The sequence below is a fragment of the Streptomyces sp. NPDC040410 genome, from assembly GCF_055595715.1.
In genome coordinates this window covers 406,833-450,287 of record NZ_JBVIVK010000003.1, presented here as the reverse complement: position 1 = coordinate 450,287, position 43,455 = coordinate 406,833, and the positions used below count along the sequence as shown (strand labels likewise).

General features: G+C 69.8%; 42 protein-coding genes and 1 pseudogene (1 of these 43 cut by a window edge). 26 read left to right on the top strand and 17 right to left on the bottom strand.

Going from position 1 to position 43,455, the window contains the following annotated elements; genetic code table 11:
* Positions 1–85: 85 nt before the first annotated feature.
* Entirely contained in the window at positions 86–1,429 is a 1,344-nt protein-coding gene (locus ACZ562_RS09455; RefSeq protein WP_471175572.1) for a sugar ABC transporter substrate-binding protein, read from the bottom strand.
* Positions 1,430–1,584: 155 nt separating this feature from the next.
* The gene (locus tag ACZ562_RS09450; RefSeq protein WP_471175570.1) at positions 1,585–2,604 is read right to left on the bottom strand and encodes a LacI family DNA-binding transcriptional regulator; all 1,020 of its coding nucleotides are present in this window, start codon (positions 2,602–2,604) and stop codon (positions 1,585–1,587) included.
* A 189-nt stretch (positions 2,605–2,793) separates the two neighbouring features.
* Here ACZ562_RS09450 and ACZ562_RS09445 point away from each other — a divergent pair, with 189 nt between their 5' ends.
* A complete protein-coding gene (locus ACZ562_RS09445) occupies positions 2,794–4,149 on the top strand; it encodes a glycoside hydrolase family protein (protein ID WP_471175568.1) in 1,356 nt (451 codons plus the stop codon).
* A gap of 92 nt (positions 4,150–4,241) precedes the next feature.
* Here ACZ562_RS09445 and ACZ562_RS09440 read toward each other — a convergent pair whose 3' ends face one another.
* Both ACZ562_RS09440 and ACZ562_RS09435 read right to left on the bottom strand, forming a co-directional pair.
* Entirely contained in the window at positions 4,242–4,403 is a 162-nt protein-coding gene (locus ACZ562_RS09440; RefSeq protein WP_471175566.1) for a hypothetical protein, read from the bottom strand.
* A gap of 112 nt (positions 4,404–4,515) precedes the next feature.
* On the bottom strand, positions 4,516–5,556 hold the full coding sequence (locus ACZ562_RS09435) for a LacI family DNA-binding transcriptional regulator (RefSeq protein WP_471175694.1): 1,041 nt from the start codon (positions 5,554–5,556) through the stop codon (positions 4,516–4,518).
* 349 nt (positions 5,557–5,905) lie between these two features.
* On the opposite strand from ACZ562_RS09435, the gene ACZ562_RS09430 reads away from it, so the two are divergent.
* Entirely contained in the window at positions 5,906–7,552 is a 1,647-nt protein-coding gene (locus ACZ562_RS09430) for a glycoside hydrolase family 13 protein (RefSeq protein WP_471175564.1), read from the top strand.
* A 306-nt stretch (positions 7,553–7,858) separates the two neighbouring features.
* On the opposite strand, the gene ACZ562_RS09425 is transcribed toward ACZ562_RS09430, so the two are convergent.
* Positions 7,859–8,524 (bottom strand): TetR/AcrR family transcriptional regulator, encoded by a 666-nt coding sequence (locus tag ACZ562_RS09425; protein WP_471175562.1) that lies wholly within the window; start codon positions 8,522–8,524, stop codon positions 7,859–7,861.
* A gap of 195 nt (positions 8,525–8,719) precedes the next feature.
* Here ACZ562_RS09425 and ACZ562_RS09420 point away from each other — a divergent pair, with 195 nt between their 5' ends.
* Complete coding sequence (locus ACZ562_RS09420) at positions 8,720–10,147, top strand: DHA2 family efflux MFS transporter permease subunit (RefSeq protein WP_471175560.1); 1,428 nt, start codon at positions 8,720–8,722, stop codon at positions 10,145–10,147.
* A 113-nt stretch (positions 10,148–10,260) separates the two neighbouring features.
* Here the strand turns inward: ACZ562_RS09420 and ACZ562_RS09415 are convergent, their stop codons facing one another.
* The 3 genes and pseudogenes from ACZ562_RS09415 to ACZ562_RS09405 form a co-directional block, all read right to left on the bottom strand.
* Positions 10,261–10,908: a DUF305 domain-containing protein gene (locus tag ACZ562_RS09415; protein ID WP_471175558.1), complete on the bottom strand. Its 648-nt coding sequence runs from the start codon at positions 10,906–10,908 to the stop codon at positions 10,261–10,263.
* Positions 10,909–11,164: 256 nt separating this feature from the next.
* Positions 11,165–11,566 carry a DUF6153 family protein gene (locus ACZ562_RS09410; protein WP_471175556.1) on the bottom strand — a complete coding sequence of 134 codons (402 nt, stop codon included), beginning with the start codon at positions 11,564–11,566 and terminating at the stop codon, positions 11,165–11,167.
* Positions 11,567–11,856: 290 nt separating this feature from the next.
* Positions 11,857–12,003: pseudogene (locus tag ACZ562_RS09405) on the bottom strand (helix-turn-helix domain-containing protein); the annotation flags it as partial.
* Between the two features lie 182 nt (positions 12,004–12,185).
* Between ACZ562_RS09405 and ACZ562_RS09400 the strand changes: the two are divergent.
* From ACZ562_RS09400 to ACZ562_RS09385, 4 genes are all read left to right on the top strand, one after another.
* On the top strand, positions 12,186–12,497 hold the full coding sequence (locus tag ACZ562_RS09400) for a hypothetical protein (protein WP_471175554.1): 312 nt from the start codon (positions 12,186–12,188) through the stop codon (positions 12,495–12,497).
* Positions 12,498–12,504: 7 nt separating this feature from the next.
* Positions 12,505–16,827, top strand: coding sequence for a DUF6531 domain-containing protein (locus ACZ562_RS09395; protein ID WP_471175552.1), 4,323 nt, complete (start codon positions 12,505–12,507; stop codon positions 16,825–16,827).
* Between the two features lie 38 nt (positions 16,828–16,865).
* Positions 16,866–17,078, top strand: coding sequence for a hypothetical protein (locus ACZ562_RS09390; RefSeq protein ID WP_471175550.1), 213 nt, complete (start codon positions 16,866–16,868; stop codon positions 17,076–17,078).
* Positions 17,079–17,421: 343 nt separating this feature from the next.
* Positions 17,422–17,748 carry a hypothetical protein gene (locus tag ACZ562_RS09385; protein WP_471175548.1) on the top strand — a complete coding sequence of 109 codons (327 nt, stop codon included), beginning with the start codon at positions 17,422–17,424 and terminating at the stop codon, positions 17,746–17,748.
* Between the two features lie 296 nt (positions 17,749–18,044).
* Here the strand turns inward: ACZ562_RS09385 and ACZ562_RS09380 are convergent, their stop codons facing one another.
* The gene (locus ACZ562_RS09380; protein WP_471175546.1) at positions 18,045–18,671 is read right to left on the bottom strand and encodes a hypothetical protein; all 627 of its coding nucleotides are present in this window, start codon (positions 18,669–18,671) and stop codon (positions 18,045–18,047) included.
* Positions 18,672–19,007: 336 nt separating this feature from the next.
* Between ACZ562_RS09380 and hemL the strand changes: the two genes are divergently transcribed.
* The 9 genes from hemL (at position 19,008) to ACZ562_RS09335 (ending at position 27,429) form a co-directional block, all read left to right on the top strand.
* Positions 19,008–20,324 (top strand): glutamate-1-semialdehyde 2,1-aminomutase, encoded by a 1,317-nt coding sequence (gene hemL / locus ACZ562_RS09375; protein WP_471175544.1) that lies wholly within the window; start codon positions 19,008–19,010, stop codon positions 20,322–20,324.
* Positions 20,325–20,362: 38 nt separating this feature from the next.
* Positions 20,363–21,010 carry a histidine phosphatase family protein gene (locus ACZ562_RS09370; RefSeq protein ID WP_471175692.1) on the top strand — a complete coding sequence of 216 codons (648 nt, stop codon included), beginning with the start codon at positions 20,363–20,365 and terminating at the stop codon, positions 21,008–21,010.
* Between the two features lie 146 nt (positions 21,011–21,156).
* Complete coding sequence (locus tag ACZ562_RS09365; protein ID WP_471175542.1) at positions 21,157–22,437, top strand: polysaccharide deacetylase family protein; 1,281 nt, start codon at positions 21,157–21,159, stop codon at positions 22,435–22,437.
* Between the two features lie 66 nt (positions 22,438–22,503).
* Entirely contained in the window at positions 22,504–23,145 is a 642-nt protein-coding gene (locus ACZ562_RS09360; protein WP_471175540.1) for a TlpA family protein disulfide reductase, read from the top strand.
* Between the two features lies 1 nt (position 23,146).
* A complete protein-coding gene (locus ACZ562_RS09355) occupies positions 23,147–23,911 on the top strand; it encodes a cytochrome c biogenesis CcdA family protein (RefSeq protein ID WP_471175538.1) in 765 nt (254 codons plus the stop codon).
* Between the two features lie 3 nt (positions 23,912–23,914).
* Positions 23,915–25,642 carry a cytochrome c biogenesis protein ResB gene (resB, locus tag ACZ562_RS09350; protein ID WP_471175536.1) on the top strand — a complete coding sequence of 576 codons (1,728 nt, stop codon included), beginning with the start codon at positions 23,915–23,917 and terminating at the stop codon, positions 25,640–25,642.
* A complete protein-coding gene (gene ccsB, locus ACZ562_RS09345) occupies positions 25,639–26,718 on the top strand; it encodes a c-type cytochrome biogenesis protein CcsB (RefSeq protein WP_471175534.1) in 1,080 nt (359 codons plus the stop codon). The genes resB and ccsB overlap by 4 nt, the downstream gene beginning before the upstream one ends.
* Before the next feature lie 103 nt (positions 26,719–26,821).
* Positions 26,822–27,220 carry an SRPBCC family protein gene (locus tag ACZ562_RS09340; protein ID WP_471175532.1) on the top strand — a complete coding sequence of 133 codons (399 nt, stop codon included), beginning with the start codon at positions 26,822–26,824 and terminating at the stop codon, positions 27,218–27,220.
* A gap of 77 nt (positions 27,221–27,297) precedes the next feature.
* On the top strand, positions 27,298–27,429 hold the full coding sequence (locus ACZ562_RS09335; RefSeq protein WP_471175530.1) for a hypothetical protein: 132 nt from the start codon (positions 27,298–27,300) through the stop codon (positions 27,427–27,429).
* Positions 27,430–27,436: 7 nt separating this feature from the next.
* On the opposite strand, the gene ACZ562_RS09330 is transcribed toward ACZ562_RS09335, so the two are convergent.
* Together ACZ562_RS09330 and ACZ562_RS09325 are read right to left on the bottom strand one after the other, a co-directional pair.
* On the bottom strand, positions 27,437–27,760 hold the full coding sequence (locus ACZ562_RS09330; protein ID WP_471175690.1) for a DHCW motif cupin fold protein: 324 nt from the start codon (positions 27,758–27,760) through the stop codon (positions 27,437–27,439).
* A 318-nt stretch (positions 27,761–28,078) separates the two neighbouring features.
* Positions 28,079–29,023 carry a GlxA family transcriptional regulator gene (locus ACZ562_RS09325; protein ID WP_471175528.1) on the bottom strand — a complete coding sequence of 315 codons (945 nt, stop codon included), beginning with the start codon at positions 29,021–29,023 and terminating at the stop codon, positions 28,079–28,081.
* 118 nt (positions 29,024–29,141) lie between these two features.
* On the opposite strand from ACZ562_RS09325, the gene ACZ562_RS09320 reads away from it, so the two are divergent.
* Positions 29,142–29,453, top strand: a complete 312-nt coding sequence (locus ACZ562_RS09320) for a cupin domain-containing protein (protein WP_471175526.1) — start codon at positions 29,142–29,144, stop codon at positions 29,451–29,453.
* A gap of 281 nt (positions 29,454–29,734) precedes the next feature.
* On the opposite strand, the gene ACZ562_RS09315 is transcribed toward ACZ562_RS09320, so the two are convergent.
* From ACZ562_RS09315 to ACZ562_RS09295, 5 genes are all read right to left on the bottom strand, one after another.
* A complete protein-coding gene (locus tag ACZ562_RS09315) occupies positions 29,735–31,279 on the bottom strand; it encodes an ABC transporter substrate-binding protein (RefSeq protein WP_471175524.1) in 1,545 nt (514 codons plus the stop codon).
* The gene (locus ACZ562_RS09310) at positions 31,279–33,372 is read right to left on the bottom strand and encodes a hypothetical protein (RefSeq protein WP_471175522.1); all 2,094 of its coding nucleotides are present in this window, start codon (positions 33,370–33,372) and stop codon (positions 31,279–31,281) included. The genes ACZ562_RS09315 and ACZ562_RS09310 overlap by 1 nt, the downstream gene beginning before the upstream one ends.
* Positions 33,373–33,489: 117 nt before the next feature.
* Positions 33,490–34,455 (bottom strand): isopenicillin N synthase family dioxygenase, encoded by a 966-nt coding sequence (locus tag ACZ562_RS09305; RefSeq protein ID WP_471175520.1) that lies wholly within the window; start codon positions 34,453–34,455, stop codon positions 33,490–33,492.
* A complete protein-coding gene (locus ACZ562_RS09300; RefSeq protein WP_471175518.1) occupies positions 34,448–34,906 on the bottom strand; it encodes a nucleoside deaminase in 459 nt (152 codons plus the stop codon). Before ACZ562_RS09300 ends, ACZ562_RS09305 begins: the two co-directional genes overlap by 8 nt.
* Positions 34,907–35,502: 596 nt before the next feature.
* The gene (locus tag ACZ562_RS09295; RefSeq protein WP_471175516.1) at positions 35,503–35,907 is read right to left on the bottom strand and encodes a PLD nuclease N-terminal domain-containing protein; all 405 of its coding nucleotides are present in this window, start codon (positions 35,905–35,907) and stop codon (positions 35,503–35,505) included.
* Positions 35,908–35,996: 89 nt separating this feature from the next.
* On the opposite strand from ACZ562_RS09295, the gene ACZ562_RS09290 reads away from it, so the two are divergent.
* Both ACZ562_RS09290 and mqnP read left to right on the top strand, forming a co-directional pair.
* The gene (locus tag ACZ562_RS09290; protein WP_471175514.1) at positions 35,997–37,448 is read left to right on the top strand and encodes a menaquinone biosynthesis decarboxylase; all 1,452 of its coding nucleotides are present in this window, start codon (positions 35,997–35,999) and stop codon (positions 37,446–37,448) included.
* Complete coding sequence (gene mqnP / locus ACZ562_RS09285) at positions 37,445–38,347, top strand: menaquinone biosynthesis prenyltransferase MqnP (RefSeq protein WP_471175512.1); 903 nt, start codon at positions 37,445–37,447, stop codon at positions 38,345–38,347. Before ACZ562_RS09290 ends, mqnP begins: the two co-directional genes overlap by 4 nt.
* On the opposite strand, the gene ACZ562_RS09280 is transcribed toward mqnP, so the two are convergent.
* Complete coding sequence (locus ACZ562_RS09280) at positions 38,337–38,882, bottom strand: rhomboid family intramembrane serine protease (protein WP_471175688.1); 546 nt, start codon at positions 38,880–38,882, stop codon at positions 38,337–38,339. The two genes, mqnP and ACZ562_RS09280, sit on opposite strands and share 11 nt — an antisense overlap.
* Before the next feature lie 230 nt (positions 38,883–39,112).
* Between ACZ562_RS09280 and ACZ562_RS09275 the strand changes: the two genes are divergently transcribed.
* The 7 genes from ACZ562_RS09275 to ACZ562_RS09245 form a co-directional block, all read left to right on the top strand.
* Entirely contained in the window at positions 39,113–39,802 is a 690-nt protein-coding gene (locus ACZ562_RS09275) for a UbiX family flavin prenyltransferase (RefSeq protein WP_471175510.1), read from the top strand.
* 61 nt (positions 39,803–39,863) lie between these two features.
* Entirely contained in the window at positions 39,864–40,319 is a 456-nt protein-coding gene (locus ACZ562_RS09270; protein WP_471175508.1) for an Lrp/AsnC family transcriptional regulator, read from the top strand.
* 37 nt (positions 40,320–40,356) lie between these two features.
* On the top strand, positions 40,357–41,520 hold the full coding sequence (gene mqnE, locus ACZ562_RS09265; RefSeq protein ID WP_471175506.1) for an aminofutalosine synthase MqnE: 1,164 nt from the start codon (positions 40,357–40,359) through the stop codon (positions 41,518–41,520).
* A 31-nt stretch (positions 41,521–41,551) separates the two neighbouring features.
* A complete protein-coding gene (locus ACZ562_RS09260; RefSeq protein ID WP_471175504.1) occupies positions 41,552–42,205 on the top strand; it encodes a UdgX family uracil-DNA binding protein in 654 nt (217 codons plus the stop codon).
* 16 nt (positions 42,206–42,221) lie between these two features.
* A complete protein-coding gene (locus ACZ562_RS09255) occupies positions 42,222–42,746 on the top strand; it encodes a GNAT family N-acetyltransferase (RefSeq protein ID WP_471175502.1) in 525 nt (174 codons plus the stop codon).
* A 167-nt stretch (positions 42,747–42,913) separates the two neighbouring features.
* A complete protein-coding gene (locus tag ACZ562_RS09250; protein ID WP_471175500.1) occupies positions 42,914–43,213 on the top strand; it encodes a DUF4229 domain-containing protein in 300 nt (99 codons plus the stop codon).
* Between the two features lie 50 nt (positions 43,214–43,263).
* A protein-coding gene (locus tag ACZ562_RS09245) for a TetR/AcrR family transcriptional regulator (RefSeq protein WP_471175498.1) crosses the window boundary here: on the top strand, positions 43,264–43,455 show its 5' portion. The gene runs 471 nt beyond the window's last position; the window shows 192 of its 663 coding nt (coding positions 1–192); the start codon lies at positions 43,264–43,266; its stop codon lies beyond the right edge, outside the window.

Here is a 43,455-nt window from a genome sequence, read left to right as displayed (position 1 = left end):
TTTTTCCCCCACGGCTCTTTTTTCTGTTTTTTTCGCGGGGGGGGGGGGCCCTTTTTCCCCCCCCCCCCCCGCGTCCGACGCGGTCTTACGGGATCTGGTAGCCGGCGTTGTCGGAGAAGTCCTTGTCGATGGCGCGGGCGGCCTTCTCCAGGGCGGTCTTCGGGTCGGCGCCGCCGTAGACGGAGCTCAGGGCCTCGCTGAACTTGGCGGTGACCGTGGGGTATCCGGCGGTCACCGGGCGGGTGACGGCGACGCAGGACTTGTCGATGTTGGTTGTGCCGCAGGGCTTGGCCAGCTGGTCGGCGTACATCTGGAGCGGGCCGCCCTTCTTGTAGAGGGGGCTCGCGGCGAGCGCGCTCTTCGTCGCGGGCGGGGCGCCGTTGGCCGTCGTCATCGCGGTGACGTTGGTGTCGTTCAGGAGGTAGTCGAGGAAGGCGCCGGCGGCCTTGCCGTTCTTGGAGCCCGCGCCGATGCCCCAGGTCCAGGAACCCTGGCCGGTCTTGGGGCCGTTGCCGAAGTCGGGCAGCGGCAGCACGACGAGGTCGTCGCCGAGGGCCTTGCTGTAGGCGGGGTACATCCAGTGGCCGACCCAGCTGAGCGCGACGCGGTCCTTCGCGAAGGCGTTGCCGTCGGTGTTGGGGTCGACATAGGGCTTCCAGGACTGGAAGGTCTTCAGAGCCGAGACCACGGCCGGGGTGTCGAGCACTTCCTGCGCCTTGCCGTGCTTCAGCAGCGAACCGCCGGCCGACCAGACGATCGGGGCGAAGCCGTAGGTGCCCCACTCGTTGGCGTAGCCGTTGTTCTCCTGGAGGTCGAGGGGCTTGCCGTCGGAGTCCTTCGCCTTGAGCGCCTTCAGCGCGGCCGTGAACTGGTCCGCGGTCCAGGCGTCGGACAGGCTCTTGGGGTACTTCACCCCGGCCGCGTCCAGGAGCTTCTTGTTGCCGTAGATGCCGAGCCCGGAGTCGTACATGCCCAGGCCGTAGTGCTTGCCGCCGATCTCGCCCTGTGCCTTGACGGCGCCGGTGGCGTTGGCCATGGTCTTGATGGAGACGTAGCCGTCGAGCGGGGCGAGCTTCTTGTTGTAGACGAAGTTCGCCATCGTCGGACCGTCGAACTCCATCACGTCCGGCAGCTTGGCGGCGTCGGTGGCGGTGATGGTCTTGGTGTAGTCGTTGCCGGGTATCAGCTTCAGCTCGACCTTGATCTTGTCCTGGGAGGAGTTGAAGGACTTCACCGCGTTCTGCAGGGCGGTGTCCTCGCTCTTCTGGCTCTGGTGGGCCCACACGCTGATCGTGCCCTTGCCGCTGCCCGCGTCCGCGGAGGTGTCACCGCCGCTTCCGCCGCCGCACGCGGCCAGCGCCGCGAGGGGCAGGACGAGGGCGACGCCCGTACGAGCGGTGCGGCGGAGTCTTCTGTTGGTCGAGCTCATGGTTGGTGCCTCCATGTGGTGCGAGGGTTCGAGGTGCGCTGGTGCTTTCCGGCGTGGGGGCATGGGTGTGTGTGTGGGGGGGGGCCTCTGGGCCTGACGGCCGCGGGGGGTCTGCCTCGGGGCCTGACGGCCGTGGAGGCGTTGGTGGAGGGGGGTCACTGGGGTCCGCGAGGGCGCGGCGGGGCGGTGGTCTCGCGCAGGACGAGACGGATGGGCATCTGGACGTGCCCGGGGGGTTCGGCGTCCGGCTCGTCGAGCTGCCGCAGCAGCAGCCGGGCGGCCTCGGCTCCCTGGCCGGCGACCGGCTGGGCGACGGTGGTCAGCCCGATCACGTCGGAGAGTTCGTGGTCGTCGAAGCCGACGACGGACACGTCGTCCGGCACCTTCAGCCGGTGCCGGCGCAGGGCACGAAGCGCGCCCATCGCCATCTCGTCGGACTGCGCGAACACCGCGGTCGGCGGCCGGGACGCGGCCAGCAGCTCGGTCATGGCCCGCTCGCCGCCCTCGACGGTGTAGTCGCCGTCCGCCTCCAGCGCCGGGTCGTGCTCGATCCCGGCGTCGGCCAGCACGTCCAGGTACGCCTGGCGGCGCGCGACGGGCGTCGTCCAGTGCAGCGGCCCGCTCGTCCCGCTGATCATGCCGATGCGGCGGTGGCCGAGGTTCACCAGATGCCGTACGGCGCTCTCGGTACCGGCCCGGTCGTCGATGCCGACCACGGAGAAGCCGGGCCGGGGGCCGCCGACAGTGCTGGCCAGCGGCACGCCGAGCGAGCGCAGTGCGGCGGACTCGGCCTCGTCGGGGATGAGCAGCGACAGCACGGCGTCCACCCGCTTGCGGAGCGGCAGCTTGGTGAAGAAACGCTTGCGTGTCTCCGGCGAGCCGAGGTTGTACAGCAGGACGTCGTATCCGGCCGCGCTGAACACGTGCTCTGCGGCGTCCAGCACGGTGCCGAAGAACCAGCGGCCGATGTACGGGGCGACGACCCCGATCGTGTAGGTGCGTCCGCTGGCGAGACTGGACGCCGAGCGGGATGCCGTATAGCCGAGTCGTGCGGCGACGGCCGTGATCTGTGCCCGCACCTCGTCGGACACTCCCGGTTGCCCGCGCAGAGCGCGCGACACGGTGGAGGCCGAGACTCCGGCGGCGCGGGCGACATCGGTGATGCTGACCGTCACAGCGCATTTCTCCCGTCGGTTTCACGTCGGTTCACATCGGTGTGATCTGTGGGTGACGTGACCGTAGACCGGGCCCCGTTGTTGCGCAAGCGTTTGCGTTCATATTTACTTGGGCCGATTCTCAAGCGAGACCTTCAGCGTCTATGGTCAGCGCACGCGTTTGAGCGCTGCGAGCCGACAGGAATGTGCATGCGATACGCCCCGCCCGGCCTCTGCCTGAACGACTTCGCCCTGCTCCGCGACGACGACGGCACCTACGCGGTGCTGCACCTGCAGGGCCCGTGGACGGCCGAGTTCGACCATCTGCGGATGGAGACCTCCTACGGCCGGGCCACCTCCACCGACCTGGTCCGCTGGAGGCCCGAGGGCACCGCCTTCGGCAACGGCCGGCCCGGCCGCTTCGACCAGCAGGCCGTGTGGACCATGCACCCGATCCGGCACGGCGACGGCATGGCGATGTTCTACACGGGCGTGAGCGGGCTGACGGCGGACGGCTGGCCGTTGCAGTCCGTCGGGCTGGCGTACTCCGACCGCACCGACGGCACCGGCTGGCGCCGGCACGGCACGGGTCCGGTGGTCGAGGCGGACGCACGCTGGTACCGCACCGGTGAACGCATGGGCTGGCGCGACCCGTTCGTCGTACGCGACGACGAGACGGACGGCTGGGTCATGGTCGTCTGCGCCGCGGACGCCTCCCTGCCCGTCGAGGTCAGCGGCTGCGTCGCCTGGGCCACTTCGGACGACCTGGAGCACTGGACCGTGCACCCGCCGCTCCTCTCACCGGGCGACGTCGACGAGTTGGAGTGCCCGGTCCTGGAGCGCCTCGACGACGGCAGCTGGCTGCTGCTCGGTTCGATCGGTGCGACGCGTGACTTCGAGGCGTGGACCGCGCCCCGTCTGCGCGGGCCGTGGACCCGTCGCGGTCCCCTCGGCCCGAACGGCTCGTACGCCCCCCGCGTCATCGCCGCCCCCGACGGCTCCCGCGTCGTCCTGCACACCACCCCGCGCCGTGTCGGTCTCACCGACTCCGGCGAACCCTGCCGCGGGATGCTCGCCCAGCCCAAGTCCCTTGTCGTACCCGCCGATTCCGCCCCCCGCCTGGAATGGTGGCCGGGCCTGAACACCTGGCTCGGCGAGGAGACCGGGCAGCCCGTCGTGCACGCCGTTGGCGACGTCGGCGTCTTCGGCCGCGTCGAGATCACACTGCGGAGCGGGGACGACGGCCCCGCCCTCGTGGTCGGCTGCGACGGCAAGGACCTCTGGGTCACCGGCCCGGGCGGGGAGCGGCTCGGCGAGACCGCCCTGACCGTGCCCGCGACCACCTTGCGCATCCTCACGATCGGCGAGTACGTCGAGATCTACGCGGACGGTGTCTTCGCCCTGACCACCCTCTGCTACACGGGCCACCCCGCCCCCTGGACCGCGGTCTCGGAAGGACGGACCCGCACGATCCCCGTCCGCCCGCTCCGCCTGCCCGATCCCGACCGCGACGACGCGTCGGCCGTATGGCCCGGCCAGGCTCCGAGCCCAAAGGCCCGGTCGTGAGCGCGGCCCTCGAAGAACCGGGGTGCTGCCCGCGGGCCGGCCGCTGAAGTGATCCACGGTCGGCGCCGCCCGGTTGCCCGGGAACCAACCGCTCACTCCTCGTCGGCGACGACGGAGCCGACGCGGTCGGCCAGGCCCGGGTCGCGGCGGACCAGGACGCCGGCGTAGCCGACGGCGGTGAGCGGCGCGGCCAGGGTGCGAAGGGGACCAGTCGTACGGACCGCCGAGTTCTCCCAGCCGATGAACAGGTACACCGCCGGCGGGAAGCCCGCCGCAGGCCCTTGAGGCCTTCGCTGATGTGACCGGGCAGGAACGGGGCGCCGAGCGGGGGCGGCTGTTCGGCCGCACGCCCGCCGCCTCGTCGCGTCACTCGTGCGGCCGGTCGCCCCGGCGGTCGGGCTCCTCCTGGGGGATCGCCGGCGGAGCCGTCGTGGCGCGTGGCATCAAATGGGTGGGCAGGACGATGTGCCGCTTGTGGTCGGCGTGCGGGTCGTTGATGAGGGAGAGGGCCAGTTCGCCGGCCTCGCGGCCGATGTCCGAAGGTGACTGGGACACCGTGGACAGGTCGAACCAGTCGGCCAGCGGCTGGTCGTCGAAGCCGAGGACGGAGATCCGTTCCGGCACGGCGATCTGCGTCCTGCGCAATGTCCAGACGACTGCGACGGCGACCTCGTCCTGCTCGGCGAAGACGGCGGTGGGCGGCTCGCGCAGGCTCAGCAGCCTTCCGAGCGCCTCGGCGGTGCGGCGCTTGTCACCGGCCAGGGTCGAGACCACCAGATCCTCGTCGAGGGGGAGACCCGCTTCGGTGAGCGCCCGCTGGTAGCCGAGCAGCCGCTCGTTGGAGCTGAAGGAGAAGCCGCTGGCGCCCACGGTCTGCACATAGGCGATCCGGCGGTGGCCGAGGTTGAGCAGGTGCCGGGTGCCGTGCAGCGCTCCGGCCGCGTCGTCGACGTAGACGCTCGGTCGTCCCTCGACGTGCTGGCTGACGTAGATGACCGGCATGCCGAGGTTGTCCAGCCGCGCGGTCTCCTCGTCGGTGAGGTCGAAGGAGAACACCAGGAGCGCGTCGGCGTTGCGCCGGGCCGGGAGGCGCTCGAAGAACGAGGTGCGCTCGGCCAGGTCCGGGATCACGTAGACGTTCAGTTCCATGCCCGCCGCGCGCAGCAGCGGGCCCAGGCTGGACAGGGCGGATCCCATGAACCAGGCGTTGAGAGTGGGCACCAGCACCGCCACGGTCCCGGTCCTGCCGGTGACAAGGCTTGCAGCCTGCCGTGACACGGCGAAGCTCAGCTCGCGCGCGGCCTGCTCGACGCGGGCGCGGACCTCCGGGGAAACGGTGGACATGCCACGCAGGGTGCGCGACACGGTGGATGTGGAGACCCCGGCCCGTTCGGCTACGTCAGCCATCGTGGGGTGACGCTGAGCTGGTGGCATGAGCGGACGGTAGCACAGCGAGCACGTCCCGCCCGGCTGCGAATGGCAGCGCTTTCAGGCGCTTACGGGGCCCTGTTCCAGCGAATTACCGCGCGGTAACGCATTGACTCCGGCATTCACGCCCCCTAGCTTGCAAACGTTGTCTCGACAGAGTCGGACAGGCCGCGGGGACGTCGTTCGAGGGGCGGCGCCCCATCACGTACGTGGCCGGCAAGGACACTTCCAGCGCCGCATGGTCGCCGGACTCACGGCCGGAGCAGCGAAGTAGACCCGGGCGTTCCGCCGCCCTCTTCCCCCGACGTCCAAGGAGCACCCCACCGACATGTCCCCCACCGCAGCACCGTGGTGGCGCAGCGCCGTCATCTACCAGGTCTACATCCGCAGCTTCGCCGACGGCAACGGCGACGGCGTCGGCGACATCGCCGGCATCCGCTCCCGTCTGCCGTACCTCAAGGAGCTGGGCGTCGACGCCGTCTGGATCAATCCGTGGTACAAGTCCCCGATGGCGGACCACGGTTACGACGTGGCCGACTTCCGCGAGATCGACCCCCTCTTCGGGACCGTGGCCGAGGCGGAGCAGCTCATCGAGGAGGCGCACCGACACGGAATCCGCGTCATCCCCGACATCGTGCCCAACCACACCTCCGACCAGCACGCATGGTTCAAGGCAGCGCTGACGGCCGGCCCGGGCAGCCCGGAGCGCGAACGCTACGTCTTCCGCCCCGGCCGGGGTCCCGACGGCGCCGAACCGCCCAACGACTGGGCCTCCTGCTTCGGCGGACCCGCCTGGACCCGTCTGCCCGACGGCGAGTGGTACCTGCACCTGTTCGCCCCCGAGCAGCCCGACCTCAACTGGGAACACGCCGACGTGCGCACGGAGTTCGAGTCGATCCTGCGCTTCTGGTTCAGCCGCGGAGTGGACGGCTTCCGCATCGACGTCGCCCACGGGCTGATCAAGCACCCGGAACTCCCCGACCTGCCACCCCGGCCGGACCCGGACGCCGGGCAGCGCCGGCAGCACATCGACCACCCCCACTGGGACCGCGACCAGGTCCACGACATCTACCGCGCCTGGCGCAAGGTGGCCGACGAGTTCCCCGGCGACCGGTCCTTCGTCGCCGAGGCCTGGGCGGACACGCCCGAGCGGCTGGCCGCCTACGTCCGCCGGGACGGCCTGCACACCGCCTTCAACTTCGATTTCCTCATGTCGAATTGGGGCCCGAAGGACCTGCGCACGGTCATCGACGACTCTCTGTCGATGCTCGGCTCGGTGGGCGCCCCGGCCACCTGGGTGCTCTCCAACCACGACGTCGTACGCCACCCCAGCCGCTACGGCCGCAAGAGCCCGGTCAGGCGATGGGCGGCCAACGAGCCCTATCGGCCGGAGGGCCCCCTCGACCTGGAACTGGGCACCCGTCGCGCCCGCGCCGCGGCCCTGCTGATGCTCGCGCTGCCCGGCGGCGCCTACGTCTACCAGGGTGAGGAACTCGGCCTGCCCGAGGTCGAGGACCTGCCCGAGACCGTGCTCCAGGACCCCGTGTGGGAGCGCTCCGGACACGCCGACCGCGGCCGCGACGGCTGCCGCGTCCCGCTCCCCTGGTCCGGGGGGAGCGCGCCGTACGGCTTCAGCCCCGACGGTGCGTCCGCCGCGCCCTGGCTGCCGCAGCCGGCGGACTGGGCCCGGCTCAGCGTGGAAGCCCAGACGGGCGACGAGGCCTCGATGCTGGAGCTCTACCGCACGGCCCTGCGCCTGCGCCGCGAGCACCCCGCTCTCGGCGACGGCACCCTGACGTGGCTGGACGCCCCGGACAAAGTCCTCGCCTTCGGCCGCGACCCGGGCTTCCTGTGCGTGGTCAACCTCTCGACGGAGCCGTACCGCCTGCCCGGCGATGCCTCCGTCCTGCTGTCCAGCGGCCCCGCCGACGGCGACCTCCTGGCACCGGACCAGGCGGCCTGGCTGGCGGTGTAGCGGCCGTACCGGTACCGGACCAGGCGGCCGGACGGCGGTGTAGCAGCCGGTCCAGGGCCCCATCGGGGAACACGGACGAGGAGGGGCGGGGTGCCCGGGACCCCGCCCCTCCCTCTCGTTCACGGCCGGGGCGTCCCGGCAGCGGCACCCATGCCTGTTCCTCGACTTCATGGCCGAAGGACGCGTTCACACCGCGGCGTTCACGGTCCGTACCGGTGGGCCGACGGCCCCGGAGGAGACCGCCGGCGGACATCGGACCAAGGCTGTGTCGGTGCAGGCGGGTCCTCCGAGGATTCGCGTGAGCGGCTACGGCTTGGCGGGGCGTGGCGTGTAGTGGCAGAGGAACATGTCGACGCCGCTGGTGATCAGGCGGTCCGTGAGGTCGTCGTCGACCGTCGTGCCGTAGTTGCTGAACACCAGGTGCGGGAAGAGCAGGAGCGAGTACAGCTGGAGGACGGCCACCTCCATGTCCGGGATCTCGAGCCGACCCCGGTCCGCGAGGCCGCGCAGCGCCCCGGCAACGGCGTGGTGATGGTGTTCCGGTTTGGCCTCATGCCAGGCGGCGCCGAGTTCGGGGAAGCGGTGCAGTTCGCGGCTGACGACCTTGCGAAGGGCGAGGACGTCGGGGTTGCTGCGGGTGCTGTGAATCCAGGCGCGAGCCGTGTCGGTGAGGGCCTCACGAAGGTCGTCGGCGTCGGCCAGGCGGTTGATCGCGCTGACCGGCGCGTCCCCGAGCGGCGCGTCGATCGAGTCCTTGACGACCCCGATGAACAGCGCTTCCTTGCTGCCGAAGTGGTTGTAGACCGTCACCTTGGACACGCCCGCCGCAGCGGCGATCGCGTCGACGCTCGCCTCGAAGCCCTCTCGAATGAACAGCTCGCGGGCCGCCGTGACGATGGCCTGTCGCTTGGCCTCGGCGCGTGGCCCGGTGGGTGGCTGCTTTGTGGCGGATGCGTCGTTCGTGGAGTTCATGGGGTCACTCTAACCAACATCTGAACTGAGCGGTTAAGTTCACATGAACTGAGCGGTTGAGTTCACGTGAACTGAGCGGTTGAGTTCACGTGAACTGGGCCGTACGGTTCAGTTCAGGTGCCGCAGCGCGCCGCATGCCGTGGCACGAGCCTGCCCGGGTGCCGGCGCCATGGGCTGTTCCACGAGGGAGCCGTCATGAGCCACGCCCACCCCACTCTCCATGCGGAGCACGCCTCCGCACCGCCCGCACCCCGCCGCTGGCTGATGCTGGGGCTGCTGTGTGTGGCCCAGTTCATGCTCATCCTGGACGTCACGGTCGTGAACGTCGCCCTGCCCGACCTTGCCGCCGACCTCCATCTCGGCCGCGAGGCCCTCACCTGGGTCGTCACCGCCTACACCCTGTGCTTTGGCGGTTTGATGCTGCTCGGCGGCCGCCTGGCCGACGTAGTGGGCGCCCACCGCACCGCGCTCGCCGGACTCGCGTTGTTCACGGCCGCCTCGCTCGTCACCGGCCTCGCCGCGGGTGCGCCGATGCTGATGGCCGGGCGCGTCCTGCAGGGCACAGGCGCCGCATTGCTCTCTCCGGCGGCGTTGTCGATCGTCACCACCAGTTTCCACGGCGCCGAGCGGAACAAGGCCCTCGGCGTGTGGGCCGCCCTCGGCGGCACAGGATCGGCCGCCGGAGTCCTGCTCGGCGGTGCCCTGACCGCCGGCCCCGGCTGGCAGTGGGTGTTCTTCGTCAACGTCCCCGTCGGTCTCGTTGCGCTGGCGGCCCTGCCCGCACTGCTGCCGCGCCGCGCTCCGCAACCGGCCCGGCTCGACCTGCCCGGCGCCGCACTGGTCACCGCGGGCACGGCCTCACTCATCTACGGCCTGGTACGGGCGGGGGACGCGGGCTGGGCCAGCACGACGGCCGTCCTGCCGCTGCTCGGCGCCCTCGTCCTGTACGGGGCCTTCGCCGCCGTCGAGCGCGCGAGCCGGGCCCCGCTGATGGACCCGCGGATGTTCACCCGGCGCCCGGTGGTGGCGGGCGCGTTCCTGATGCTCGTGGCCACCGCGTCGCTCATCGGCTTCTTCTTCCTCGGCTCGGTCTACCTCCAGCGGCTCCGCCACTACAGCCCGCTCGCGACCGGACTCGTCTTCCTGCCGGTCGCCGTGGCCACGGGCATCGGCGCCCACCTGGGATCGCAGCTGGTCGGCCGGATCGGCAGCCGTACGACCGCGGTCGCCGGCCTTGCGGTCGCGGCGGCCGGAACGGTGCCACTGGCCTGGCTCCCCGCGGACGGCAGCGTGTACGCGAGGCTGCTGCCCGGCCTGGTCATCGCCGCGCTCGGGATCGGCGCCGTCTTCGTCACCGCCGTCACCACCGCGCTCGCCCCGGTCGCCCCGGAGGAGGCCGGGCTTGCTTCCGGGGTCGTCAACACCTCCCACGAAGTGGGCGGCTCGATCGGTGTCGCCGTGCTGTCCACCGTCGCCGCATCGGGCATCGAGCAAGGAACGGCCCACGCTTTCACCAGCGCCTTCACCCTCAGCGCCGTCGCCGCCGCGGCGAGCGCACTGATCGCCCTCGTCCTCGTACCGCACACCAGGCCGCAGACGGCCGGCGGCCTGCACGTGCACTGAAGCAGGACCTCACCTCCGACGGCCCGGTTCCGTCCGTCTGCGGTGGCCCGGAGGCAGGGAAGGGGAGGGGAGCCAGGTGAGCCGTCATGAGACCGGGCCCCCCTCCGGACGGGTCAGCTCCTGCCGAGGAGCTTGTTCATCTCGGCGATCTCGGCGGTCTGCGTCGTGATGATGTCGTCGGCCATGGACGTGGCGGGACCGTACTTGCCCTTGTCGTTCTCGGTGGTGGCCATGTCCACAGCACCCTTGTGGTGGTCGATCATCATGGTCAGGAACATGGTGTCGAAGTCCGTGCCTGACGCCTTCTCGAGCTCCTTCATGTCCGAGCTGTTCATCATGCCGGGCATCCCTGACCTGCCCGAGTGGTCCATGCCGGGCATGGACTCCGCAGACCCGCCGGACGCCGGGACGTCCTCGCCCCAGGACGTCAGCCAGCCGCTCAGGGTCTTGATCTCCGGGTCCTGCGCCTTCGCGATGCGCGAGGCGAGGTCCTCGACCTTGGCGGACGAGGCCCGGTCGGCTGCGAGTTCAGCCATCTCCAGGGCCTGCTGGTGGTGCGGGATCATGCCCTGCGCGAAGGACACGTCCTGGTCGTTGTGCGCGCCGGACGGGGCCTCGGCGCTCGTCGACGACGACGCGGTGTTGTGGCCGCCTGCGTGCCCGGCGGCGCCGTCGTCGCCGCAGGCGGCGAGGACGAGCGCGGCGGTGACGGACGCGGCCGCCACGGCGGCGCGGCGGGTCAGGGTACGGGTGTTGCGCATGCTGGAACTCCTGCTGTGCTGTGCGAAAGGGATCCGGACGTGCCGAGGCGCACCACGTGGCTGGGCTTGTGGACGTGGTGCCGCGTGGTGTCTAGTGCCGCGTCAGCCAGGGTTTGCCCGTCAAGGAGCGGCGTCCGGTGCGTGCTCTCGGCGTGCCGGCCGGAAGTCCTCGTACTGGACGTACTTGGGCTTTCGGCCGGTGCGGCGAGAGGGCGTGCCGGGCGTCGCGACGGGGCGAACCTTGGCTGACGCGGCACTAGATCCGCAGGAGTTGGAGTTCCGCCAGGGATGGTGGCGCGCGGGCGCTGTCCGAGGCTTCGGCCGCGCACGGGCAGACTGCGTCGGCGCGTACGGGGGCGGCGCCCACCGGGTCCGGGACGAGGGCGGGCAAAGCCGGTGCACCGCTTACGGCAGCCGCCGCGCACGTGGGGTCGGCGTGCTGAAGGTGTCCTCCACCGCAGTCCCCGCCGTCTCCAGCACGGTCGTCGTGAGCGCTGACCGCGTTGGCCGTCATGTGCGGTGGTCCGGAGTGCTGGTGGACGGTGCCCCCGGGGGCCAGGGCGTGCATGGCCAGCAGCCCGGCAAGCAGTCCGAGCACGAGCAGCGCCCGCCACCGCCGCACGGGCGGTGGCTCCATGTGCTGCTCGGGGCTCTGCATCGGGATCATCCTAGGCGGAGCCTGCGAAGCGGGCATCGACATGCTTGTCGGCGACCTGCAGAGGGTGATCGAGTACCCGAAGCACGGCTTCGCCACGAGCGGCATCGCCGTCCTGCCCGCCGACTTCCCCGACCGCATCGTGGTGGCCCGCAACGGCTCCCCGGTCGTGCTCGGCATCGGCGAGTTCGGGTTCCGGCAGATAATGGAGCAGGTCCGAGCGTCTGTCGCCGGGCTGGTCTTCCGGTTGTCGCTGACACGCAGCGCACGTTGGGGTCACGGTGGAGGAGGTTCAGGACGAAGCCGTAGCTGCGTCCCAGCTCCTCTGCGATGGCCCGCATGGTGGCCCCTGCGGCGTGCCGTTTGGCGGCGATCCTGGCGTACTCCGCGCGCTCCGCGCCGAGGATGTAGCGGGGGTGCCGCGACTGGTAGTCGGTCATCGGCATCTTTTTTCTGCGGCTGTTGGCCTCTTTTCGCGCTGCAGGTGGGGTCGACAGTATTTTCATGTATGCCAGGGGCAGGCTTTGCTTGATCTTGGTCTGGGCTATGCCTCCGTCAAAGCCTCCCTGACTAGCGTTGTTGGGTTGGCATGTGCACAGAGCGAAGTGCGGGGGCGGGTCGCGTGTCGGATCTGAAGAAGGAAGCTGCGTCGCTGCACAAGGCGGCCTCGGGGCTGCGCGGGGTGGGGCGTCACACGGCGAAGCCGTTGCAGGAGTTCAAGGCCGAGTCGCACGACCTTTCGGCGCTGGGCGCCCTCGGTTCGTTGTTGGGGGCGAAGGACGAGCTCCAGGAGGGCATGACCACCCTGGCCAAGCTCACCAAGGAACTGGACGAGGAGTGGGAGGTGGAGGCGAAGCTGATAGGCGAGATCTCCGACGCCTTCGACCTCCTCGATGTGTTGCTGGCGGCCCAGGCCCGGGCGAAGAAGGGCTGAGCCGGGCGTGGTCGACCTCAACCCCCTGCATTACGTCAACAAGTTCAACCACATGTTCGGCGACAACCTCGCCAGCGGCCTGGAGTTCCTCGGCATCACCGACCCGGCGGTGGACCCGGACGGCGTGCGCGAGATCGCCAAGAAGTGGCGGCACCTGGCCACGGGTCTGGACGACGCGGCCGAGGCGGCCCGCAGGGCACTGGCGGACGTGGAGTGGGAGGGCAAGGCAGCCAGGGCTTTCCACAAGCGGGCCAAGGCCGCGCGCAAGCAGGCCACCGAGATGGCCGACTCGCTGCGCGAGGGCGCCAAGGCGCTGGACGACTTCGCCGACCAGGCACACGAACTGCTCACCGAGATGGGCGTGCTCGTGGCGGAGATCGCCGAGTTCGAGATCGCCGGCCTGGCGCTGTCCGTCCTGACCGGCGGCGCCTCCGCGGTGGTCTCCTCCCTCATGGCCGGCTCACGGGCGGTCAAGGTGGTCGCGCTGGTCGCGCGGATCGAGAAGGAGGGCACCGTGCTGGCCTCCGCGATCCGCGGGGTGATGGAGGTCATCCGGGCGGTGGAGCGGGCGTTGAAGGCGCTCAAGGAGATCCGGGGCGTGGCGACGGCGGCCAAGTACGCCAAGGAGGGCGCGAAGTTCGCAGCCTTCGACGCGCTGCTGAAGGACCCGGCCGCGTTCAAGGACCCGGATAAGCTGGCCGGCCTCCTCACCGAGGGGGCCCTGCTGGGCCTGGGCTTCGGTGTCCTGGGCAAGGCGCTGGGCAAGGGCCTGAAGGCGCTCAAGCCGGCCGACCTGGCCAAGCTGAGCCGGGGCCTCAAACTGAACTGCGCCACGTTCGAGCGGCTGAAGCTGAACCCGGGCTTCGACAAGCTGCCAGCCTCGGTCCGCAACATGATCAAGAAGTTCGTGCGGGACCCGATCGACGTGGCCACCGGCGACATGGCCCTGCCGCGCGTCGACGTTCAACTCCCGGGTGTGCTGCCGCTGGTCCTGGAGCGCACCCACATCTCGTCCTACCGCTGGGGCGGCTGGTTCGGCCCGTCCTGGGCCTCGACGCTGGACCAGCGCGTGCAGGCCGACGACGAGGGCTTCGTGTACGCGGCCGCGGACGGTGCCCGCTTGGTCTTCCCGCTCCTCGATCCGGAGAGCAGTGATCCGGTCCGCCCAGAGACCCCCGGGTCCCGACTGGCGCTGTCCTGGGACGACGAGACCGACGGTGCCGTCCGCATCACCGACCCCGACACCGGTCTGACCCACGTCTTCCACAGCCCCGTCGCCGCAGCCGACGGCACCGCGGTCGACCTGCCCCTGCAGCACATCCAGGACCGCAACGGCAACCGCATCACCGTCGTCTACGAAGAGGGCGACACCCCGAGCGCGGTCATCCACTCGGGCGGCTACCACATCGCCCTGGACCACCACCCGACCATCTCCCGCATCACAGGTCTGCGCCTGCTCGACCCCGCCGCTCCGGACGGTCCCGGCACGACACTGCTCACCTTCGGCTACGACGAGAACGGCCGACTGGCGGGGGAGACCAACTCCTCGGGCCTGCCCATGCGTTACACCTACGACGCCGACGGCCGCATCACCTCCTGGACCGACCGCAACAACACCACCTACTGGTACGCCTACGACGAGCAGGGCCGCGTCGTGGCCACCGGCGGCACCGGGGACGCGCTGGCCTCCACCCTCACCTACGAAGACGCCACCCGCACCACCCGTGTGACCGACTCGCTCGGCCACACCCGCGTCTACGAGCACAACGAGGCGCTCCGCCTGGTCCGCGAGACGGACCCCCTCGGCAACGTCACGAGGCAGGCGTGGGACGAGGACCTGCGACTCGTCGCAGTGACCGACCCGCTCGGCCACACCACCCGGTACGAATACGATGAGAACGGACGGATGCTGTCCGTCGTCCGCCCGGATGGCGGTGCAACGAGCATTGACTATGACGGGCTCGGCTCCCCCGCATCCGTGCGGGAACCGGACGGAACGGAGCAGCGGTACGAGCACGACGATCGAGGCAACCGCGTCGCCGTCGTCGATGCCATGGGAGCGGCAACGCGCTTCGGTTACGACTCGCGGGGCTGGCTCACTTCGATCACGGATGCGGAAGGGCACACCACCGTTCTTGAGTGCGACGCGGCTGGCCTTCCCGTTGTGATCAAGGATCCGTTGCATGCAGTGACCCGCTATGAACGAGATGCTTTCGGCCGTCCTACCGTCATCACGGACGCTGTCGGCCGTATCAGGCGCCTGGACTGGACTGTCGAAGGCAAGCTCGCCCGGCGGACCGAAGCCGATGGCAGCGTCGAATCATGGACGTACGACGGCGAGGGCAACTGCACGAGCCACACGGATCCGACGCGTGCCGTCTCCCGCTTCGAGTACACGCACTTCGATCTGATGTCGGCGCGTACGGAGCCGGATGGCACGCGCCACGAATTCGTTCACGACACCGAGCTACGGCTCATACAGGTCGTCAACCCGCTGGGGCTGACATGGGGATACGCCTACGATCCGGCAGGCCGCCTTGAGTCGGAGACGGACTTCGACGGGCGACGCGTCGTCTACACCCGCGATGCGGCGGGCCGTGTGTCTTCCCGCGTCAACGCGATGGGTGAGCGGGTCACCTTCGAGCGCAACGCGCTCGGCCAAGTGATCTGCAAGGATGCCGCCGGCGAGGTGACGTCGTTCGCCTACAGCCCGTCCGGCCAACTCGCAGAGGCGCGGAACAGCCACATTGTTCTCACGCTCGGCCACGACGCGCAGGGCAACGTGACGTCCGAGAGCATCAACGGCCGTACGACCACCTACGGGTACGACCGTCTGGGGCGCCGCACGCACCGGGTCACTCCGACCGGAGCGACCAGCACATGGTCCTACGATGCGGCGGGGAACCCGGTCCGCCTCACTGCCTGCGGTCGCGCGATCGACTTCGAGCACGATCCCACAGGCAGGGAACTCGCCCGTCGTGTCGGTGAAACGCTCACCCTGTCACACATGTACGACTCTGTGGGGCGTGTCTCTACCCAGTCCCTGGACCACGTCGACGGCAGAAGCGTTCAGCACCGCTCCTATGCCTATCGGGCCGATGGTCACGTTCTCCGCATCGACGACCAGCTGCGTGGATCCCGATCCCTCCGGCTGGACTCCGCGGGCCGGGTGACCGGTGTCGACGCGGGGGAGTGGACGGAGCGATATGCCTATGACGCTGCCGGCAATCAGACAAGTGCTCATTGGCCGACGTCTCACCCCGGTCAGGAAGCCGCCGGAGACCGAAGCTCCACAGGTACCCGCGTGCGTCGAGCCGGACGTGTCCGCTACGAGTACGACGAGCAGGGCCGTATGACCGTGCGCCAGAAGACTCGGCTGTCACGCAACCCCGACATCTGGCGGTACACGTGGGACGCCGAAGACCGGCTCACGTCCGTCATCACGCCGGACGGAGTCCACTGGCGGTACATGTACGACCCCTTGGGCCGCCGCGTCGCCAAACAGCGGTTCACGCCGGACGGCGAAACGGTCGTGGAGCAGGTCGACTTCGTCTGGGACGGCTCTCGACTGTGCGAACAGACCACGACATCCACCGATCTACCCCACCCGGTCTCCCTGACCTGGGAACATCAAGGTCAGCAGCCCGTCCTGCAGGCGGAGCGAGTGATCTCGGCCGCCGCGCCCCAGGAGGAGATCGACGCCCGGTTCTTCGCCATGGTGACCGACCTGATCGGTACCCCCACCGAGCTCGTCGACGCGTCGGGTGACATCGTCTGGCACGCTCGTACGACGCTTTGGGGCGTCACCGCTTGGAACGCGGCAGCGTCGGCCTACACACCGTTGCGCTTCCCAGGACAGTACTTCGACCCGGAGACGGGACTGCACTACAACTACTTCCGTCACTACGATCCGGAGACGGCGCAGTACCTGACCAAGGATCCGCTGGGGCTGGCACCCGCTCCCAACCCGACGGCCTACGTCGACAATCCCCACACCTGGTCCGATCCTCTCGGCCTCGCACCGGAGTGTGAGCACGCCGCCGTGGCCGAGACGCGCAACCGGATCGGTGACGGCAGCATCGTCAGCCAGCACCCGATCAATGCCGACGAGGCTCTGGACGCCGCTGAGAACTTCTTGGGACCCGGATACAAGGAGCTTGGGAAGGGCCGAGGAGTCTTCCGCAGCGCCGACGGGCTTCGACAGTTCCGTATGGACCCTGATTCGATGCGTGGCGGACACTGGCCGGACATCCCGCACGTACACTTTGAGATATTCGTCCCCGGAGGCAAGAAGGCGGTGGTGAACAATCATGTCCCCCTGATCGAATAATGATCTCGCGTTGAGGGTGAAGAATTCCTGGAGGGCCTGTGATTGAGATCGGTAAAGTTGGATATATTCGTTCCGGGGATGATGCGGGAAAGTACGTGAAGATCCAGGAGCTCCCGGATTCACCACCGAGCTACCTGATCCTCACGGCTCATGATCGAGAATTCCGGAACGGTTGCGGTGACTACTGGGTGGAAGACCGAGAATCCCTCGATGACTTCTTCGCGGAGGGGGCGTGGGTGGTCGAATGGTGAATGGTGATCTGTCAGGTGCAGCAGGAACTGGAGCGACTTGCCTGGAGTTCTGAAGAACAGCTTGACTCCGTGTCCCGCTCTGGGGGTTGGGGCGGATGAACTGGGGCTGGATATTGATGACGCCTTCCGAATGGCGACAGGGATCGTCCAGGAAGGAACAATTCCGGAAAACGGTCGCTGAAGCCCTGCATCCCGTCGATAAAATCCTCACGGACATGACGAACTCCTCCGCTGAGGAGTGGAGTGCACCGGCCTTGACGGAATCGGCGGCGTGGGCAGGGCTGCGCGAGGTGGCCAGAATTTCACGCAACTCCATAAGGCAAGCAGGTATGGAGTTCGACTGATGCTGCCTGACCTCCCAGTGATCGACGTCGAGCTACAGATCCACGAGATCCAAAGCGTCGACGAAACCGATGCAACGGTCGTCGTGCGCTGCATCCGCGGACCGGTTCGTCTCCATGCCTGCTTCCACAGGATTCGCGACGCGGAGGCATCGATCGACCTGGAAGTGACGCGGATCCTCCGCTACGGCCGACCAGTCGAAGAGTTCGACCCCGTCCACTCGGCCTTGGTCACGCTGTGCGGCACAGGCACACGCGAGCTCACGTCGCCCAGTCGTACGTCAGGCTGGCAGGTCATCCAGGGCAGCAACCCGGCACAGCACGGCTGACAGCGACGTTCAGCTGTCGTGCCCTGGCCCGCGCCCGGGCCGCGATCCCCTTCCTCACCGAGGCAAGAAGACCACGATCTCCAAGGTTCCGCCCCGTACGTCGTGCTCCGCCAGGAACTTCTCCACGTACTCGGCGCCCGTGCCGCGACCGCCCTGGCCGTACGTGTCCCGCCCAGTGGCGCGACCATCCGCCGGGTCATCAAGAACACCTGCCCGGCGGCTTGGCCAACGGCCCCTCTCCGGCACCAAAAAGGGCGAGGCCCGAAGACCCCGCCCAATCCGCAAGAGACCCCAGCTCAGGGCCAGACAAGGCAATACGGCTGATGCCCCGCCTCATGCAGCCGATGTGAGAAGTCCTGCCACTCGTGCAGCAGTTGGTACACGTTGAACGCGTCCCGGGGGCCGCCCCGGTCCGGCACCGTCGACCAGATGAACGCCGCCGCGCCCACCGCTTCCTCGCCGATGCCACGGAGGGGGTCGACGACCGTCATGGGGAGTTTGACCACCGCGTAGTCGGGGTGCAGGACGACCAGCTCGAGCGGCGGGACCTTGTGCAGGGGCACGCCCTCTATGCCCGTCAGGACCATGGCGGCCATCGTCTCCGGCTTGATCTTGGTGAACATGCCGTTCATGCCGAGCTCGTCGCCGCCGAGTTCCTCGGGGCGCATCGAGATCGGGACGCGGGCCGCGGTCGCTCCGTCCGGCGCGCCGAAGTACTTGTACGTCACCCCCACCCGACCACCATTCCTGCTCCCCGCCCCGAGCTGCTCGACCCGTCGGTCCAGCCGCTCGGACTCACTCGGTACACCGTGTCCCTGACGTGCTTCGGCGGCTTCCTCCGCGTCGCGCCGGTGCCTTCCCCGCCGGGCACGTCGAGGACCCAGGTCATCAGTCCCCTCGCCCAGTCCGCCACCGCGATGCATATCTCCACCCGACTGCTTTTCTAGGACGCGTGGCCCCCGCCGCGCAACCCGATCATCGTGTCAGTGACCTCCCCCACGGCCGCACGCCGAAACGTGCGTTGAAACACCTGTCCGCAGGATCTTCGCAGCCCCTGAACCTGGCTCCGTACACCAATACGTACGCCAGGGCCGTGTGAGCTGTGTGTATCGGGTCCCAGTTTCGCAGATCGCGGCGCACGGGACTGTCCGTCCGGTCAGCAGGGGCCCGCAGCCGCCCCCCGGCCGCCCGGCGCCGCTGGCCTACCCTGAGGAGGTCACTGGCAACCGGAGTCCGAGAAGTCGGAGAAGTCGCAGGTCATGAGCGAACTGCCATATTCATACGAAGCACCCGGGTCGCAGGCACTGTTCGACCGTGCGGCGGCCGTCACACCCGGCGGCGTGAACTCCCCGGTACGCGCCTTCCGCGCCGTCGGCGGCACGCCCCGGTTCATGGTCTCCGGCAGCGGCCCGTACCTGACCGACGCCGACGGGCGGGAGTACGTCGACCTGGTCTGTTCCTGGGGGCCCATGATCCTCGGGCACTCGCACCCGGATGTGATCGCCGCCGTGCAGGACGCCGTCTCCCGCGGTACCTCCTTCGGTACGCCGGGTGAGGGCGAGGTCGCGCTCGCCGAGGAGATGGTCGCCCGGATCGAGCCCCTGGAGCAGGTGCGGCTCGTGTCCAGCGGGACCGAGGCCACCATGTCGGCCATCCGGCTCGCCCGCGGGTTCACCCGGCGCACCAAGGTGATCAAGTTCGCAGGCTGCTACCACGGACACGTCGACTCCCTCCTCGCCGCCGCCGGCTCGGGTGTCGCCACGTTCGCCCTGCCCGACACGCCCGGCGTCACCGGCGCCCAGGCCGGTGACACGATCGTCCTCCCGTACAACGACCTCGAGGCGGTGCAGGAGGCGTTCCACCGGCACCCCGGCGAGATCGCCTGCGTGATCACCGAGGCCTCGCCCGGGAACATGGGTGTCGTGCCGCCGCTGCCCGGGTTCAACCAGGGGCTCAAGGACGCCTGCGCGAAGAACGGCGCCCTCTACATCTCCGACGAGGTCATGACCGGGTTCCGTACCAGCCGCGCCGGCTGGTACGGCATCGACGGGGTCAGGCCCGACCTGATGACCTTCGGCAAGGTGATGGGCGGCGGTTTCCCCGCCGCCGCGTTCGGCGGTCGCGCCGACGTCATGGCGCACCTCGCGCCGGCCGGTCCCGTCTACCAGGCCGGCACCCTCTCCGGGAACCCGGTCGCCACCGCCGCCGGGCTCGCCCAGCTGCGTCTCCTCGACGAGGCCGCGTACGAGACGGTCGACGCCGTGTCCGCGCAGATCCAGTCGCTCGTCACCGACGCCCTCGCCAAGGAGGGCGTCGCGCACCGCCTGCAGAACGCCTCCAACATGTTCTCCGTGTTCTTCACGGACCGCGCGGTCCGTGACTACGAGGACGCGAAGAAGCAGGAGTCCTTCCGCTTCACCGCCTTCTTCCACTCGATGCTGGCGCAGGGCGTCTACCTGCCGCCCTCGTCCTTCGAGTCCTGGTTCGTGTCCACGGCCCATGACGAGCGGGCCGTCCAGCGGATCGCCGACGCCCTTCCGGCGGCGGCCCGAGCGGCAGCGGAGGCGACCGCGTGAGCACCTCGAGCAACGGCGACATCACCGTCGTCCACCTGATGCGGCACGGCGAAGTGGCCAACCCGGACGGGATTCTGTACGGACGTCTCGCGGGCTACCACCTCTCCGAGCTCGGGCGGCAGATGGCCGACCGGGTCGCCGAGCACCTCGCCTCCCGGGACGTCACGCACGTCGTGGCCTCCCCGCTGGAGCGGGCGCAGGAGACGGCGACGCCGATCGCCAAGGCGCACGGGCTCGACCTCGCCACCGACGAGCGGCTGATCGAGGCCGACAACGTCTTCCAGGGCAAGACCTTCGGGGTCGGGGACGGGGCGCTGCGCAGGCCCGAGAACTGGAAGCACCTCGTCAACCCGTTCAAGCCGTCGTGGGGCGAGCCGTACGTCGACCAGGTCGTCCGCATGATGCAGGCGCTGGACGCGGCGAAGGACGCGGCCCGTGGGCACGAGGCCGTGCTCGTCAGCCATCAGCTGCCGATCTGGATCGTGCGGTCGTACGTCGAGAAGCGGCGGCTGTGGCACGACCCGCGCAAGCGGCAGTGCACGCTCGCGTCCCTGACGACCTTCACGTACCGGGGCGACAAGATCGTGTCCGTCGGCTACACCGAGCCGGCCCGCGACCTCGTCCCTGCCCATCTCCTCGCCGGCGCCAAGCCGGTGAAGGGGCAGGGAAAGGCGTTCGGCGCGTAAGTCCCGCCTGAATCACCGCCCTGTGAGGGGCTATGACACGTTCGTGACAATTGTTGCCGAACAGGTGTGATGATCAGGAACCTTCCCCCTTCGCCGTGTCCTCTGACTGGGTGACCACTCAGAGGAACGTGACGAAGGGGGAGGCCATGCGCACTCTCACTCGCAGGGGAATGCTCGGTCTCGGTGCGGGTGCCGCGGCCGCCGTCGGACTCTCGGGCTGCGGCACCCTCACGCCGTCAGACGGTTCGTCCGGTGCCGGAGGTTCAGGAAAGGGCGGTACGAAGAAGCCCTACCCGGTCCGCCCCCTCGGTGACGGCTCCACCTCCTTCACGGGCAAACAGCCCCACCAGCCCGGAAAGCCGGAGCCGCTGGAGCCGGGCCAGACCCCGCCGCAGTTCGTGGTCTTCTCCTGGGACGGCGCCGGCGAGGTCGGCAACGGTCTCTTCTCGCGCTTCCTCGACCTCGCCAAGAGGTACGAGGCGCACATGACGTTCTTCCTCTCCGGGCTGTATCTGCTGCCCGAGTCGAAGAAGCGCCTGTACGACCCGCCGAACAACCCGCGCGGCGCCTCCGACATCGGCTACCTCACCGACGCGCACATCAGGGAGACGCTGAAGAACGTCCGCCGCGCCTGGCTCGAGGGCCATGAGATCGGCACGCACTTCAACGGCCACTTCTGCGGGGACGGCTACGGGTCCGTCGGCAAGTGGACGCCCCAGCAGTGGCGCAGTGAGATCGACCAGGCCAAGTCCTTCGTGAAGGAGTGGCGGACCAACACCGGCTGGACCGACCTGCCGGCGCTGCCCTTCGACTATGACAAGGAGCTCGTCGGCGGCCGCACGCCCTGCCTGCTCGGCCAGGACAACCTGCTGCCGACCGCCCGTGACCTCGGCTGGCGCTACGACGCCTCCTCGCCCGGCGGCCGCCAGGTCTGGCCGGACAAGAAGCAGGGCGTCTGGGACCTGCCGTTGCAGCAGATACCTTTCCCCGGGCGCAGCTTCGAGGTCCTCTCGATGGACTACAACATGCTCGCCAACCAGTCGATCAACTCGACCAACGCGCCCGCCCACAACTACCCGGCCTGGCGGCAGCAGTCGGCCGGGGCGTACATAGCAGGCTTTAAGCGGGCATATGAGACAAACAGGGCACCCTTCTTCGTCGGCAACCACTTCGAGCAGTGGAACGGCGGCATATACATGGACGCCGTAGAGGAGGCGTTCAAGTACATCGCTCGGGAGAAGGAGAAGGGCGAGGACGTACGCCTCGTCTCCTTCCGGCAGTTCGCCGACTGGATCGACGTGCAAAGGCCCGAGGTGCTTGCCAGGCTGCGCACCCTCGACGTCGGACAGCAGCCGGCCGGCGGCTGGAAGGAGTTCCTGTCGGACGGCGCCGCGGACACCTCGACGGCCTCCGGACAGGCCGCCTGAAATGCGGGTTTCCACCCGCAAGGGGGGTGCGCAAGATCCCTGGAACGGGCATGCGAAACTTTTCACATGTGTGCCGCCAGCCGCGCCCCCCAGCGCTCGAACCGCACGAACCGCACGACGCGCGACCGCAGCCGCGTCGCCCTGCTCGTCGCAGGTGCCGCGGTCACCGCGCTGACCCTCTCGGCGTGCGGCTCCAGCGGCACGTCCGGCGGAGGCGGCGACACCAACTTCGTCACCGGCTCCAACGGCATCGCCACCGTCGAACAGGGCGACCGGGACGCCGCACCCGACCTGTCCGGCAAGACCGTCGACGGCACACGGCTCGACATCGCCGACCACAAGGGCGAGGTCGTCGTGATCAATGTGTGGGGCTCCTGGTGCCCGCCGTGCCGCGCCGAGGCGAAGAACTTCGAGAAGGTCTACCAGGACGTCAAGGACCAGGGCGTCGAGTTCGTCGGCATCAACACCCGCGACACCAGCACCGGCCCGGCCAAGGCCTTCGAGAAGGACTACGGGATCACCTACCCGAGCCTGTACGACCCGACGGGCAAGCTGATGCTCCGCTTCAAGAAGGGCACGCTCAACCCGCAGCTGATCCCCTCGACGCTCGTCATCGACCGGGACGGCAAGGTCGCGGCACGCGCGCTGCAGCCGCTCACCGAGGACAAGCTGCGCAGCATGGTCGAGCCGGTCGTCGCGGAGAAGTGACGTGACCGGTCTTTCCACGCTCGCCGCGGAGAACCAGACGGTCCTCAACGGGGCCCTGCTGGTGGCCGTCCCCGTGGCCCTGCTGGGCGGCCTCGTCTCCTTCTTCTCTCCCTGCGTCCTCCCGCTGGTACCCGGCTATCTCTCCTACGTCACCGGGGTCAGCGGCACCGACCTCGCCGACGCCCGCCGCGGGCGGATGGTCGCCGGCGCCTCGCTGTTCGTGCTCGGCTTCACCGCGGTGTTCGTCTCCGGCGGCGCCTTCTTCGGGTACTTCGGGCAGAACCTGCAGGAACACAAGGACATCCTGACCAAGGTGCTCGGCGTGCTCATGATCCTCATGGGTGTCTTCTTCATGGGCCTGATGCCCTGGCTCACGCAGCGCGAGTTCCGCTTCCACAAACGGCCGGTGGCCGGACTGGCCGGCGCCCCCTTCCTGGGCGCGCTGTTCGGGATCGGCTGGACACCCTGCATCGGTCCGACCCTCGCCTCCGTGCAACTGCTCTCCTTCAACGAGGGGAGCGCGGGCCGCGGGGCCATACTGACCATCGCGTACTGCCTGGGTCTCGGCGTACCGTTCGTGCTCGCCGCGGTCGCCTTCCGCAAGGCCCTCGGCGCGTTCGGCTGGGTCAAGCGCCACTACGTCTGGGTCATGCGCATCGGCGGCACCATGATGATCGTGACCGGTGTGCTGCTCCTGACCGGCGCGTGGGACCGCATCGTGCAGGAGATGCAGGCCTGGTCCGACGGCTTCACTGTGGGGATCTGATCGATGAGTGACACCACGACCGGCACCACGCCGGACCGGGCGGACGACCAGGACCTCGGCGCCGCCGGCTCCCAGCTGACCACCGCGCCCCAGGAGGAGCCCCCCAACCTGCCCTCCCTGGGCGTCATCGGCTGGGCCCGCTGGTTCTGGCGGCAGCTGACCTCCATGCGGGTCGCGCTGCTGCTGCTCCTGCTGCTGTCGCTCGGCGCGATCCCCGGCTCGCTGATCCCGCAGAGCGGGGTCGACGAGACGAAGGTCGCCGACTTCCGGGACGCGCACACGACCCTCGCGCCGATCTACGACAAGCTCGGCCTCTTCCACGTCTACAGCTCGGTGTGGTTCTCCGCGATCTACATCCTGCTGTTCGTCTCCCTCATCGGCTGCATCGTGCCCCGCACCTGGCAGTTCGTGGGCCAGCTGCGCGGCCGCCCGCCGGCCGCGCCGAGGCGCCTGACCCGGCTGCCCGCCTACACCACCTGGCGCACCGAGGCCGAGCCCGAGCAGGTCCGCGAGGCGGCACTCGCGCTGCTGAAGAAACGCCGCTTCCGAGCCCACGTCACCGGTGACGCCGTCGCCGCCGAGAAGGGTTATCTGCGCGAGGCCGGCAACCTCGCGTTCCACATCGCGCTGATCGTGATGCTGACCGCCTTCGCGTGGGGGCAGCTCTACAAGTCCGAGGGCAACAAGCTGATCGTGGAGGGCGGAGGCTTCTCCAACACCCTCACCCAGTACGACGACTTCAAGTCCGGCAGCCTCTTCGGCCAGGACGACCTGGACCCGTTCAGCTTCACCCTCAACAGCTTCACGGGAACCTACGAGCTGACCGGCCCGAACCGCGGCACCCCGCGCACCTTCCAGGCCGCAGTCACCTACAGCGTCGGCGCCTACGGCAAGGACGAGAAGACCACCGTCAAGGTCAACGAGCCGCTGCGGATCGGCGACTCGAAGGTCTACCTCGTCAGCCACGGCTACGCCCCCGTCGTCACCGTCAAGGACGCCCAGGGCAACGTCGTCATGAACCACGAGGCCGTGCCGCTGCTGCCGCTCGACCGCAATGTCACCTCCTCCGGTGCGATCAAGGTCATGGACGGCTACCGCAACGCCGAGGGCGAGAAGGAACAGCTCGGCTTCCAGGCCTTCTTCCTGCCGGCCTACGGCGGACCGAACACCGCGGTCGTCTCGCAGTTCCCGGCGCTGATGAACCCCGTGCTGAACCTGGAGGCGTACCACGGCGACCTAGGGGTCGACGCCGGCATCCCGCAGAGCGTGTACCAGCTCGACAAGACCAACCTGAAGATGTTCAAGGACTCCAAGGGCGCGCAGTTCAGGGAGAACCTGAAGCCCGGCGAGACCATGAAGCTCCCGGGCGGCGCCGGAACGGTCACCTTCGACGGCATCAAGGAGTGGGCCGGCTTCCAGGTCACCCAGCAGCCCGGCAGCGGCTGGGCGCTCGCCGGATCCGCGACCGCGGTCTTCGGGCTGGCCGCCTCCCTGTTCATCCAGCGCCGCCGCGTGTGGGTGCGTGCGGTCAAGGGCGCCGACGGCGTCACCGTCGTCGAGATGGCGGGCCTCGGCCGCAGCGAGTCCGCCAAGGTGCCCGAGGAACTCGGCGACCTCGCCGGGATCCTGTACGACCAGGCGCCGGGCGCGCCCGACCCCGAAGACTCCTCCGACGACACCCCCACCCCCGACTCCGAAGTCGTACCCCCCGAAGGGGCTGAGACGAAGTGACTCTCGCCGCCGCCACCAACGAACACCTCGCGAACATCAGCAACACGCTGATCTACTCGTCGATGGCCGTCTACACCCTGGCCTTCTTCGCGTACATCACCGAATGGATCTTCGGCAGCCGCAGCAAGATCGGGCGCACCGCAGCCGCGCTCACTCCCGGGGCCAGGGAGGCCAAGGCACCCGCCGTCACGGTGAAGAAGGCCGGCGCGACCGCCGTGCTCGAGCGGCCGAAGGTCGTCGTGCGGTCCGCGGCCGGTGCGCGTGACGTGCCCGACGGGCCCGGCGCCCACGGCGGCGACGAGCAGGGCGACCTCTACGGCCGTATCGCCGTGTCCCTCACCGTGCTCGCCTTTCTCGTCGAGCTCGGCGGGGTCATCGCCCGCGCCGCCTCCGTGGAGCGGGCGCCGTGGGGCAACATGTACGAGTTCAACATCACGTTCTCGACGGTCGCCGTCGGCGTGTACCTCACGCTGCTCGCGCTGAAGAAGAACGTCCGCTGGCTCGGCCTGTTCCTGGTCACGACGGTCCTCCTCGATCTGGGCGTCGCCGTCACCGTCCTGTACACCGCCAGCGACCAGTTGGTCCCCGCACTTCACTCGTACTGGCTGTACATCCACGTCTCGACCGCGATCCTGTGCGGCGCGGTCTTCTACGTGGGCGCCGTCTCCACGCTGCTCTACCTGTTCAAGGACTCCTACGAGAACAAGCTCGCGAGCGGCGGCAAGCCCGGCAAGTTCGCCACCTCGTTCCTGGAGCGGCTGCCCGCCTCCGCGTCCCTCGACAAGTTCTCATACCGCGTCAACGCCGCCGTCTTCCCGCTGTGGACGTTCACGATCATCGCGGGCGCGATCTGGGCGGGCGACGCCTGGGGCCGCTACTGGGGCTGGGACCCCAAGGAGACCTGGGCCTTCATCACCTGGGTCGCCTATGCCTGCTACCTGCACGCCCGTGCCACCGCCGGCTGGAAGGGCCGCAAGGCCGCCTACCTGGCCCTGATCGCCTTCGGCTGCTGGCTGTTCAACTACTACGGCGTGAACATCTTCGTCTCCGGCAAGCACTCCTACGCGGGCGTGTAAGGCCCTTACGCCGTACGGACCGACGGCCGGGCGCGGACACGAACCGGCCGGTCAGCGCCCGAAACCACGTGCGGAACGCCGTCCCCCGCGTCACGCTGGTGTCATGACCGGTTCCATCGAGCAGGGCGCCAGCCAGATCCACGGGAACACGCACATACTCCACTTCCTGGTGCGGATCCCGCGGCCCATGGAATCGGTCTGGCCGGCGCTGTCCACCTCGGAGGGGCTGGGGGCCTGGTGCACCGCCGTCGACGTCCTGGAGCCCCGGCTCGGCGGCGCGGTCACCCTGCGTGACCTCGGCAGCGGCCGGGTGACCGCCTGGGACGTGGACCGGGTCGCCGAGTACACGATGGACGACGCCGCCCGCCTCCGCTTCCATCTGGAGCGGGACGGGGACGACGCCAGCATCCTCCGGTTCACCCACGAGTTCCGGGGCGAGGGGGAGTCGGAGGCTCGCTGGCGGGCGCGGTTCGAGCGGTTGATCGGTTTCCTGGAGGCCTAGGAGGTTTCGTTCGGATCAGGTCGGATCGGGCCGCGGCGTCCGGTGCGGTGCACCGGCTCCTGTCGGCCAGGGTGATCATGGACTGCTACCGGGCTTTGACGCAGGTGGTCCTGTGGCGGGACGACGACCTGGTCGCCGTGGGTGAGCTGCAGCGATACCAGGAGAACCTGGTGATGAGTGGCGCGGGCGTTCGCCTGGATGGTCTCTAGTCGATCTCTAGTCGACGATGAACAGGCGCGCGCCGTCCCGGGTGCTGGAGCGGTGCGATCGAGTGTCGTCCCCCACCTGGTAGCTACTGCCCGCCCCAAGCGTGACACTCTCGCCGTCGGCCAGTTCGGTGGTGAGCGTCCCTTCGAGAACCAGGAGGATATGGCCCCGGTCACACCAGTGGTCGGCCAGATAGCCAGGACTGTAGTCGACCATCCGCACGCGCAGGGAACCGAACTCGCGGGTGCGCCACGTCGCGGTGCCCGTCTCGCCGGGGTGCTTGGTTGCCTCGACTTGTGACCAGTCAGTCGTCCCGAAAGGAATGTTGATCATGTTCACCGGCGCAGTCTATCAACCCGTATAGCACGGCCGGGAGGCTGCCGCACACCAATGGCAGGGCCGCGTCAGCTCCACGCGCTACTGCCTCGCGGTCGCCGGCCGGCGCTACCAGACGCGCCTGTGGTGTCCGCGGGGTGAGTCGACCTGCGACCGCTTCTCAGATGGCCGCTCATCTCGGCTTCCAGCTCATCCGGATCGACGGCCCGGTTCTCGCCTGCCGGGCCGGGCGCGGGTCGTGGTTTCGTCCACGTCGGGCGGAGGGGCGGGTTCGAGGCGTGGGGAAAGGGGCGCGCGAGAGGTGCGCCAGGGCTTTCAGGGGGCTGCGCTGAGGCGCTGGAAGGTTCGGCGGTAAGCGGTGGGTGTGGTGCGGGTGTCGCGGGCGAGATGCTGGCGCAGGTTGGTTGCGGTACCCAGTCCGCACTGCCGGGCGATCTCTTCGATGGTGAGGCCGGTGGTCTCCAGCAGACGGCATGCGTACTGGAGGCGCTGTGCGGTGAGCCAGCGCAAGGGTGTGGTGCCGGTTTCGGCTTTGAAGCGGCGTGCCAGGGTGCGGGGGGAGAGGGCTGCCTGGCGTGCGAGATCGGCCACGGTCAGCGGCTCGTCGAGATGCCGTTGCGCCCAGGCGCACACGTGGGCCATTGCGTTGTCCTCCGCGGGCATGGCCCGGGGAATGTACTGGGCCTGGCTTCCCTCCCGGTGTGCGGGGACCACCAGGGTGCGGGCGATGTCGGCGGCGGCGTCTGCGCCGAGATCTTCGCGCACCAGGTGAAGGCAGAGGTCGATCCCCGCGGTGAAGCCGGCGCTCGTGAGAATGCGCCCCTGGTGGGTGTAAAGGGGTGCGGGATCGACTGCGACGGCGGGGTAGCGCTGAGCGAGTACGGCGGCGTCCATCCAGTGGGTGGTGGCGGCGCGGCCGTCCAGCAATCCCGCGGCGGCCAGAGCGAAAGCACCGGTACACACCGATACCACCCGGGCCCCACGGGCGGCGGCAGCGCGCAGGGCTTCGCAGACGGCAGGCGGGGGCGGATCGAGCGGTGTGTAGCCGGGGACGACGACGGTATCGGCCGCGGCCAGAGCGCCCAGACCGTACGGCGCGTGGATCTCGAACCCCGTACTGGTCCCCACGGGTCCCGCCTTGGCGGCACACAGCGCGAAGCTGTAGCCGGCCGGAGAGCCGGGCGCGCCGAAGATCTGGGCGGGGATGGCGAGGTCGAAGGCGACGACTCCGGGCAGGGCGAGCACGACCACATGGTGCATGGCAGAAATCTTACGACACCAGTCATTCCTGCCTCTCGTGCGCAGAGCGCGTCCGGCGCACAGTGGGACGGTGCCGGGCTGCGCCGGCAGCTTGCCGAACAGGAAGACAGAGGCACCCATGCGCTTCATCGATGCTGCCGCGTTCACGGCCGAGCGCCCCTGGGGCGCTCTCGATCTCGCGTCCTTGGACGACGCCACCGTGCGTCTGCACTGGACCGACCAGCCCTACATCTGGCACGTGAACGACGGCGCCGAGGTGTTCGTGGTCCTCGACGGAGCGGTGGACATGCACTACCGAGTGGATGGCCGGGAACTCGTCGAGCACCTGACCGCGGGCCGGGTGTGCTGCGTGGAGCCCGGCGACGAGCATGTCGCCCACCCGGCTCCACAGGCACGCATCCTGGTCGTGGAACAGCGCGACAGTCTCTGACTGATCATTCGGCCGACGCCGGTCGTGAGGCCTGGCGGCTGGGTGCCGGGGCGGCAGGAGCATCTCGTGTCTGACGGTGTGTCGATCACCCTGGGAGGTCTTGTCCTCCGAGGTGTCCGCCGTGGAACAGGGGACGCCGAAGAGGTCTGCGATCTGCTGAACGGGCTTCTCGCGGGCGTCGTTGGGCTGCTGGGCGAGCGCGGCGCCATGACCGTCTTTGAGCGGTATCCGGGTCGGATGGCCTGCGGGCAGGCGCCGGCTGCCCTGCGCCCCCGCCCGTCTCAGGACGCCGGCAGGCACTCCTTCCCCGGCGGCTTACCCTCCGGCCAGGCGATCTTCACGAAGCGCGAGCCTCCGTCGGGGTTGAGCTCCACGATCGGTACGGCCTTGTCGTACGGGTTGCCGTGCGCGTCCAGGCAGATCCAGCCACTCGCCCCGCTCACCCGCAGCGAGCCCTTGACCTGCGGCCACTGCAGACCGACGTCGGCGAGCGGCGGGACCACCCTGCCCTCGGCGGTGGCCTCGCGGATGCCGTGCACGGCCAGCCGCACGGCGTCGTACGCGATGATCAGCTGGCCGTCCTCCAGGCCGACCGAACCGATCGGGCCGACGGGCTCGCGCGCGCTCTTCGCCAGGAGGTCGGTGAGGACCTGCGCGTCCCCCGCCGAGCCGCCGGTCTTCGCCGTGTCCTTCGCCCAGGCGTCCGGGTGGGCGAGGGCCGTGTACCGGACGGAGAGGCTGCGTTCGAGAGCGGTGCGGTCCAGGTCCTTCTCACCGGTGAGGTACGAACCCTCGTCGCCCGTCAGCAGCGTGAACCTGCGGTCCTGGCAGCCGCGTCCGCCGAGCGCGTTGATGAACTGCCGCAGCTGGACGTGGCGTCCCGCGAACAGGATCGTGTCGGTTTCCGGGGACGTGTCGCACACGAGGTGGGTGATCTGCCGGAAGGTGTTGGCGGTCGTGCCCTCCTGACTGCGGTCGGCGGGCGGGGTGAAGGGCTGCGGCTCGTAGGGCGAGCCCTTGATCAGCTTGGCGAACGACGTCTGCAGTGTCCGCGTGTACGGGTCGCCCGGCTTGTCGTACACCAGCAGCGCCCTGCCCGCCGTCACCTTGGCGAAGGAGGCCAGCGCGCGGGCCTCGTCGGTGTTGGTGGGGGAGACGCGGGCCAGACCGGGAAAGGCGTCCTGGCCGTTCTGGCCGTTCGCCAGGTCGTCGGCGGTGATGGAGCTGCCCACCACCGGGATGCCGCGCCGGGTCAGCTCCTTGACGGCGGCCTTGTTGCTGTCCGTGCTCATGCCGACCCCGGCCACCGCACGCAGCCGGTCCGCGCTCCTCGTCATGCGCTCCAGCCGGTCGACCGTCCGCTCCCAGTGATCGCCGGTCGCCCCCGGGTTGGCGAGCAGCAGCCGGATGGCCGGGGCCTGGCCGTTGGAGCCGTGGTTGGCCTGGTACTGCGCGAGGTACGCGCCCTGCAGCTCGTGCTGTATGTCGCTCAGGGTCGACCGCGTGGTCGCGGTGTACGGCAGCATCAGCGCGACGGTCACGTAACTCCCCGGCTTGAGCAGGTCGTTCTCGCGGTGGATCGCCCGTACCGCGTCCCGCAGTTGAGGCCGCCCGAAGTCGTAGGCCGTCGTCGCGACGCCCACGCACTCGTCGCTGCCCTCGGGCCGTGCGACCCCGGGCGCGCACGAGCGGTCGTCGTGGGCGAGCGCCCGGACGGCGAAGAACAGGCCGGCCACCAGCGCCAAGGAGAGCAGCAGGGCGACGTAGCGGCGCAGCGGGATCTCCCAGACACTCTCCCGCAGCCATCGGCCGAATCCGCGTGCCATCACGCCTCCCCGTCCTCGTCCGGTACGCGCAGCGGCCGCCCGGCGAGCGCGTCCTCCGGCCAGTCGCGCGAGGCCCGCCACAGCAGCGCGTTGCCGGCGGGCCGCAGGTTGGACAGCTGCTCCAGCTCGAACCGCAGCCGGTGGCCCACGGCCGGGTCGGGCATCGCCAGCGGATCGGTCAGCTGCCACACGGCGTGCAGCAGTCGTCGTATGCGCAGATGCAGTACGGCGTCCACGCCGGCCGGCGACTGCGTCCCGGCGTCCGTGCGGCCGAGCGCCACCTCGGCCCGCCGGTCGTCGTGCCCGTCGAAGTCGTGGCCCTCGTGGTCGTGCGCGTGGAAGTACGGCGCCGACGCGATGAAGCGCAGCGACCGCAGCCAGGTGCGGGTGTCCAGGGCGGGAAAGGTGTCGCGCAGATAGTCCACCGCCGAGTCGGGGGTGCCCAGGGCGAGTTCGTGGTGCAGCCGGTAGCGGGCGCGGGCCGGCGCCTCGGCCTCGTCGTCGGTGGGCGCGTAGTGCTGGACGAGCGTCTCGTGCGCCGTGCGCCACTGCGCGTGATCGGTGTCGCGGTGGTGCAGCCGGAGCAGCAGCAGCGTCCGTACGAACGAGTCGCCGACGAACCGGCCGGGCACGGCGGGCAGTCCCTCCTCGCCGAGCCGGGTCTCCAGGGACCGGACGTCCGCCGGGCCGAAGTCGTCCGGGAGGAGGGCGGCGGCGAGCGCACAGGCCGAGTCGTGGTCGTGGGCCGCGGCCAGCACGGTCAGCTCGTCGAGGTGGGCGGCGGGCACCAGCCGGTCGAGCAACTCCATGTAGGTGGGGGCCCCGTCGCGGTCCTCGTGCAGCCGTACGTCCGCGACGAGCAGCTCGCCCAGTGAGGCGGCGCCCGGCAGGTGCCGCGCGGCGGACTCCGCGAGCAGGGTGATGCCCAGCGGGTTGCCGCCGGTCAGCCGGTGCGTGGCGTGCGGGAGCCGGGGCGGCACCGGTGTCTCGGCGCAGGCGGCACCCACGAGGTGGAGGGTGTCGTCAGGGCTGAGCCTGGGCAGCGACACCAGCAGCGCCCGCGAGGACGCGGCTCCCGGCTCGGGCGTCCACTCGCTGCGCCGGGCCACCTCGGGCAGGGTGCGCCGTACGGCGTTGCGCAGGGCGGGGCGCCCGTCGCCGCGCAGAGTGGCGATGAACGCCACCCGGTCGGCGATGCCGTCGGCGCGGTCGCGCAGTACGGAGTCGGTCAGCCCGGGACCGGGCGCCGTCTGGGAGTTGTCGAGCAGGACGAGTGGGCGCCCGAGGCGCTGCATGCGCGGCAGCATCCCGGCGTAGGCCTCGGCCAGATCGGCGAGCAGCGCCCGCACCAGGTACCGCTCGGCGTGCTCGCGGGACGAGCCGTCGGCCCTGAAGTGCCCGGACAGCAGCATCAGTCCGCGCCGGGCGTTGCCGCCCGCGTTCGGGTAGTCGCGCCACCAGGTGGCGGCCTTCTGGTGGCGCCGGTGCACGAAGCTGTCCGAGACGGACTCCAGGGTCGCCTCGACGGCCGACGACACCAGCGGTCCGGTGCCGGTGGCGGCGGCCACGACGTTGGCGGCGACCCGCCCCGCCCACCTCCCCGCGAACCCGGCGATCCACGACCCGCTCTCGTTCAGCAGCAGGATCCGCTCGACTTCGCGCCGGATGCGCTCCGAGTCGGCGTCGCCCCAGCCGCCCGCGGCCACCGCGACCAGCCCCGACATCAGCCGTGGGAACTGGATCCGCCCGGCGCCGGTCACCGGCTCGGCCAGCTGCTCGGCGATCACCAGCAACGCCTGCGAGACCGGCGACCAGGCCTCGGCGGGCCGGCCGCTCGGCGGTGCCGCGAACTGGGCGTCCTCGCAGTCGATCAGCGCGACCGGGGTGTGTCCCTTGTACGCCTCCCGCAACTCGTCGAGCACCGCGCTCTTCCCGAGTCCCCGGCCGCCCGTGAGCACGACGAAGGGGAGCTCCTGCGTGTGCTCGACCTGGCCGGCGCGGTGCTGGTGCGGACGCAGTCCCACGAGCCGCGGAGCAAGGCCGGCCGGATCCGTGTCGAACAGCGCCCCGCGCCCGTGCAACCGTCTGCCCACCGCAACTCCCCCCTGCCCCCGTTGTATCCAACTTCAGGGTAGGTAGGGGGAGTTGGTTCGGACTAGATTGCATGATGTCCGTTTGGTTACGAAAATGCCCACGAAAGCGCCGAAGCCTCAGTCCACGGTGATCGAGTTCAGCATCTCCCGCAGATACACGTGCGAGTCGATCGCCTCGTATGTCACCCGCCCCACCGGCGCCGGTACGGACTCGACGAGCGTGCCGGGAGTGCACTCGCCGAAGTAGACGAGGGACATCAGCTCCTCGGCGGGAACGTCGGCGGGCGGCGGCAGCACCCGGTGCCGCCCCGACCGCCAGCGGTCCCCGGTCCAACGGGCCATCAGGTCACCGATGTTGATGGTGAAGGCCGCCGGGTCGTAGGGCGCGTCCTCCCACCCTCCCTCATCCGTGAAGACCTGCAACCCGCCCTTGCCGGCCTGCCGGTCGAGGATCGTCACCGTCCCGAAGTCGGTGTGCGGGCCGATCCGGAACTGCCCCGGCTGCGGCTCGCCGATGACGTCCGTGCCCGGATACCAGTTGATGTTGAAGCCGAACGTCGGGTGGTCCATGTGCCGGGTGAAGAAGCCGGGTTCGAGCCCCAGGGCCTCGCCGAGAAGAGCGAGGAGGTGGTTCTCCAGCTCGGCCATCTTCCCCAGGTACTCCTCGCAGAGCCGCTGGAGTTCCGGAACCTCCGCCGGCCAGACGTTCGGCGCGTACCACTCCGCGTTGATCACCGGGTCCTCGAAGGGCTTGTGCGTCGCGAACGTCAGCGACTCCTTCAGGTCCGGCGGGGTCTGCGTCCCTTCCGAGTACCCGTTGGCCTCGGCACCGGGGGCGAGCCAGCCGCGGCCGCCGACCTTCGCGGCGTACGGCTGCTTGACGCCGACGGGGAGGGTGAAGAACCTTCGGGCGGCCTCCCGGATGCGCTCGCGGAGGGACGGGTCCACGCCGTGCCCGGTGACCAGGAGGAACCCGGCGGTCTGGAGGGCCTCGTCGACGGTACGGGCGATGTCCTTGCGGGCCGGGCCGTCACCGTCCACCCAGGGCCTCAGGTCGATGGTGGGGATGGGGGTGTCACTCACCGATGTCCTCGTTCCACAATGCCGGGTTCTTCCCGATGAAGTCGCGCATCATCTCGACGCACTCGGGATCGTCGATCAGCACGATCTCCACTCCGTGCGCCGCCAGCCAGTCGTGCCCGCCGTGGAAGGTGGCCGCCTCCCCTACGACCACGCGCGAGATACCGAACTGGCGGACCAGACCGCTGCAGTACCAGCACGGCGAAAGGGTGGTGACCATGGTCGTCCCGCGGTACGACCGCTGCCGTCCCGCCGCCCGGAAGGCCGCCGTCTCCGCGTGCGTGGAGGGGTCGTCGTCCTGGACGCGCCGGTTGTGGCCGCGGCCGAGGAGGGTGCCGTCGGATCCGTAGAGGGCCGCGCCGACGGGGATGCCGCCCTCGGCGAGCCCGGTGCGGGCCTCCGCGACGGCGGTGGCGAGCCACGTGCGTGCCTGTGCCTGGTCGATGCGCTGCATGCCTCCCACTCTGGGGTGGCCGGAACACGAGGGCAACGTGGAGAAGGCACTCTCCCGGCACGCCGCGGCCGTTCCGTGGGGCCGCCGATCCGGGTCAGCACAGGGTCATTTGGCTCGGGCCGTTGAGGGGGCCGGGCACAGCACCGTCTTCGGGCAAGCAGCCCACGGCGCACCCGGGTATCGGCCGGTGCAGACGTGCCGACTCCCGGTACACCGCCGCCGCCGACTGCGCAGCCGAACTCGACGCCCTGCCCGACAACGCCTCGCGCGCCGCTGAGCCGGCCCGGCGTGCTGGTGATGCGAGCGCGTGCCGTGCCGACGTGAGCGTGCCGGCCGCTCCTCGTTCGGCGACGATCGACGCCGGCGCCTCCTCCGTCAGTTCGATGATCTGCCGGGCGTACGGCAGCAGCCGCTCGCCCGCGTCGGTCGCACGGATGCGGCTGCCGAGCCGGTCGAAGAGCCCCGTGCCCGCGAGGACTCCAGGGCGCGGGTCTGGCCGGTCACGCTGGACTGCGCGTATTTCAGCTCCGCCGCGGCCTGGGTGAAGCGCAGGACGGTGGCGGCTTTCTCGAAGGTGACGAGCAGCCGCAGCTCCCTCAGCCGGCCTTCGGGTCCTCGCCGTTCTCCTTGCGCCGCAGCTCCTCTTCGCGGCGGCGCAGGTCGGCCTCCCAGTCCTTGAGGAGGGCCTCGTCCTTCTCGTTGTCTTCCCTGAGGGACTTGAGGAACTCGGGGTTGTCGTCGGGCGCGACGTACTCGGCGCGGCGGTCGCGGTGACCCGATGAGAAGGGTGAAGACGTGGAGCCGCTCGCGGGGGCGTGGCGCACCTTGCCGGCGACCAGCCAGGCGATGGGGCCGACCAGCACCTCGCCGAAGAGCAGGATGATGATCACCCACACCACCTTCGGCAGCCCGCGCACCTCCTCCTCGGGGGTGTTCAGGCAGTCGATGAAGGCGTAGATCCACAGCGCCAGGACCAGCAGGAAGGGCAGATACCGGAGCATGGTGGCGGGTTCCCCCAGGAGAAGAACGACGGGGCGCGGGACGGCCCCGGTGACGGGGTCAGGGTAGCGGGTGGCAGATACTGGAGCGCATGGCTTACGACGATCTTCGCTCGCTGCTCAGGGCCCTGGAACGCGAGGGCGACCTCAAGCGCGTCAAGGCCGAGGTCGACCCGTATCTGGAGGTCGGGGAGATCGTCGACCGGGTCCAGAAGTCCGGCGGGCCCGCGCTGCTCTTCGAGAACGTGAAGGGCTCGGCGATGCCCCTCGCGATGAACGTGTTCGGGACCGACCGCCGGCTGCTGAAGTCCCTCGGCCTCACGTCGTACGGCGAGATCTCCGAGAAGATCGGCGGACTGCTGCGGCCGGAGCTGCCGCACGGGTTCGTCGGCGTGCGCGAGGCGTTCGGGAAGCTCGGCGCGATGACGCACGTCCCGCCGAAGAAGGTGAAGGACGCCCCGGTGCAGGAGGTCGTCCTGCAGGGGGACGACGTCGACCTCGACAGGCTGCCCGCGCTGTTCACCTGGCCGAAGGACGGCGGCTCCTTCTTCAACCTGGGGCTCACCCACACCAAGGACCCGGAGAGCGGCGTCCGCAACCTCGGGCTGTACCGCCTCCAGCGCCACGACAAGCGCACCATCGGCATGCACTGGCAGATCCACAAGGACAGCCGCAACCACTACCAGGTGGCGGCGAGAAGGGGAGAGCGCCTCCCGGTCGCGATCGCCTTCGGGTGTCCGCCCGCCGTGACCTACGCGTCCACCGCGCCCCTCCCCGGCGACATCGACGAGTACCTGTTCGCCGGGTTCATCGCGGGCAAGCGCATCGAGATGGTCGACTGCAAGACCGTGCCGCTGCAGGTGCCTGCGCAGGCGGAGGTCGTCCTGGAGGGCTGGCTGGAGCCCGGCGAGATGCTCCCGGAGGGCCCCTTCGGCGACCACACCGGCTTCTACACGCCGCAGGAGCCCTTCCCGGCCCTGACGATCGACTGCGTGACGATGCGCAGGCGGCCGCTGCTTCAGTCGATCGTCGTAGGGCGGCCCCCGACCGAGGACGGACCGCTGGGCCGTGCGACCGAGCGTTTCTTCCTCCCTCTGCTGAAGATCATCGTGCCGGACATCGTGGACTACCACCTGCCGGAGTCCGGCGGCTTCCACAACTGCGCGATCGTCTCGATCGACAAGAAGTACCCCAAGCACGCCCAGAAGGTGATGCACGCGATCTGGGGGGCGCACATGATGTCCCTGACCAAGCTGATCGTGGTCGTCGACTCCGACTGCGACGTGCACGATCTGCACGAGGTCGCCTGGCGGGCCCTCGGCAACACGGACTACGCCCGCGACCTCTCGGTCGTGGAGGGCCCGGTCGACCACCTCGACCACGCCTCCTACCAGCAGTTCTGGGGCGGCAAGGCGGGGATCGACGCGACGAGGAAGTGGCCCGAGGAGGGTTACACCCGGGACGGCGGCTGGCCCGACATGGTGCTGTCCGACCCGGAGACGGCGGCGAAGGTCGACCGCCGGTGGAAGGAGTACGGCCTGTGAGCAGCGCGTCAGCCGCTCTCCCGCAACCGGGACGGACCAGGGCGTTCCTGCGCCTGGTGATGATCGAGCACTCCGTCTTCGCCCTGCCCTTCGCGTACATCGCCGCGCTCACCGCGATGTTCCAGTGGGACAGGAACATCCACTGGGGCCGGCTGCTGCTGGTCACCGTCTGCATGGTGGGCCTGCGTACCTTCGCGATGGCGGTCAACCGGATCATCGACCGCGAGATCGACGCCCGTAACCCCCGGACGGCGCACCGCGAGCTGGTCACCGGCGCGATGACGGTGCGGCACGCCTGGACGGGCGCCCTGGTCGCCCTGGTGGTCTTCCTCGCCGCCGCGGCCCTGCTCAACCCGCTGTGCCTCGCCCTCGCCCCCATCGCGGTGATCCCGATGGTGGTGTACCCGTACGGCAAGCGGTTCACGAACTTCCCGCAGGCCATCCTGGGGCTCGCCCAGGCGATGGGCCCGGTCGGCGGCTGGCTGGCGATCAGCGGCGAGTGGTCCTGGGACGCGGTGATCCTCGGTCTGGCGGTCGGCATCTGGATCGGCGGCTTCGACCTGATCTACGCCTGCCAGGACGTCGAGACCGACCGCGAGACCGGCGTCATGTCGGTCCCGGCGCGCTTCGGCATCCCGGCGGCGATCTGGGGCGCGCGGGTCTGCCACGCCGTGACGACGGCGCTGTTCGTCTGGTACGCGGAGGTGACCGGTGCGGGGGCCTTCTTCTGGTTCGGCCTGGTGATCGTCGCGGGCGCGTTCGTCTACGAGCACAACGTCGTGCGCCCGCACGACCTGTCCCGCCTCAACAGGGCGTTCTTCAGCGTCAACGGGTTCATCGGGATCGCCCTGTTCGCGTGCGCGCTGCTGGATCTGCTGGTCCGCGGGCTCACCGTGTGAGCGCCGCTGCCGGGGCTGGCCGGCGGCGGAACACGAACGCCGCCGCCACGCCTGCCACCAGTCCGACCAGATGCCCTTGCCAGCTGACGCCGGTCTGGGTCGGGGCGATGCCCGCGAGTATCGAGCCGCCCCATACCGCGCCGATCAGGAGGCCGACCAGGACACCGAGTGGGCGGCGTTCCACGAAGCCGCCGACCAGCAAGTAGCCGAAGAGGCCGAAGATCAGGCCGGAGGCGCCGGCCGTGTTGGTGCCGGGAGGGGAGATCAGCCAGACGCCCAGGCCGTCGGCGACGACGATCAGGGCGCAGACCGCGGCGAAGCGGCGTATGCCGCCGAGGGCCGCGAGGAAGCCGAGGACCAGTAGCGGCAGCGTGTTGGCGGCGACATGGGCGAAGCCGAAGTGGATGAACGCGGCCGGGACGACGTCCACCAGCTCGGAAGGGGTTCGCGGGATGATGCCGAAGCCGTCCAGGGCGTGGCCGGTCACCACGTCGACCGCTTCCAGGAGCCACAGCAGCGCCACCCAGCCCAGCATGAGCTTGGCCGCGGCCTTCGCCCGGTGGCTCCTCGACCACTCCAACTGTGCACCTGACACGGCAACCCCACTCACTCGTCCCCTCCGGGGAACGCAGGGCACCCCCGGCCGGTTCCCGGCCCGCGTCGGCCACCGTTCCCGGCCCCCGTCGGGCCGTTCCCTGCCCCCTCGGCCCGCTCGCGGCCCCCTTGGCCCGGTCCCATCCCGTCGCGCCGGATAGGCTCGGTGTCGTGAACCCAGTCAAGCCAGGAGAGGCGCCCCGTACGCCTTGGATCGTAGGGGTGTCCGGAGCGTCCGGCACCCCATACGCGGCCGCCGTGCTGCGTGCGCTCCTGGACGCCGGTGAGAGCGTCGACCTCGTGGTGTCCCGGGCCTCCCGGCTCACCCTCCTCGACGAGACCGGCATCTCCTTCCGGGACGCGCACTGGCAGGACGACCTGTGGGAATGGCTGTCCAGGGGGGCCGACGGCAAGCCCGGCGGCTTCGACGTCGACCTCACCGGCGTACGGCACTGGGGTGCCGGGGACCTGGCTGCGGGACCGTCCTCGGGGTCGTACCCCTCGAAAGGGATGCTGATCGTGCCGGCGTCGACGGCCTGTGTCGCCGGAGTCGCACTGGGGCTGTCGAAGGACCTGCTGCAGCGGGCCGCGAGCGTCACCCTCAAGGAGCGGCGCAGGCTCGTCGTGGCCGTCAGGGAGACCCCGCTGAACGGGCAGACGCTGCGGCACCTGGTCACTCTCGACGACGCGGGCGCGAGCGTCGTACCGGCCTCGCCCGGCTTCTACGCGGGGGCGACGCACATCCAGGACCTCGTGGACTTCGTCGCCGGACGGGTCCTCGACGCCGCGGGCGTCGAGCACCGGCTGTACCGCCGCTGGGCGGGCGAACTGGGCGGCACCCGCTCCGAGCGCTCCGAGTGAGCATCACGCAACACCAACCTCCGGAACTCTTCAGACCTCTTCAGTGGAAGGCTTCGATCGCATGGACGCGGTGGACAGGCAGCTCATCCAGGCCCTGAGAGAGAACGGCCGGGCCTCGTACGCGGAGCTGGGGCGCCTCGTCGGCCTGTCGGGACCCAGCGTCACCGACCGCATCAACCGGCTGGAGGCGGCCGGTGTCATCACCGGCTACCGCGCCACCGTCGACGCCGCCTCCCTGGGCCTCGGCGTCACGGCCCTGATCGGCATCTCGCTCTCCGACGCCGTCGACCACGAGGACGTGGCCCGCCGGCTGAAGGACCTCACCGAGATCGAGGACTGCTGGTTCATCGCCGGCGACGACTCGTACATGCTCAAGGTGCGGGCGGCGGACGTGGACGGGCTGGAGAAGATCATCCGGCGGCTCAGCGGTACCAAGGGGGTGTCCCGGACGCGTACCACGATCGTGCTGTCCACCAAGTGGGAGAACCGGGTCGGGGAGCTTCCCGAAGAGGCGTAGACGTACGGTGGGGAAGTCGTCGGAGAAAGGTGTGGGCATGGACGTCGGGCTCAAGCGCGAACTGGAGGAGAAGGTCGGGGCTGGTGAGCGGCTGACCCGCGAGGACGGCATCGCGCTGTACGAGTCGGACGACCTGGCCTGGCTCGGCGGCCTCGCGCACGAGGTGCGGACGCGCAAGAACGGCGACGTCGTGCACTTCAACGTCAACCGTCACCTCAACATGACGAACGTGTGCACCGCGTCCTGCGCCTACTGCTCCTTCCAGCGCAAGCCGGGCGAGAAGGACGCGTACACGATGCGCATCGAGGAGGCGGTCAAGCTCGCCAAGGCGATGGAGAGCGAGAACCTCACCGAACTGCACATCGTCAACGGGCTGCACCCGAACCTCCCGTGGCGCTACTACCCGCGTTCGCTGCGCGAGCTGAAGGCCGCCCTGCCGGACGTCTCGCTGAAGGCCTTCACCGCCACCGAGATCCACCACTTCGAGACCATCTCGGGGCTGACCGCCTCCGAGATCCTCGACGAACTCATCGACGCGGGCCTGGAGTCGCTCACCGGCGGCGGCGCGGAGATCTTCGACTGGGAGGTCCGGCAGCACATCGTCGACCACCGCACCCACTGGGAGGACTGGTCGCGCATCCACCGCCTGGCGCACGAGAAGGGGCTCAGGACGCCGTGCACCATGCTGTACGGCCACATCGAGGAGCCCCGCCACCGCGTCGACCACGTACTGCGGCTGCGTGAGCTCCAGGACGAGACCAACGGCTTCCAGGTCTTCATCCCGCTGCGCTACCAGCACGACTTCGTGGACATGAAGGACGGCAAGGTACGCAACCGCCTTCAGGCACGCACGCAGATGGCGACCGGCGCGGAGGCCCTCAAGACCTTCGCCGTCTCCCGTCTCCTCTTCGACAACGTCCCGCACGTCAAGGTCTTCTGGGTCATGCACGGCGTCCAGACCGCCCAGCTCGCCCTCCAGCACGGCGCCGACGACATGGACGGCTCGGTCGTCGAGTACAAGATCACGCACGACGCCGACAACTACGGCACCCCGAACAAGCTGACCCGCGAGGACCTGCTCGACCTGATCCGCGACGCGGGCTTCCGGCCGGTGGAGCGCAACACGCGGTACGAGGTCATCCGCGAGTACGACGGCCCCGACCGGGCACTTCGGGAGTCCCCCCAGCCGATGCGGGTGTGAGTCCCGCGGGGCACGGGGGTACCCGTCGGGCGTGAGCCCCCGTACCACCGCCCCCGAGGACGCGTACACCGCGGAACCCTTCGTCCCCTCCCGCGGCGGCCTGGCCGCGCTGCGCGGCGCCGCCGCCGAGTGCCGGGGCTGCCCGCTGCACCGGGACGCCACGCGGACCGTCTTCGGGGAGGGTGCGGAGGACGCCCGTGTGATGCTCGTCGGGGAGCAGCCGGGCGACCAGGAGGACCGGCAGGGCAGGCCCTTCGTGGGACCGGCCGGCAAGCTGCTGGACCGGGCGCTGGCCGAGGCGGGCATCGACCCCGGCGAGGCGTACGTCACCAACGCCGTCAAGCACTTCAAGTTCACGCAGGCCGAGCCCCGCAAGCGCCGTATCCACAAGGCGCCCAACCTGCGGGAGATGAGCGCGTGCGGGCCGTGGCTCGCGGCCGAGCTGGCCCTCGTCGAACCGGAGCTGATCGTGGTGCTCGGGGCCACCGCGGGCAAGGCACTGCTCGGGTCGTCGTTCCGGGTCACACAGGAGCGCGGGGCGGTGCTGGAGCGGGAGATCCACGGGCGCCCGGAGCGGGTCGTGGCGACCGTGCATCCCTCCTCGGTGCTGCGGGCGGAGGACCAGGAAGGGGCGTACCTGGGGCTGGTCTCGGACCTGAAGGTTGCGGCGCGGGCGTTGTCGTAATAGATACAATGCACTGGTGTCCCTTACGTTCGCCCTCGACCCCGCTGTCACTCCCGACCTCCGCGACGGCGTCCTCGACCTGTGGGCCGACGTCACCAACGCCGGCGGTGCGGTCGGTTTTGTGCCGCCGGTGACGCGGGAGGCGATACGGCCGGAGCTGGTGCAGCACCTCGTGGCGATGGCGGAGGGCCGCATGCGGCTCCTCACCGGTCACGACAGGCGTGGCCGGGTGGCCGCGACCGCGTTCTTCGGCTTCAACACGCACCGGCTGATGACGCACTGGGTGTGGCTGTACACGGTGATGGTCCATCCGCGGCACCAGGGCAGGGGATACGGCCGGGACCTGCTGGCGGCCGCCTCGGACGCCGCCCGCACCTTCGACGGCATCGACGCGATACGGCTCACCTGCCGGGGCGGGCTGGGGCTGGAGCGGTTCTACGGCTCGTGCGGCTACAAGGAGGTCGGCCGGGTGCCCGGTGCGATCCGGGTCGGGCCGGGCGACGACCGGGACGACGTGTTCATGCTGCTCCCCTTGCGGTGAGTGCCGGGAGTATCGGGCCGGGAGGGCCGGTAATGCCGGTATGCCGGTAATGACGGGAGTGCAGGGAAGTGCCCGCACCCCCCTGCAAGATCCGGCCGCTGACGTGTTTCACTGGACGGTGCCCCTTTGGGGCGTCGGGACCGTTCGACACGGAAGAGTGGATTGACATGCTCCGCTACACGCTGATGCGCCTCGGGATCTTCGCGGGCTGCCTCGTGGTCGTCTGGGGCCTCGTCTACTCCGGTGTCGTCCCGCGCGGCCTCGGCGACTCCAACGGCATGTGGATCATCCTGCTCGCGCTGGTGATCTCCGCCCCGATCAGCTTCGTGGTGCTGCGCAAGGAGCGGGACCGGGCCTCCGCGAAGATCGTGCAGAAGGTGGACCGCGTCAAGGCCGGTCTGGACGCGAACCGCAGCCAGGAGGACGGCGCCGACGACCCGGGCCCGGTCCAGGGCCAGACCTCCTGACGTGGCCTTTTTAAGACCCTCTGCCGCCGTAGCCAACTAGGCTTCCGCCCATGGGTGCCGTGAAGACCAAACGGATGCCGCGCGCGGTCCGTGAGCAGCAGATGCTGGATGCCGCCGTGCGGACCTTCGGGCAGCGCGGGTACATGGCCGCCTCGATGGACGAGATCGCCGAACTCGCGGGCGTGTCCAAGCCGTTGGTGTACCTGTACCTGAACTCGAAGGAAGACCTCTTCACCGCCTGC

Bases quoted from the DNA above. Each gene is read 5' to 3' on its own strand.
- ACZ562_RS09455 (WP_471175572.1), bottom strand. From the start codon at position 1,429: ATGAGCTCGACCAACAGAAGACTCCGCCGCACCGCTCGTACGGGCGTC.
- ACZ562_RS09445 (WP_471175568.1), top strand. From the start codon at position 2,794: ATGCGATACGCCCCGCCCGGCCTCTGCCTGAACGACTTCGCCCTGCTC.
- ACZ562_RS09435 (WP_471175694.1), bottom strand. From the start codon at position 5,556: ATGGCTGACGTAGCCGAACGGGCCGGGGTCTCCACATCCACCGTGTCG.
- ACZ562_RS09430 (WP_471175564.1), top strand. From the start codon at position 5,906: ATGTCCCCCACCGCAGCACCGTGGTGGCGCAGCGCCGTCATCTACCAG.
- ACZ562_RS09425 (WP_471175562.1), bottom strand. From the start codon at position 8,524: ATGAACTCCACGAACGACGCATCCGCCACAAAGCAGCCACCCACCGGG.
- ACZ562_RS09420 (WP_471175560.1), top strand. From the start codon at position 8,720: ATGAGCCACGCCCACCCCACTCTCCATGCGGAGCACGCCTCCGCACCG.
- ACZ562_RS09415 (WP_471175558.1), bottom strand. From the start codon at position 10,908: ATGCGCAACACCCGTACCCTGACCCGCCGCGCCGCCGTGGCGGCCGCG.
- ACZ562_RS09410 (WP_471175556.1), bottom strand. From the start codon at position 11,566: ATGCAGAGCCCCGAGCAGCACATGGAGCCACCGCCCGTGCGGCGGTGG.
- ACZ562_RS09385 (WP_471175548.1), top strand. From the start codon at position 17,422: ATGCTGCCTGACCTCCCAGTGATCGACGTCGAGCTACAGATCCACGAG.
- ACZ562_RS09380 (WP_471175546.1), bottom strand. From the start codon at position 18,671: ATGCATCGCGGTGGCGGACTGGGCGAGGGGACTGATGACCTGGGTCCT.
- hemL (WP_471175544.1), top strand. From the start codon at position 19,008: ATGAGCGAACTGCCATATTCATACGAAGCACCCGGGTCGCAGGCACTG.
- ACZ562_RS09370 (WP_471175692.1), top strand. From the start codon at position 20,363: ATGCGGCACGGCGAAGTGGCCAACCCGGACGGGATTCTGTACGGACGT.
- ACZ562_RS09365 (WP_471175542.1), top strand. From the start codon at position 21,157: ATGCGCACTCTCACTCGCAGGGGAATGCTCGGTCTCGGTGCGGGTGCC.
- ACZ562_RS09360 (WP_471175540.1), top strand. From the start codon at position 22,504: ATGTGTGCCGCCAGCCGCGCCCCCCAGCGCTCGAACCGCACGAACCGC.
- resB (WP_471175536.1), top strand. From the start codon at position 23,915: ATGAGTGACACCACGACCGGCACCACGCCGGACCGGGCGGACGACCAG.
- ACZ562_RS09340 (WP_471175532.1), top strand. From the start codon at position 26,822: ATGACCGGTTCCATCGAGCAGGGCGCCAGCCAGATCCACGGGAACACG.
- ACZ562_RS09335 (WP_471175530.1), top strand. From the start codon at position 27,298: ATGGACTGCTACCGGGCTTTGACGCAGGTGGTCCTGTGGCGGGACGAC.
- ACZ562_RS09330 (WP_471175690.1), bottom strand. From the start codon at position 27,760: ATGATCAACATTCCTTTCGGGACGACTGACTGGTCACAAGTCGAGGCA.
- ACZ562_RS09325 (WP_471175528.1), bottom strand. From the start codon at position 29,023: ATGCACCATGTGGTCGTGCTCGCCCTGCCCGGAGTCGTCGCCTTCGAC.
- ACZ562_RS09320 (WP_471175526.1), top strand. From the start codon at position 29,142: ATGCGCTTCATCGATGCTGCCGCGTTCACGGCCGAGCGCCCCTGGGGC.
- ACZ562_RS09315 (WP_471175524.1), bottom strand. From the start codon at position 31,279: ATGGCACGCGGATTCGGCCGATGGCTGCGGGAGAGTGTCTGGGAGATC.
- ACZ562_RS09300 (WP_471175518.1), bottom strand. From the start codon at position 34,906: ATGCAGCGCATCGACCAGGCACAGGCACGCACGTGGCTCGCCACCGCC.
- ACZ562_RS09295 (WP_471175516.1), bottom strand. From the start codon at position 35,907: ATGCTCCGGTATCTGCCCTTCCTGCTGGTCCTGGCGCTGTGGATCTAC.
- ACZ562_RS09290 (WP_471175514.1), top strand. From the start codon at position 35,997: ATGGCTTACGACGATCTTCGCTCGCTGCTCAGGGCCCTGGAACGCGAG.
- ACZ562_RS09280 (WP_471175688.1), bottom strand. From the start codon at position 38,882: ATGCTGGGCTGGGTGGCGCTGCTGTGGCTCCTGGAAGCGGTCGACGTG.
- ACZ562_RS09270 (WP_471175508.1), top strand. From the start codon at position 39,864: ATGGACGCGGTGGACAGGCAGCTCATCCAGGCCCTGAGAGAGAACGGC.
- mqnE (WP_471175506.1), top strand. From the start codon at position 40,357: ATGGACGTCGGGCTCAAGCGCGAACTGGAGGAGAAGGTCGGGGCTGGT.
- ACZ562_RS09250 (WP_471175500.1), top strand. From the start codon at position 42,914: ATGCTCCGCTACACGCTGATGCGCCTCGGGATCTTCGCGGGCTGCCTC.